The sequence below is a fragment of the Paraburkholderia steynii genome (genome assembly GCF_900100565.1).
GTDB lineage: Bacteria > Pseudomonadota > Gammaproteobacteria > Burkholderiales > Burkholderiaceae > Paraburkholderia > Paraburkholderia terrae.
The window spans coordinates 113,924-171,594 of record NZ_FNDI01000013.1; the positions used below are offsets into that span (position 1 = coordinate 113,924).

A 57,671-nucleotide genomic window follows, 5' to 3' on the forward strand; every position below is an offset into this window, starting at 1 on the left:
ATGACCGATCACATCACGCCGTGGAAGGGCGTCTACAACACGGCGCGCATATTCGGCGGCGAGACGCGCTTTGTGCTGAGTTCGGCCGGGCATATCCAGAGCCTGATCAATCCGCCGGGCAATCCGAAGGCGAAGTTCTTCCTCAATCCCTCGCTGCCCGCCGATGCCGATGCGTGGCTTGCCAATGCCCAGCCCGAGAAAGACTCGTGGTGGGGCAACTGGAGCAAATGGCTCGCGGAGCGTTCCGGCGAGCGGCGTTCCGCACCCGCCTCGGTCGGCAGCGTGCGGCATCCCGCAGGCGTGAAGGCGCCGGGAACCTACGTCCTCGAAGCATGACATTCACACATTTCTTTAACGCAGTCCCTATGGAGTATTGACGATGGAATCGACCAGCAAGAACAGCATTTTCACCGAGTACACGAAGCTCTTCGGACAGTTCAAGCTGCCCGGCATCGATATCAGCGCGATGGTCGAATCGCGCCGCAAGGATATCGAGGCAATCGCCGAAGCCAACACGACCGCGCTGGCAGGCGTGCAGTCGCTGGCGCAGAAGCAGTCGGAGATTCTTCGTACGTCGCTGGGAGAACTGCAGGCGTTCGTCGCGCGGTGTACTCAGCCGGGCGAACAGTCCATCGCCAACGCGGGCGATACGGTCAAGCAAACGCTGCACAAAGCGCTCGTCGATGTGCAGGACCTCGCGGACACGGCTTATCGTGCGCAATCGGATAGCGTCGCTGTCGTGACGAAGCGTGTCGCCGAGCGTGTCGAAGAGCTGAAGACGCTGCTTCAACCGAAGAAGAAGTAACACGGCACAGCGCGTGCGGCACGCAGGCGCATCGAATGCGACACTCGCATCCAGAAGAACATTTGGGAGATAACAATGCACATAAGCCCTGAATCTGACTGCAGCATGCAAATCCGTACGATCGATCTGGATGGCCAGACGTTGCGTGTCGCAACGTGGCAGGGCAGCGACGCATCGCCGCCGCTGCTCATCTTCAACGGCATCGGCGCGAATCTCGAACTGGTGGAACCGTTCGTCGCCGCGCTCGACGATGTGAGCGTGATCATCTTCGACGTGCCGGGCGTCGGCGGTTCGCCAGCGCCCGTCGTGCCGTACCGCTTTTCGACGTTGTCGGTGCTGGCCGACAAGCTGCTGACGCGCCTCGGTCACGACGGCGAAGTGGATGTGCTCGGCGTTTCGTGGGGCGGCGCGCTCGCGCAGCAGTTCGCGCGTCTTTACCCGCGTCGCTGCCGTCGGTTGGTCCTTGCGGCCACTTCGCCGGGCGTGCTGATGGTGCCGGGCAAGCTGTCGGTGCTGTCGAAGATGATCGGGCCGCGCCGCTATACCGATCCGGCGTACCTGCAGGAAGTCGGAGCGGACATTTACGGCGGCGCATACCGGCGCGACCCGTCGCTGCTCAAGGCGCACAGCCGGCATATACAGCCGCCGCGCGGACGCGGCTATCTGTATCAACTGCTCGCGGCATCGGGCTGGACCAGCCTGCCGTGGCTCGGCTCGCTACGCCAGCCGACGCTCGTGATGCACGGCAGCGACGACCCCATCGTGCCGCTTACCAACGCCAGGATTCTCGCAGCGCGGATTCGCGACGCGACGCTTTACGTGATCGACGACGGTCACCTCTTTCTCATCTCGCGCGCGAATGAAGTCGCGCCTGTCGTGCGCCGGTTTCTGCGGCAGGAGGCGAGTTGAGTTTCTTCGTTGGCGGCGACGACGGCGCACGGCCGGTAGCGGCCATCGCACGCGAACACGACAAGACTCACGGCCTGAATCGCATGCGGCGAACGGCGACGGCGCTGCTCTTGCTGATGTGCGTCCTGCTGCTGGCGTGTGTCGTGTGGCAGGCCGATCACGCGTGGCTCGCATGGCCGCGTGCGTTCGCCGAGGCAGGGATGGCGGGCGCGATTGCGGACTGGTATGCCGTCGTCGCGCTGTTTCGCCATCCTTTTGGTGTGCGGCTGCCGCATACCGCGATCATTCCGCACAACCAGCCGCGCATTGCGGAGAGCCTCGGCACCTTCGTCGAGGAGCATTTCCTGCAGCCGGAATTGATCATCGGCAGATTGAGCGGCCACAATGCGGCGCAGGCGCTCGCACGCTGGCTCGCGCAGCCGGAGAACAGCCGCGGCGTCACCGGCGTGATCGCGGACTCGCTCGCGGCACTGCTCGATGATATGGATGAAGCCGACGTCGCGTGGTTGTTCGACCGCATCGTGGCGCCGCAGTTACGCACGCTCGATATTGCACGCGTGACGGGCGACGCGCTCGATGTGCTCACGCAAGGCGACCGGCATCGGCCCCTGCTGGATCATGGACTCGTCGCGCTCGAAAAGTGGTTGACTTCGAACGCAGACCTGATCAAGGCCAAGTTCAGCGAAGCATCGCGGTACACGCCCGCGCCGCTCGATGCATACATCGTGCGCAAGTTCATCGAGGGCATTCTCGCGCTGCTGCATGAAGTCGCGGAGAGCCCGGACCATCCGCTGCGCCTTCAGTTCGACGAGGCCTTGCAGACGCTGATCGTGCAATTGAGGACGTCGGCGGTGCACCGGCGCTTTGGCAAGTCGCTGCTGCGCGACTGCGTTCGTCATTTTCGGCGTCCCGGCCGCTATCGCGCACTGCTTGACTGGCTGCGTACACGCGTCATCGCCGATCTCGGCCGCGAGCAGTCGGCCGTGCGCGACACGCTGGCGCGTGGGCTAGTGTCGTTTGGCAGGCGCATCGGCCGCGAGCCTTCGATCCAGCGCAAGCTCAACGCGTGGTGGATCGCGCTGGCGCGTGAACTCGTGGTGCGCTATCGGCATCTGCTATCCGCATTGATCACCGAGGTCGTCAAAAGCTGGAACGCGGATGAAGTCAGCCGCAAGATCGAAGTGCAGATCGGCCGTGATCTGCAATATGTGCGGATCAACGGCACGTTCGTCGGTGGGATGGTTGGTGTGCTGATTCACGCTGTCACGTTGGCCGCGTGACGAGATGCGGGCATCAGCATCAGCCCGCGGCAACCAGTCCCAATGCCTGCGCGCGTGCAACGGCCTGGGCCCGCTTGTCGACGTTCAGCTTCACGAAGATATTCTTCACGTAGGTCTTGACCGTCTCAGGTGAGATGCCAAGCGTGCGTGCGATTTCCTTGTTCGACTGCCCCTGGGCAATCAGCTCGACGATGCTGCGTTCCCTTGCGCTCAACGCGTCGCGCACTGTGTCGCTGGCGGGTTTCGCGCCGGGCTCGTGCAGCGCGCGCCAGCCATCCAGCAGACGGTCGAGATACGCGAGCGTCTCCTTCGTCGTCGACGTGGAGCGCGTGTCGTCGCGCACTGCTTGCAGCAGCGGGCCGATTGTCGCGCCCTGGTCGATGATCGAGCGATAGATGTCGTGACTGGTATTGAGCACGTCGCGAAAGATCTCGACGGCGCGGGCCTGATCGTTTGCGCGCATCCACACGAGCGCGAGCACGGTGCGCAAGCGCAGCGCGAGATAGTCGTTGTGCCGGCTTTCGACGCTGCGCAATGCGGCCGTGATCGACTCGACGGCTTCGTTGGTGCGGCGCTGTTCCATCGCCAGCGAACCCACTGCGATAGCGCGGAAGGTGTCGATCTCCGGCGAGGCCGGCTTCGAAGCGGCGGCGCGCGCGTCGGCCAGTTGATCCAGTTGCACGACACACGCGGCGGCTTCCGTGATCCTGCCTTCCCTCAGATAAAGCCGCGCGCGCTCGACGTGAACGCCAGCGACCATCCTGTCCCAGCCGCGCATATAGCCGAGTGATTGCGCATGATCGAGCAGCGCGTAGGCGTGCTCGAAGTTCGCACGCGAAATGGCGATCCGCACCAGCACCCGATAGGCGAAAAACGTGCTGTCGAGCAGAACGGCCAGGTCGATCAGCGGCATCAGATCGACGAGCAGCGCTTCGGCTTCGTCGAGCCGCCCCTGCTCGTACCAGATTTGCGCGATCATCGGCGCGCACAGCGCGGCCGCAATCGACTTCGGGCCCGAATGACGCTCGGCGAGCCGGATCGACTCGGTGAAGTAGCGTTCGGCGAGCACGAAGTGCATCTGTTGCATCTCGGCGTGACCGAGCAGGCAGAGCCGGTAGACGGACGCGAACACGTTGCGCTGGTCTTCTTCGGTCGAATAGGGAATCCACGGCGTCGCGTACAGCGCGCCGAGGTTGCCCGCTTTCCAGTGCCCGAAGCGCACAACGTTAGAGGCGACGTTGGTGGTCCAACTGTCGGTTGACGGATGTTCGAGACACGTTTGCGCGATCGCGAGCGCGCGCGGCGCATCGTCCTGCAAGCCGGCGATCACCGAGCGGATCGCCTGGCATTCCCAGCGGATGTTACGGGCGGCTTCGTCATTGCCTGCGCCGGTGTCGCGCTCGATGTCGTCGAGCATCGCCAGCGCTTCGTCGAAACGCAACGCGAGCGCCATGCCCCATGCGATGGCGAGCGTGATCCCGACTTGCCCGCGCATTAGATGGGCCGGGAACTGGCGTTGCCAGCCAAGCAGCGTGAGCAGATCGCCTTTCGTGACGAGCGTCATTGCGCAATGGCCCATCAGCGAGACGGCATGTTCCGGATCGCCCGCGGCGATCGCATGCCTGACGGCGTCCGTCCATTGCTCCTGTTCGGCATACCACCGGCATGCGCGCCGGTGCAGGCCGGCGACTTCAGTGGGATGCTGGACTTCGAGCCGTCGCCGCAGGTATTCGCCCATCAGATGGTGATAGCGAAACCAGTGTTCTTCGATGTCGAGCGGTTCGAGCAGTAGCTGGCGCGTGGAGATCGATTCCAGCATGTCCTGCCCGGCGGCCTTGCCCGTGACGGCTTCGCATAGCGGCGCGCACAGGCGATCGAGTATCGAGGTGCGGAGCATGAACCCAACCATCTCTGCGGGCAGCCGCCTGAGCATGTCTTCGAGATACGCGGCGAACGGCCGTGATGCGCCGGATGGCGGGCTCATGTCCTGAAGGGTTTTGCCTTCGTCACGCGAGAGTACCGACGCGGAAATGCGCAGCGCGGCCGCCCAGCCTTCCGTGTGGGCGAATAGCGACTTGATGGCGGCCGCGTGCCGGCCGCCTGGGCATTCGTGTTCGACGAAGCTGCGGGTTTCGTCGATGTCGAAGCGCAGCGCGGCGGCGTCGATTTCCATCAATTCGTTCTTCGCGCTCAGTTGCGCGAGCGGCAGCGGCGGATCGGTGCGGGTGCAGAGCACGACATGCGTATTCGACGGGATGTTCGCGATGAAGTACGCCATCGCATCGTGAATGGCAGGCTGGGCGATCAGGTGATAGTCGTCGATGAACAGGTAGATTTCATCGTCGACCTCGAACAGTTCGTTGATCAGCGTCGACCCGATCGACTGGGCGGGCATGAGCGACGCTTCGGTGGTCAGGCTGATCGCGGACGCGCCGACATTCGAACAGGCGTTGTGCAAGGCCTGCGCCAGGTGATGGAAGAAGCGCGCGGGCTCGTCGTCATCGCCATCCAGCGAAAGCCACGCGACGACGGCGCCGCTCGCAGTGAGCCGATTGAGCCACGCGAGCGCCAGCGATGTCTTGCCGAACCCCGCGGGCGCCTTGATGACGGTGAGCCGCCTGGATTCGGCCTTGTCGGCGAGTGCGACGAGCCGTGGCCGGTCGATCAGGCCGGCGGGCAGGCGCGGTGGATAAACCTTCGTGGCGAGGAAGAGGGGCGGGCTCGTGGGCGACACCGCTTCTGCTACGTGCATCGGCTGCTCCTGGCGTTCGGATTGACCCTGGGTGCCATTCCCTGTTCATGCGAGCGCGCTTACTGCACAGGATTATTGCGCTGCGTCACGACAGGGACACGATGAGTTCCAGCGTGTCGATCGATGTCACTCACCGATGTCACTCACAATAGTACGCCCAAAGTCTCGGCCAGCTATTTGACGCGTTGGTTCTTCGTGCGGTTCACTCCAGAGAGAATGTCCGCACGGCCAGCGCCTTTAGCAGTCAGATCACGCGCCGATCGCGTGCCGGATGGTCTCTGCCAGTTCTGCAGCCTGGAACTTGGCCACATAGCCGTTGGCGCCCGCGTTTCGCACGTGCGCTTCGTTTGCCGCGCCGGTAAGCGACGAATGGATCACGACGGGGATATCCCGTGTGCGTTCGTCCGCCCTGATACGCCGCGTCAGCGTGAAGCCATCCACTTCGGGCATCTCCAGGTCGGTGAGCACCATCGATACGGCATCGCGCAAGCGTGTTTTGTTCCGCTTTGCTTCATCGGCGAGCTTGACGAGGATCTGCCACGCTTCCTCGCCCGTCTTGGCCATGATGCATTCGGCGCCGATGTCGCCGAGCGCCTGCTGAATCATGGTGCGCGCGAGTCCCGAGTCGTCTGCCGCGAGGATTCGGGTGCCCGGCGGCACCTGAAACGTGGCTGTTTCCGGCGCCGCCGGTTCATGCTGATGGGCGGGAAGCACATCACGCAAGACCTGCTCGACGTCAACCACCTGAGCCAGTCGGGAGTCACCCGTGTTGCCGTCGATCCTTGCGATGCTGGTGACGAGCCCCGACCCGGCCGCCGCCTCAGCCGGAAGCACCTGATTCCAGTCCAGTCGCACGATGTCGTCCACTTCCTGCACAGCGAACCCCTGCGTCGTGCGGGCGAACTCGGTAACGAGCAGGATGTTCAGGCCACGCGTGGGTTCGCAGCCCATCAGCTTCGGCAGGTCCACCACCGGGATGATCTGCCCGCGAATGTTGACCGCGCCCATTACACAGCGGGACGCGCCAACGATGGGCGTGATGACCGGCATCGTGAGAATTTCGCGGACCTTGAACACGTTGATACCGTACAGCTCGTGCGCGCTGTCGCCCGGCACGGTGCCGAGCCTGAAAAGGAGCAGTTCGAACTGGTTTGAACTGGTCAGGGTCGTGCGGGCTTCATTCGATTGGTGGTCCATCACTTGGCTCTGTGGGTTTCACGGGCGTAAAGCATGCGTTTCCCGGTCACTTGTATATCGGCGGGGCCGCGGAAAACATGAACGTCCGCGATACGTCGCGGTAACGCTTATCACTGCCCCTTACCCGCCACACAACTAATTTGCAAATACCCGCCATACGCGTAAAATACATTTACCTGCCAAACAGGTAACCTGTATAGGCGCCCCGCGATGAAACGCACGTTGATCAATCCGCACCAGCTAGGCCAGATCCTGCGCACTGCAAGGCGCGCGAAAGGGCTTTCGCAGGCCCAGGCCGCGTCGCGCGTGGGCTTGAGCCAAAGCCGGCTCTCCGCGATCGAGCTCAATCCCGACTCGATCACCTCGGAGCAGCTTTTCGCGTTGCTGGCCATGTACGGCCTCGAACTGAGCGTGCAGACACGGCCCGCCAGCGCGGCGCCGACTCAGGAGAACTGGTAGCCATGGGCCGCCCGTCTCATGCGCGCGCGCTGTCGGTGTGGACCAATGGTCTGCGGGTCGGCACATGGCGCATTCCATCGCGCGGCGACATGGAGTTTCAGTACGACCGCGACTGGATGGCATCGCCTGCGGGGAGACCGCTGTCGCTCTCGCTGCCGTTCGGCATCGACGATGCGCCGTTGCGCGGCGAGCGCGTACGCAACTACTTCGACAATCTGCTGCCCGACAGCGAGCCGATCCGTCGGCGACTTGCCACCCGCTTCAGGACGGCCACCGCCGACGCCTTCGACCTGCTCGAAGCCATCGGCCGGGATTGCGTGGGCGCGGCGCAACTGCTTGCCGAGGATGCGCAGCCGGAAGGATTCGACCGTATCGAAGGCACGCCGATGTCGGACGACGAGATCGCCGAGATGCTCGCGCGCACGGTTACGTCGGGCGGTCCGGGGGCGGGGCGCGACGACGAATACGACGACTTTCGCATCTCGCTCGCGGGCGCGCAGGAAAAGACCGCATTTCTATGGCACAAGAAAAAGTGGATGCGCCCACACGGCGCAACGCCCACGACGCACATCTTCAAGTTGCCGCTCGGACTCGTTGGCAACAAGAAGGCGGACTGGACGACGTCCGTCGAAAACGAATGGCTATGTCTCGCGCTGTTCAGGGCGTTCGGCTTGCCCGCGCCGAATGCGGACATCCTGAACTTTGGCGACCAGAAGGTGCTGGCCGTCGAGCGCTTCGACCGGCGGCTTCATCCTTCGAAGAAATGGATCTTGCGGCTACCGCAGGAGGACTTTTGCCAGGTGCTGGGCAAGCCCTCGCATCAGCGATATGAAGCGGATGGCGGTCCCGGCATGATCGACATTGCGGGTGTGCTGCGTCAATCGGAGCGGCCTGACGCCGACCTCGAGACCTTCCTCAGCGCGCAGATTCTGTTCTGGATGCTGGCGGCGCCGGATGGCCACGCGAAGAACTTCAGCGTGCATCTGATGCCGGGCGGGCGTTATGCGCTGACGCCGCTGTACGACATCATGTCGATCTGGCCGGTTGAAGGGGACGGCGGCAACCAATGGTCGTGGCACAAGGCGAAGCTCGCGATGGCGGTGGCCGGTAAGAACCGGCACTATCTGATGAAGGATATCCAGCGCCGTAACTTCAACGCGATGGCGGCACGTTGTTTCTACGGTGCTGACGCAGAGCCGTTGATAGGCCGACTGATCGATGCAACGCCCACGGCCATAGATGCGGTCGCCGCCGCGATGCCAGCCGGTTTCCCCGAGCGTGTGGCCGAGCGTATCTTCGACGGGCTGCGGATATCAGCGGAACGGCTCGCCGCGATGCCACCGGGCGTTTGAGCGCGACGCCCTCGCGCTTTTTGATCCGAAGTGGTGCGTGTGCGGCGCAACGGTCTATACACAGTTTGCCGATAACAAATCGCGTGCGGCGACGCGGGGGTGTGAAGTGTGGTTTGCTTGGGCTTGCGCGGGCATCCGCGTATTGTCTTCGTGCTGCATGCGTCGCCCCTGTGGGTTTGCCTTTGCGCTGGCATCCGCGATTTTTTTTGCCTGCTTCAGGCGTCGCCCCTGTGCGGGGCGGCACCTACTTTTCTTTGCCGCCGCAAAGAAAAGTAGGCAAAAGAAAGCGGCTAACACCGCCAACATTTCTCATTGCCTGAGGGCCCCCAACCGGTCTTACGCTTCACACGGCAACGGCTCTGTTGGCGCGTGTTGCCAACGCTTTGAATAAACGCATCACCCGCTTCGAATGCATTTGCGCGGGCAAGCGGCAGCGAATGGTATGTGCCGCCCAGGTGGGAAACTGTGTGTAGGTTGTCGCGTCGTATATCCTGGCGCTCTTACAGGGTGGGACGCGTGCGCTATCGGTCCGGAGTGATGCGTGTGCGGTACTACGGCCTACACACAGTTTGCCACCTGGGCGGCCGTGGACTATCTGGCACGGCATGCTGCAACGCGGATGCGTGAAGCGGGTGATGAGCACCGCAAGAGCGCTGGCAACAAACGTGGGTCACGTGATTGCCGTGTGAAGCGTAAGACCCTGTGGGGGCCCTCAGGCAGGAAGAAGAATTGGCGGTGTTAGCCGCTTTCTTTTGCCTACTTTTCTTTGCGGCGGCAAAGAAAAGTAGGTGCCGCCCCGCACAGGGGCGACGCGTGAAGCACGCTAACAAAACGCGGATGCCAGCGAAAAGGCAAATCGCGGATGCAAGCGCAAAGGCAAATCGCGGATGCAAGCGCAAAGGCAAAAAACCAAACCGCTTGCACAGCAAACACCCCCTCACGGATGCCTGCAAAAGCACCGAGGCACACAACTAGAACCGATCTACAGCGCGTAGCGCAAAACCCTTAAACATCCAAAGCTTCCTCGACCAACTCAATCCAGTGACGCACCTGCGTCTTACCAGCTCCATCCAGATGCATCTGGCAACCAACATTCGCGGTCGCGATAACATCCGGCTTACCACTTTCCAGCGCAGCAATCTTGTTTTCCCGCAACTTCTGCGCAAGCTCAGGCTGCGTAATCGAATACGTCCCCGCGGACCCGCAGCACAAATGCCCATCGGGCACAGCAGAAAGATCGAACCCTAACCGCGACAGCACACTCTCCACCGCGCCACCAAGCTTCTGCGCATGCTGCAACGTACAAGGACAGTGAAACGCGACACGCATCGCGGCAGCATCATCAGCAGGCTGCAACGCATCGAGCGGCTCCGCACCCAGCACCTCGACGAGATCAAGCGCCATCGCACTCACGCGCGCGGCCTTCGCCGCATAAAGCGGATCATTACGCAACAGATGCCCATATTCCTTCACGAACGCGCCGCAGCCGCTCGCCGTCTGCACGACGGCTTCGGCACCGGCCTCGATTGCAGGCCACCACGCATCGATATTACGCCGCGCCCGATCAAGCCCAGCGTCCTGCGCATTCAGATGATAGTCAGTCGCGCCACAGCAGCCCGCTTCGCGAACAGACATCACGCTAATCCCAAGCCGATCGAGCACCCGCGCCGCAGCCGCATTCGTATTCGGCGACAACGAAGTCTGCACGCAACCTTCGAGCATCAGCACGCGACGCGCATGACGCAACGCAGGACGCGCCTTCGCCGGCACGGCGGCACGCGCCGGAATCTTCACCTGCACGCTGGCAGGCAACAACGGCCGCAAAGCGCGCCCCGTCTTGAGCAGCGCATCGAACACAGCAGGCCGCGGAATCACCGTCCGCAAGCCCTTGCGCGTCAGCCGCTCGCCGACAGGCCGCTCCACGCGACGCTCGAGTTCGGCGCGCCCAATATCGAGCAGCCGGTGATACGTAACGCCCGACGGACACGTCGTTTCGCAATTGCGGCAAGTCAGACATCGGTCCAGATGCAGTTGCGTCTTGTCACTGACAGCTTCGCCTTCGAGCAGTTGCTTGATCAGATAGATGCGCCCGCGCGGTCCGTCGAGTTCATTGCCGAGCAATTGATACGTCGGGCACGTCGCATTGCAGAAGCCGCAATGCACACACGAGCGCAGGATGCTTTCCGCTTCCGCTGCATCGGGCAGGGCTTTCGCGTGAGAGTCGAGATTCGTTTGCATGATCGCGCTCGCTTCAGAGATCGGTGTACAGTCGGCCAGGGTTCAGCACGCCACTCGGATCGAGGCGGCGTTTCAATTGATGCTGATAGCGCAGCAGCGGCGCGGCGAGCGGCTGGAACGGCTCGCGATCAGGCGACGGCGTGAAGCAGGTAGCATGACCGCCTGCCGCATGCGCGAGCTGACGGATTTCAGCGGCGGCAGCATCGCTCTTGAGCCAGCGCTGCGCGCCCGCCCAGTCGAGCAGCGCGTCGCCGGGCAGTTGCATCAACGGCGTCGCATTCGGCAGCGACAAACGCCACAACGGACGTGTGTCCGCGAAGAACGGCAGCTGATGATCGCGCAGCGCATCCCAGAACGCACAGTCGATTTCTTCTCCGCCGATCCGATCCACGGCCGACTTCACCGAACCACGTCCGCCTTCCAGCCGCACATGCAGCTTGCCATCGACATAACTTGCGCCGCTCACCGGCAGCGCGGCCTTGCGCCATGCCGACAGTTCGCGCATCGCTTCATCGGCGCCGAGTGCGAGTGCGAAGCTGCGCCGCTCGCGCGGTTTCGGCAGCACTTTTAGCGACACTTCCGTCAACACGCCCAGCGAACCGAAGCTGCCCGCGAGCAGACGCGACATGTCATAGCCCGCGACGTTCTTCATCACCTGACCGCCAAAGCGCAGATGATCGCCGTCGCCCGTGATCACGCGGCAACCGAGCACGAAGTCGCGTACCGATCCCGCCCACGGCCGGCGCGGACCTGAAAGGCCAGTCGCGACCGCGCCGCCAAGCGTGCCTTTGCCATCGAAAAGAGGCGGCTCGCACGGCAGCATCTGATCCGCGTCATCGAGCGCGGCATTCAGTTCGACGAGCGGTGTCCCGGCGCGTGCGGTGATCACCAGCTCGGTCGGGTCATACGCGACGATGCCACGATGCGAGCCCGTGTCGAGTTCTTCGCCTTGCACGTCGCGGCCGAGAAAACGCTTGCTGTCGCTGCCGCGAATGCGTAACGGCATGTGCTCGGCGATCGCGCGCTGCACTTGCGTGACGAGGCGCGCGCTGTCGTCCGTCGAATCGAATTCGCGTCGCATCAGAAGCGCTCCAGTTCGGGAAACGGCAGCTTGCCGTGGTGAATATGCATCGCGCCGTGTTCGGCGCAGCGATGCAACGTGGGAATGTTCTTGCCCGGATTGAGCAGGCCGTCGGGATCGAAAGCGGCCTTCAGTGAATGGAACAGCGTGAGTTCTTCACTGCTGAACTGCACGCACATCTGATTGATCTTCTCCCGTCCGACGCCGTGCTCGCCCGTGATGCTGCCGCCCACTTCGACGCACAGTTCGAGAATCTTCGCGCCGAGCGTTTCGGCGCGCTCCATTTCACCGGGAGCGTTGGCGTCGAACAAAATGAGCGGATGCATGTTGCCGTCGCCCGCATGAAAGACGTTCGCGACGCGCAGGCCATATTCGTTCGACAGATCCGCGATGCCGCGCAATACGCGCGCAAGTTCGCGGCGCGGAATCGTGCCGTCCATGCAGTAATAATCCGGCGAGATGCGGCCCACGGCGGGAAACGCATTCTTGCGCCCGGCCCAGAAGCGCTGGCGCTCGGCTTCATCCTTCGCAATGCGGATGCCCGTCGCGCCCGCTTCGCGCAGTATTGCGCCGACGCGATCGCAGTCTTCCTGAACGTCCGCTTCCGCGCCGTCGAGTTCGCACAGCAGGATCGCTTCGGCATCGATGGGATAGCCCGCGTGGATGAAGTCTTCGGCGGCGCGGATCGCGAGGTTGTCCATCATTTCGAGGCCGCCCGGAATCACGCCAGCCCCGATGATCTGCGCGACGGCCGCGCCCGCTTTCTCGACATCGTCGAAGCTCGCGAGCAGCACCTTCGCGCTTTGCGGTTTGGTCAGCAGCTTGACCGTGACTTCCGTGACGATGCCGAGCATGCCTTCGGAACCCGTCAGCAGCGCGAGCAGATCGAAACCGGGCGAGTCGAGCGCTTCGGAGCCGATCGTCAGATGCTCGCCATCGATGGTCAGCACTTCGAGCTTCAGGATGTTGTGTACGGTCAGGCCGTATTTCAGGCAATGCACGCCGCCCGCGTTCTCGGCGACATTGCCGCCGATCGAGCAGGCGATCTGCGACGACGGATCGGGCGCATAGTAAAGACCGTGAATCGCAGCAGCCTGCGAGATCGCGAGATTGCGCACACCGGGCTGCACGCGCGCGATCGATGCCTCGGGGTCGATGTGCAAGATGCGGTTGAAGCGCGCCATCACCAGCAAGATGCCCTGTTCGAGCGGCAGCGCGCCACCCGACAGACCCGTACCCGCGCCGCGCGCGATGACGGGCACCTTGCGCGCAGCCGCGAATCTCAGCAGCGCCTGCACCTGCTCGATCGAATCGGGCAGCGCGACCATCATCGGCGTCGTGCGATACGCGGCGAGGCCGTCGCATTCGAATGGGCGCAGATCTTCCTTGTCGTGCAGCAGTTGCATCGAGGGCACGAGACGCTGAAGCTCGGCGACCAGCGCGGCCTTGTCATGCGAGGGCAGTGGGCCGTCGATCCGTTCGTCGTAGGCGTAGCTCATGGGGTGTCTCCGTGGGCGCGGTTGCTGTGTCATGCGCCGCTTATCCGTGTTGCCGCCGATTGTTCCCGTTTCGTGTTTCGCTGTCGATGGACGCGGCAAGTGGTCGTACCAGTTTTTTGATTTCCACGAAACCATGCAGGATGCGCTGAAGCAGGCGTGCAATGGGAATTGGCGTTATCATCGACCGCATCCAGAACCTGTTCGACAAGTGGTCATACCAGTGATTTCAGACCCGGAAAACCCCTCCAAACAGTCCGATCGTAAGATCGCCGACGTGGTCGCGGAGCGCATCGAAAGGCTGATCGTCGATGGCGTGCTGAGGTCGGGGCAGGCGCTGCCATCGGAGCGTCGCCTGACGGACAAGCTCGGCGTATCGAGAACGGCTTTGCGCGAAGGGCTGAAGCTGCTGCGCGCGCGGGGCATCATCGAAACGGCGCACGGCAAGGGTTCGTTCGTCGCGAACCTGACCGCGCAGCCGCCGCAATCGCCATTGATGCATCTGCTCGCTTCGCAGCCGCGCACGCTTTACGACCTGTTCGAAGTGCGCGGCATGCTCGAAGCCGAGTCGGCGCGTCTGGCCGCGTTGCGCGGAACGCCCGCCGACTACATGATGATCACGCGCCGCTACGAGGAAATGCTCGCCGCGCACAATGCCGAAACCGATCCCGCGACACACGCGCGCCTCGATCACGCGTTTCATCTCGCGATTTGCGAGGCGTCGCACAACCCGGTGCTCGTGCATACCTTGCGTTCGCTGACGGAACTGCTGCTGAGTTCGGTGTTTGCGTCCGTGAACAATCTTTATCACCGGCAGCCGCATCGCAAGCGGATCGACCGGCAGCATGCGCGCCTCTACAACGCGGTGACGGGCAAGCTGCCCGAGCAGGCCTATCGGGCCGCTGCGGATCATATCGACGGCGTGCGCGAAAGCCTGCAGGAAATCGAACAGGAAGAGCAGCGACTGGTGCGGGCGACGCTCCGGCTCGAAGGGTGGAAGTAAGCGCTCGTTGCATCGGCGCTTTTTTTGCCCGCGCAAAAACGCAACTACCGGTCTGCCGCGCCTCAACCTCCGCCAACGCCTTCGGCGGCAACTTCGGTTTCGCAAAAGGAGGGCGGAGCGTACCGCGGGAAAGCGCTACTGCGCCTTTTTCTTCCGCGACGAGGACTTCATCTCGACGACATCGGGCGACCGCTTGCGCTTGCCGGGCAGCACGCCCATGCGCGGGTCGCGCTCGCGTGCAAGCGCAACCATCTCGTGCGCGACCGTTTCGAACTCGGGGTGCGTCTGCGACACATACAGCCACTTGCCGAGCACGGGATGCGGCGCGAGCACAGGGAAGTCCTCCAGCAAGCCCGCTTGCCGGTCGTGCGACGTACACACCACTAGCCCGTTCCACGGTTCATTGCCGCTTGCCACCGCGAGATACAGAAGGCCGTCGAGATACGCCGCCTGAAAGTTGAAGAATCTTTCTCGCGAATACTCGGGGTCTCGTTCGAGAGGTTCGAAAATCCACACGAGCGGGTTTTCTCGCTTGCGTTTCGGGTTCAGTTCGACCGGCTGCATGGCGGGGCCTTCAATGAAATTTTTCCGATGATATATCCAGCGGCTTTGTCCGGCAGGCGGGCCGTGCGACAGGTTGCCACCCGTTTTTCATACGTCATTGCGCGAGAAACAGGTATCGTATCGCCCATGGTGCAGTGCAACGCACCGATAGAACTTGGCACAAATCAGGAGAAAAGGAGCAGCAATGGCAAACAGGATCGAAACAATCGGCATCATCGGCGCGGGCACGATGGGCAACGGCATCGCGCAGGTATCGGCGGTGGCAGGGCTGAAGGTCGTGCTGATCGACGTGACGGACGCCGCGCTCGAAAAGGGCATCGGGGCGCTCACGTCGAGTCTCGCGAAGCTCGTCGAGAAGGGCAAGATCGAAGCGGCGGCGCGCGATGCGGCGCTCACGCGCATCGAGACCTCGACCGACTATCAGCGCCTGTCAGGCGTCGACCTGGTCGTCGAAGCGGCGACCGAAAACACCGAACTGAAAATTCGCATTCTGCGGCAGATCGAATCGGTCGTGAGCGGCGAGACGCTTATCGCTTCGAACACGTCGTCCATTTCGATTACCGCGCTGGCCGCGACGCTTGGCAAGCCGGAACGTTTCGTCGGCATGCACTTCTTCAACCCGGTGCCGTTGCTGCAACTCGTCGAAGTGATTCGCGGCGTGCAGACCAGCGACGATACGGCGGCCACGGTGCGCGAGTTGACCGAGCGCCTCGGCAAGACGCCCGTCAGCGTGAAGAACGCGCCGGGCTTCGTGGTGAACCGCATTCTCGTGCCGATGATCAACGAGGCGTTCTTCGTGCTGGCGGACGGCATTGCGACGGCGGAAGAGATCGACGCGGGGATGCGTCTGGGCGCGAACCATCCGATCGGGCCGCTCGCGCTCGCGGATCTGATTGGGTTGGACGTGTGCCTGTCGGTGATGGATGTGTTCCTGAAGGATTTCGGCGACTCGAAATATCGCGCGTGTCCGCTGTTGCGCGAACTCGTGGCGGCCGGGCGTCTGGGCCGCAAGACGGGACACGGCGTGTATCGCTACGATCCGAAGCATTGAAGCGTCAACCTAGTTCGAAAGACGTGACGCCATAAAGCCGCGCAAGCGGTATGTCCGGGGCGCGCTTCGTGTACATGCGCGCCGTTTCGAACACGCTCGTCAAACGATGCCGTTCGGCGAGCGCGACGGCGGCTGTGTTGAGTTCGGGCACGTCGAGCGCGACGGTCTCGCTGGGGCAATGCGAGATGAGCGCGGTGAACAGGGTTTCGGCTGTTTGCGGGTCGTCGGCGAATAGCGGTCCGATCTTGCGTCCCTCGCGGCATCTACGCAGCACGCCATAGCCGCTGATATGGCCTTCGCTGACGCTTGCGAGCGCGACGGCATCTGGTTGATCGATCCACGCGCGCAGAAAGGCTTCGCGCGGCGCGGGAAAGAACCGCTGGTCATACGATGCCAGCTTGTCGAAAGGCAACTGGCGCACATCGACGAGTGAAGGGTGGTTCGTCACGTCGGTCTCGGCCACACCCTGAAAGCGTATGTTCCGGTATGCGAGCTGAAATCCCGACTTCCCGTAGTTCGGCTGCTGCGCGACTACGCCATCGAGTCCAACGTTGCGCTTGCCGAGATACGCGATGCCATGCTGCCAGATGCGCATGCCGAGTCCCTTGCCGCGAAACTCCGGCCTCACAATATACAGGCCAATGAAGCCGAAATGCGCGTCATAGGCGACAGCTGAAATCGAGCCGACCGGTTCGCCTTGCAACTCGCCGATCAAGAACCCGTCCGGGTCGGCGGCACGAAAGACGTGCGCATCGTGCAAGCCTGGATTCCATCCTTCATGCGCGGCCCATTCGATGGCGAGATTCACTTCATCGGCGTTCATCGTGCGAACGATGAAGTCGCGCGGCGCGTGCGTCGCTTCGTTCATGATGTCTCCTTGTCGCAGCCGGGTGCATCTGCTCACATGCGAACACATATCATGCCGCCAAAACTGTTTTCACGTTTGCGCGTAGGTCGTTGCGCCGTCGTGAATTAACGAACGCAATAGTCGAATATGAACGGCTGATGCATATCTATCCCGCGTTGCGCCTGGCGGTTCATGTGTTGGCGAAGACCTCTGCCGTCGAGTGTACGGACCACCTCTTGCATAGGCTCGACGCGGCTTAAGCAATACGCGCGACGCGTGACATACCTTGGTGCGAGCCAACTAAAAACCCCTTGTTTTCTGCACCTGCGCGCAGCATTCGCGCACCGTCGAAGGGATTATTCAGCAAACGCTAAAGTCGCGATACGATGCGCCGATATGCCGTAGTGGCGAGCGGCCTTATCGAGGCGTGCGGGCCCGTTTTTCACCTTCCACTGACCGGGAGTGATGTGTGACTCGTTCGATGTCGTACGCGATGGCGCGCATGCCATGAAGCGCAATCCATTCTTCCGTCTGCTTGCGCGTCTGCGCGTGGGCCGCAAGCTGCTGCTGATCTATCTGCTCGATTTAACCGCTGTGGTGTACATCAGCGGCATCCTGATTCACGAGAAATACATTTCAATCGACTTCTCGAACAAGGAGATCGTCGGCAACGCGTATATCGGCACGGTGCGCGATGCCTTGATCGACGTGGCGATGGCGGGCGCGGGACAGCGTCCGCCCGCTGCCCGCCTGAAGAGTGCGCAAACGGATCTCGCCAGCACGGAAGCGCGCTACGGCGCGCATCTGGAAAGCGCCGGGCTGAACGCGCGCGTGCGCGCCGCGCTGGACGTGCTGGCGCGCGAAGCGCAGCCCACTGCCGCACAAATCAACGAAGCGCTCGAAGCATGCCGCGAACTGGTGACTCGCGTCGGCAATCAGTCGAACCTGATCCTCGATCCCGACCTCGACAGCTACTACGCGATGTCGCTGTCGATCCTGCGTTATCCAGCGCTGCTCGAATCCGTGAACCGGATTGGCCGCCAGTTGCACGAAGGGCACGAAGGCGTGCATGCCGTGCGCTCGCACGACGAACTGCGCACGCGCTATCTCGTGCTCGAAGGGCAACTCGATGCCGTGCTGCAAGGTCTGCGCTCTGACTTCTCGGAAGCGGGTGCCGCCAATCACGCGCTCGATTCGACGCTCGGGCCGTCGATGGCGCGCATGCTCACGGCCGTCGAATCGTACCGGCACGCGGCGCGCATCATCGTCGACAGCAACGGCGAGGTCGACCCCACGCTGCTGTCGATCGTCGACGTGCAGCAGCAGACGCTCGTAGCCAGCGTGCAGGATACGTGGCGCAGCACGGCGGATCAGCTCGACGACCTGTTGCACGCGCGCGTGCGCGGTCTCTTCTCGCGCATGTGGCTGCATCTGGGCACGGCGCTCTTTCTGTTATGCAGCATTCTCGGCATGGTGTATTTCGTCGCGCAGCAGATTTCGCGGCCACTGCGCCAGCTTGCGCGCGTGATGGACACGGTGCGCAGAACGGGCGATCACACCGTGCGCGCGAGTTGGCACAGCCAGGATGAAATCGGCCAGCTGGTGCGCGGCTTCAACGAAATGCTCGAACAGCTCGACCGTGAGCGCGACGTGCAGAAGGAACTCGCGGCGACGGCGCGCGCATCGGCTGCGCAGCATGCACTTGTCGAATCGACGCCCGTGCCGATGATGGTGACGGCCGTGCCCGGTCATGAAGTGCTGCACGCAAACCAGCCCGCACTATACTGGCTCAATGGCGTGACGACCGATCCCTGGGCGTACGGCCTCGATTCGTCGGTGCGCGCGCGGTTTTTCCAGCAGTTGTCCGATCGCGATGCCGTCGACGAATTCGAAGTGCGCTGGAAAGCGAGCACCGAACCGACGTGGGCGATGCTGTCCGCGCGGCGTCTCAACTTCCAGGGCCGCGACGCCGTGCTGACGGCCTTCACGCCGATCAACCAGATCAAGCTGATGGAGCAGCGGCTCGAACTGTGGGCGAAGGTGTTCGAGGCTTCATCCGAAGCGATCCTGATTCTCGACCAGGAGCGGCGTCTGCTGACGGCCAATGCGTCGTTCTATCGCGCGACGGGCTACCGTGCGGAAGATATCGCGGGCCAGCCGCCCGCGTTCATCGTCGCCGGCGCGAATGGCGGCGCGGTGATCACGGCGCTCGCGACGCTCGTCGACCGCTCCAGTTCATGGAACGGCGAAGCGCAGATCAGACGGCGTCAAGGCGGCGATTATCCCGCGTGGCTGATGATCAGCGCGGTGCGCGACAAACGCGGCAGCGTGTCGCACTACATCTGCACACTGATCGACATCACGGATCGCAAGAAGAGCGAGGCGCGCATCGAGTTTCTCGCCGAGCACGACGTGCTGACCGAATTGCCGAACCGTGCGCTCTTCACGAAACGGCTGGGCGTGGCGCTCGAACACGCGAAGCAGGCTCAACAACGCGTGGCCGTGCTCTTCATCGACCTCGACAGGTTCAAGGACATCAACGATTCGCTAGGCCATCATATCGGCGATGGCTTGCTGCGTTCCGTTTCGCGGCGTCTCGTGCAGGCCGTGCGCAGCAGCGACACCGTGAGCCGCCTGGGCGGCGACGAGTTCACGATGATTCTCGCCGATGCGGGCAGCGCGGCCGATGTCGCGCGCACCATCGACGAACGTCTGCTACCGCTCGTGCGCGAGCCGCATGCGATCGGCGGCGTCACGCTGCAGGTTGCGTGCAGCGCGGGCGTGGCGCTCTATCCCGACGACGGCACGGACATCGAAACACTGATGCAGAACGCCGATGCCGCGATGTATCAGGCGAAGGCAGCGGGACGCAACCTCGTGAAGTTCTTCTCGCCGGATATGGCGGAGCGCGCGCGTCAGCGGCTCGCGCTCGAAGCCTGCATGCGCACAGCTATCGAGCGGCACGAACTGCGGCTCGCTTTTCAGCCGTGTCTCGATGCGCAAACGGGCGCGCTCGTCAGTGTCGAAGGCTTGCTGCGCTGGACGCATCCGCAACTCGGCGCGGTGACGCCGGCACAGTTCATTCCCATCGCCGAAGAGACGCGGCTGATCATTCCGATCGGCGCATGGGTGATCGAAGAAGCGTGCCGGCAACTCGCGCGCTGGCGCGACGACGAGATGGGCGAGTTGCGCATGTCGATCAATCTGTCGGCGATCCAGTTGCGCGACGCGGATATCGTCGATACGTTGCGGCGCAGTCTCGCGATGCATGGCGTCGCGCCGCAGCGGCTGGAACTCGAAATCACCGAAACGGTATTGATGGATAGCGCGGAGAACTATCTCGATGCGATTCGCGCGATACGCGCGCTCGGCGTGAAGCTGTCGCTCGACGATTTCGGCACGGGCTATTCGAGCCTTAGTTATCTGAACCGCTTTCCGCTGGACCGATTGAAGATCGACCGGGCGTTCGTTCGCGACATGCTCGATGCGCCCGCGGATCTCGCTGTCATCAAGGCGATCATCGAGCTTGGGCATGAGCTGGGTCTGCGCGTGGTCGCGGAGGGCGTCGAAAACGAGGACGAAGCGAATACGCTGCGCAGCATCGGTTGCGATGAATTGCAGGGATTCCTGTATTCGCCGGCGATATCGGCTGAAGAACTGGAGACGTGGGCGGCGCAGCGGGTCGCGGCGGATGTCGAATGATGCGTTGGTATAAGTTACCGGCGCGTTGTCATGAAGACGCTTGCGTGCCGGGCTTGAAACGCGCTACACGGCTACCGCAAGCGTTGGCGCGTGAATTGCATGTCAGTAACTCCGATGGCGCCTGTGCGCCAATCGATAGGGAGAGCGATATGAACCGCGATCAGATCAAAGGTGTTGCGCAGCAGGTGAAGGGCAAGGTCAACGAGGTGGTCGGCAAGGTGACGGGCAATCGCACGCAGCAACTGAAGGGCGATTTGCAGCAGGCTACGGGGACGGCCCGCAAGGCGTTCGGCGACGGGAAGGAGAAGATCAGAAGGATGGGCCGGTGACGTTTCCGTCGGACCGGCCTGTGTTCATCTAAAAACGATCAATGATCGTGACGCATGCAGGCCGTCGCGGGTTGCTGCGCGGCCTTGCGGCTCAGCATCAGCGTGACGGCCGCCGACACGGCCAGCGTCGCGCCGACCACGTACAGACCCGCTGCATATCCGCCCGTCACGTTCTTGAGCCAGCCGATCGCGAACGGTCCGACGAAGCCGCCCAGATTGCCGACCGAATTGATCATCGCGATGCCCGCTGCGGCGCCTGCGCCTGAGAGGAACATGCTCGGCATCGCCCAGAGCGGCGCTTTTGCCGCGCTGATGCCGACATTGACGACCACCAGTGCGAGCACGATCAAGAGCGCAGTGCCTGCCTGACCCGCGAAGATGAAGCCGACGCACGCCAGCGCACACGGAATGACGACGTGCCACGTGCGTTCTTCAGTCCGGTCGGAGTGCCGCGCCCACAACACCATCGCGATCACGGCCAGCACGCTCGGAATGCCCGTCAGCAGGCCCGTTTGCAGCGCGCTGAACCCGTACTGCCGGATGATGAGCGGCGCCCACAGACCCAGCGTATACAAGCCCGCCGACGTGCCGAAGTAGATGAGCGCAAGCGCCAGCACACGCGGATCGCGCAACGCACTCAGCGCGCCCGCCGTATGTCCCGAGTGACCTTTGCGCTCGTCGGCTTCGGTCTTGAGCTTCGCAATCAGCCATTCGCGCTCGTCGTCCTTCAGCCAGTGCGCTTTCGACGGCGTGTCGGTCAGAAACTTCAACACGACGAAGCCGAGCACGACGGCGGGCACGGCCTCGATGATGTAGAGCAATTGCCAGTCGGCGAGGCCGAACATCGGCGGCAACTGCATGATCGCGCCGGAGATCGGCGAGCCGATGGCCGTCGAGATCGGCGCCGCAGCCATGAACCATGCGGCGGCTGCCGCGCGCTGCTTGCCCGGAAACCACAGGCTCAGATACAGGATGATGCCGGGAAAGAAGCCCGCTTCCGCGACGCCCAGCACGAAGCGCAACACGTAGAAGCTGGTCGGTCCCGTGACGAACGCCGAAGCCGCCGACACGATGCCCCACGTCACCATCACACGCGCGATCCAGATCCGTGCGCCGACGCGATGCAAGATCAGATTCGACGGCACTTCGAACAGAAAGTAGCCGATGAAGAACAGCCCGCCGCCGAAGCCGAATGCCGTCGGCGAAAGACCGATTGCCTTGTTCATCGTCATGGCGGCGAAGCCAACGTTGACGCGATCGAGAAAGCTGACGAAGTAGAGCAGCATCACGAACGGAATGATCCGTAACATGAGCTTGCGCGCTACTCGCGATTCGAGTTCGGGTTGCATGTGTCTCCTCCTTGGAGGTTGAGCCGGACTGTGCCGGACAATTCAGGCTTCACGCGTTGTCTGCCGTTTGCGGGTCAGTTGTTGTTGTGTGCGTGAAGCCTTTGGGCGCGCTTTTCGCTGCGCCCGGTGTCGCGGCGGCGACAGCCGCGCGACAACTGATTTGCATGCGCGTTATGCGGCGACGGGCACCTTTTCGACGAGCGCGCACACGGCTGCCGTCACTTGCGCCGTCGTCGCCTTGCCGCCGAGATCGCCCGTATGCAGCGACGGGTCCGCGGTGACGGTTTCGACTGCGCTCATCACGCGCTTCGCGGCTTCGAATTCGCCGAGATGCTCGAGCAGCATCACGACCGACCAGAACGTGCCGATCGGATTCGCGAGGCCCTTGCCCATGATGTCGAACGCCGATCCGTGGATCGGTTCGAACATCGACGGATAACGGCGCTCCGGGTCGATGTTGCCCGTCGGCGCAATGCCGAGGCTGCCCGCCAGCGCGGCGGCGAGGTCGCTCAGGATGTCGGCGTGCAGGTTGGTGGCGACGATGGTGTCGAGCGATGCCGGGCGGTTGATCATGCGGGCCGTCGACGCATCGACGAGTTCCTTGTCCCATTTGACGTCCGGGAACTCCTTCGAAATCTGCAACGCGATTTCATCCCACATCACCATCGCGTGGCGTTGCGCGTTGCTCTTCGTGATGACGGTGAGCAGCTTGCGGGGGCGCGACTGCGCGAGACGGAACGCGAAGCGCATGATGCGTTCGACGCCAGCGCGCGTCATGATGGAGACATCGGTGGCGGCTTCGATCGGATGGCCCTGATGCACGCGGCCACCCACACCTGAATATTCGCCCTCCGAGTTTTCGCGGACGATCACCCAGTTCAGGTCTTCGGGCGTGCAGCGCTTCAGCGGTGCGTCGATGCCCGGGAGAATGCGCGTCGGCCGCACGTTCGCGTATTGATCGAAGCCCTGGCAAATCTTCAGGCGCAGGCCCCACAGCGTGACGTGATCGGGCACGTCGGGGTCGCCTGCCGAGCCGAACAGGATTGCGTCCTTGTTGCGGATTGCGTCGAGGCCGTCGGCGGGCATCATCACGCCGTGCTCGCGGTAGTAGTCCGCGCCCCAGTCGAAGTTTTCGAACTCGAATTTGAAGCTGTTGCTGGTGCGCGCCAGCGCTTCCAGCACTTCCTTGCCCGCCGGCACGACTTCCTTGCCGATGCCATCGCCGGGGATCGTCGCAATGCGATAGGTGTTCATGTCTCGCTCCTTCAATTGATTTGGAATGGAACTGACTGTACCTAACTGGAAGCGTTGTAACCGGTGCTAAACTCAAAGCATCTTTAACTTGAATTCACAAATCGAGCCGTGACTGGGACCGTTCAACCGACCGACTTGAGCTTTTTCTCGACGCTCGCCGCGTCAGGTAGCCTGAGCGCGGCGGCGCGCGAACTGGGGCTGACGCCCGCCGCCGTGAGCAAGCGTCTGACGCAGATGGAGCAGCGCGCGGGCGTGCCGCTCGTCAACCGGACGACGCGCCGGATGATGCTGACGCCCGAAGGCGAGGTTTACCTTGAGCACGCGCGGCGGATACTCGATGAGATCGACGCATTGTCCGAGTTGCTGGGTAGCGCGAAGAAGAGCCCGAAGGGCTTGCTGCGGGTGAACGCGACGCTTGGGTTCGGGCGCAGTCATGTCGCGCCGGCTATCTCACGTTTCGTGAACCGTTATCCGCAGGTTGCCGTGCAGTTGCAGTTGTCCGTCACGCCGCCGCCGCTTACGGATGACGCGTTCGACGTCTGCATCCGCTTCGGCGAACCGCCCGATACGCGCGTCGTCGCGCGACGGCTTGCGCCGAATCGCAGGTTGTTATGCGCGGCACCGTCGTACATCGCCGAGTATGGGATGCCGGTCACGCCGCATGAACTGGTGAGGCACAACTGCATCGGCATACGGCAGGGCGACGAAGCGTACGGCGTGTGGCGGCTCGCGACAGGGCGTGGCGCTGCCCGCAAGACGGAGTCGGTGCGCATCAACGGCAATCTGACGACCAACGACGGGGAGATCGCGGTGAAGTGGGCGCTCGAAGGGCACGGGGTTCTGATGCGCGCGGAGTGGGATATCAATGAGTATCTTGCGGATGGGCGGCTTGTGCAGGTGCTGCCTGGGTACGAGACGCCGGGCGCCGATATCTTTGCCGTGTATTCGCAACGGCATCAGATGTCCGCGCGGATTCGGACGTTTGTCGATTTCATTGCGGGGGAGTTGAGGGAGGCGCGGGAGGGGTAGGGAGCTGCGGCGCGGCCGTTGCGCCTTTACCTTGTTTTACAGAGTGGCTTGAGTTTCATGCTAGATATACCGTCTCTTTCTGCAGATATTGATTCGGATATCTATGCAATGGAATACGCTCGAGGTACCGCTGGAGCATGGGTGGCAATGTACGCTGCATCCGGCGTGGCAGTATCGGCGGCTCTCGCGGGAACTGCGAACCTCGCCGTCTTTAGGCAGACGGAATAGCTGGACGCGCGACGGGTCGTCCTCATTCCGGATCGACGCCGGATGCGAAGCGAAAGAAGAGGCGCGCAAACAGCGCGAACGGGATAAGCGCGACTTCGATCTTTACTTTCGGCCGTGCTCGGACCTGCGGACGGCGACGGGCAACCGTGAACTTGATGTCGTACGTTCGTTTCTGCGCGATCTGCTGGATGTCGCGCATTGGAACCTGCCGATCGATAACAATGGTATCGAGAGAGCGCTGCGGGAAGCAGTTGTCTCGGGGCGACTCGTGCCCGTTATCGATCGGGAATGGCGTGCTCTGCCGAGAGTGACGCGTCCGGATTATGCGCCGGAGCGATGGTCGTCGAATGGTAGTGGGTTCAGCAACGGTGGCGGATTCGGCCGGGGAAAATGGGCGGCTTTTGAGAATGCCGGCCCTGGTCCGCTGGTGTTGAACGGCGAGCCGGTATTGAGAGGCCCATACGATCCTGCTACGCGGGAAGCGCAACTGAAGGCGGCGTGGGCGGAGATGGCGGCGCTCACAGCCGGCATTTGCTCGAAGAATAGTGACGCCGAGGGCATGCCAGCACCTGCCAACAACGTGGCAGACCATTTCGCCGTTGACGAAGAAGGCTCGGACGGTTCGACTCGATTCAGCGATGCGCAGTCCTTCAAACTCGATGTATTGCCTGAGAGTGATAACGTATTGACGATGGCAGGGCGCGGTGTAGGCGAAGTACAGGAGGCGGAATGTTTTGCCGAATACGAAGCGCGTCTGGAGCAGTGCAAACTTTATGCGGCAATGACGGGTGATCCATACACCTATGTATCTTGCAAGGCGAACGCATTCGTGATTTATAACCAGTGTCGATGGCATTGATGCAACATCCACTCCCTAAAAGTTCTTTCGTTGTGTCTTATGACGATGCGGAAAAAAAACTATCAGTCTTCGTCGTCAAGGATTCCGACATTCAGTCGTTGAAAGAGTCGACAGTCGTTGCAGACTGGCCACTATCCGCCATCGGAGACGAGTTGGGCGAAGAGGTAGCCCGCCGGTTAGGGGTCACAGCGCTCAACGTTCTCGCGATTTATCATCCAGCGTTAAAGCCACTGGTAACGGTGAAGCTGGAGCAGTCGACGCTCCCCGATCAAGATGTCGGCCCTTGAATTCGGCCAGGCAGCCGTCTCAATGACTAGCGATATCAAGACTTGGGGTTGGGAACTTGCAACAAATAGCGACCTGCTATTGAAGATCTTCGGAGAATATCCGTCCTTCCATGATTCAGCGATAAGAAGCATTTCCATGGAACGCAACAGGCAATCATCGGTGACGGTCGAAGGGAAATCTCTGTCAGGCGGACGTCGGCGCGGATTGGTCGACCTTGTGCTCGAAATAGAACACAACCGCTATGGTGCTCCGCGCGCGAGCGACTATCTGGTCGTGGTGGATTTTCTGGATATCAGAAGTTCCCAAATCGACCTGAATGCGATGCTCGAAGAAGCTTCCGTCATGGACATTACCTTGACCAGGGAATCCGATGGGCTGATCAAGCTCGACCTGATGCCTAACGTTGGTCTCGACATACGGCTGACATGCCGTGAGGTCGTATTCCGCTCCGTCCAGCCCTATGTGCGCGACGGATCGTAGAGCGCTTCGCTACATGGCAAGCTCACTATGCATTGGTTTTTGCCTGTATTGCACTCGCACATCATCCAGTTGCACGGCCGCGCTTATCAACTCGCCCTGCTCGCGCAGCCAGTTCTTGTGCCGTTCAAGCATCGATTGCGCGATTGTCAAGCGGGCCTCTATTGCCGCGCGACTAGCGCATCAATCCCCTTATCGCGCGGCGAAAGATTTTCTTCGCTTCGTTCGTGTTCCTCGTTTGCGGAGCACGAAAACTGGCAGCAGTGGCCAACGCATCTGTCAAACAGCAAATGCTCGCGCGGCGCTCACGAAGCGCAAACAACGCGACACTCCGTTGTCCCGCAACCGACGAAATCCGCACCACATCCGCGCTACACCCACGCACGCCCACAGTGCTGCGCTGCACCAGCAAAGTGCCGGCGAGCCTCACCATGAATCAGCGGACAAGCTCGCGATACAACCCGTAAACCACCCGCAAACCCAAGCCAGCAAAGCCTCCGCGCCATCAATAGCCCGCATGGCACACACCTTGCGGTAAACCCCACATCGCGGCTCAACGACGAGCCGCAAAGCAGCATCCCCCAAGTACCGATGAATTTTGGACAACGGCGTCCCCTGAATCTGGTCTCGCACCCGATTCGCGGGACGCCGTAGTCGTTTACAGGCCTGGAACATGACCGACAAAGCCACATCGATCGATCTGCTGAACTGGCGCACGCCCGCCATGCGCGCCTTCCACTTCGCGTGGATGGCGTTCTTCGTCTGCTTTTTCGCGTGGTTCGCGTGCGCGCCGTTGATGCCGCTCATCAAGCAGGAGTTCCACCTCACGGCGGATCAGGTCGCGAACATCAACATCGCCGCCGTCGCAATCACGATTCTCGTGCGTCTGATCGTCGGTCCGATGTGTGACCGTTTCGGCCCGCGCAAGGTCTACGTCGCGTTGATGATGGTCGGCGCGCTGCCCGTGCTTGGCGCGGCGCTCGCGCATAGCTATACCGCGTTCCTGTTGTGCCGGCTCGGCATCGGCGCAGTCGGCGCGAGCTTCGTGATCACGCAATATCACACGTCGGTGATGTTCGCGCCTAACGTAGTCGGCACGGCGAACGCGACGAGCGCAGGCTGGGGCAATGCAGGTGCAGGCGCCGCACAGATGCTCGTGCCGCTGCTGCTCGCCGGCGCCGTCGCGCTGGGCGCGAGCAACTCCGACGCCTGGCGTCTGACGCTCGTGCTGCCGGGCATCGCGATGCCCATCATGGCCGCGCTCTACTGGCGCTTCACGCAGGACTGCCCGCAAGGCAATTTCACGGAACTGCGCGCACGCGGCATAGTCATCGATAGCGGCAAGAAAGGCGGCTGGGCGAGCCTGCTCGCGGCTTCGCGCAACTATCGCGTGTGGATGCTGTTCGTCACCTACGCCGCATGCTTCGGCGTCGAGGTGTTCATCCACAACGTCGCGGCCATCTACTACGTCGATCACTTCCAGCTGTCGCTGCGCGACGCCGGCCTCGCGGCGGGTAGCTTCGGTTTGCTCGCAATCTTCGCGCGTCCGCTCGGCGGCCTGTTGTCGGACTGGGGCGCGAAGCGCCGTGGACTGTCGGCGCGCTCGATGCTGCTATTCGCGCTGATCGCCGGCGAAGGCGTCGGCCTGCTGCTGTTCTCGCAGGCAAACCACGCGGCGCTCGCGGTGATCGCGATGTTGCTGTTCGGCCTCTTCACGCACATGGCGTGCGGCGCGACCTACGCGCTCGTGCCGTTCATCGATCGCAAGGCGCTCGGCGGCGTGGCGGGAATCGTCGGCGCGGGCGGCAATGTCGGCGCAGTGGCAGCGGGCTTTCTGGCTAAGGGCATGGGCGACCTGCATCAAACGCTGTTGACGCTCGGCGGCTTCGTCAGCGCGTCCGCGATCTGCGCGATCGCCGTGCGCTTCTCCGCCGAACACACCACACGCGATGCCGCACTCGGCGCAACGAATTAAATCAATGAATCCCCTCTCTGACAGGATCGGCGACATGAAAGTCATCGTTATCGGCCACGGCATGGTCGGCCACAAACTGCTCGAATGCCTCGCGGAACAAGCCACGGCGCGCCTCGACATCACCGTGCTGTGCGAAGAGCCGCGTCCCGCCTACGATCGCGTGCATCTGTCGGAGTTTTTCTCGGGCAAGTCCGCCGACGACCTGTCGCTGGTCGCGCCCGGCTTCTTCGATCGCGACGACATGGTGCTGCGCCTGAACGCGAAGGCCGTATCGATCGATCGCGACGCGCACACGGTGACGACCTCGACGGGCGAAACGCTTTCGTACGACAAGCTCGTGATCGCCAGCGGCTCGTATGCGTTCGTGCCGCCCGTGCCGGGTAAGGACCGCAAGGACTGCTTCGTCTATCGCACGATCGAAGACCTCGAAGCGATGCAGGAATGCGGCGCGCGCTCGAAGACGGGTGTCGTGATCGGCGGCGGTCTGCTCGGTCTGGAATGCGCGAAAGCATTGCGCGACCTGGGCCTCGAAACGCATGTCGTCGAATTCGCACCGCGTCTGATGGCGGTCCAGGTCGACGACGGCGGCGGCAAAGTGTTGCGCGGCAAGATCGAAGAACTCGGCGTGACCGTGCATACGCAGAAGAACACGCTGGAAATCGTCGACGGCGAAGACGGCACGCACCGCATGCAGTTCGCCGACGGCAGCCACCTCGACACCGACATGATCGTGTTCTCCGCCGGCATCCGTCCGCGCGACGAGATCGCGCGCGTCAGCGGCCTCGCGGTCGGCCCGCGCGGCGGCATCGTGATCGACAACCACTGTCGCACGAGCGATGCCGACATCTATGCGATCGGCGAATGCGCACTGTGGAACGGCCAGATTTTTGGCCTCGTTGCGCCGGGCTATGAGATGGCACGCGTGACGGCGAAGCAGTTGCTCGGCGAACAGGAGGCCGCGTTTGCGGGCGCCGACATGAGCACGAAGCTCAAGCTGATGGGCGTCGATGTGGCTAGCCTTGGCGACGCGCACGCGGCGACGGCGGGCAGCCGCACGTATCAGTTCAGCGACGAGCGCAAGCAGGTCTACAAGAAACTCGTCGTGTCCGACTGTGGCAAGTTTCTGCTCGGCGGCGTGATGGTCGGTGACGCGAGCGAATACGGCACGCTGCTGCAGATGATGCTGAACCGCATTCAGTTGCCGGAGTCGCCGGAATTCCTGATCCTGCCGCAAGCGGACGGCAACGCGAAGCCCGCACTCGGCGTCGATGCGTTGCCCGAGAGCGCGCAGATCTGTTCGTGCAACAACATCTCGAAGGGCGCGATCTGCGCAGCCGTTTGCGCGGGCGCGACGACCATCGGCGACGTCAAGAGCGCGACAAAGGCGGGCACGGCATGCGGCGGCTGCGTGCCGCTCGTCACGCAGGTGATGAAGGCCGAGATGAAGAAGCAGGGTCTCGCCGTCAACAATCATCTGTGCGAGCACTTTCCGTTTTCGCGCCAGGAGCTGTATCACATCGTTCGCGTCGAGCGCATCGAGACCTTCGGCGCGCTGCTGAACAAGCATGGCCACGGCCTTGGCTGCGATATCTGCAAGCCCGCCGTCGCCGGCATTCTCGCGTCGTGCTGGAACGAGTTCGTGCTGAAGAAAGAGCACGCCAGCCTGCAGGACACGAACGACTATTACCTCGCGAACATCCAGCGCGACGGCACATATTCCGTTGTGCCGCGCATGCCGGGCGGCGAAGTGACGCCGGACGGTTTGATCGCCGTCGGCCAGGTGGCGAAGAAATACGGTCTTTATACGAAGGTCACGGGCGGGCAGCGCGTCGATCTGTTCGGCGCGCGCGTCGAGCAGTTGCCGTTGATCTGGGAAGAGCTGATCGCCGCCGGTTTCGAATCGGGCCATGCGTACGGCAAGTCGCTGCGCACGGTGAAATCGTGCGTGGGCTCGACATGGTGCCGTTATGGCGTGGACGACTCCGTTGGCCTCGCGATCGATATCGAGAACCGCTACAAGGGTCTGCGCTCGCCGCACAAGATCAAGTTCGCGGTGTCGGGCTGCACGCGCGAGTGCGCGGAGGCGCAAAGCAAGGACGTCGGCATCATCGCGACGGAAAAGGGCTGGAATCTCTACGTGTGCGGCAACGGCGGGATGAAGCCGCGCCATGCCGAACTGATCGCTTCGGATCTGGACCGCGAAACGCTGGTCCGCTATATCGACCGCTTCCTGATGTTTTACGTGCGCACGGCGGACCGGCTGCAACGCACCAGCGTGTGGCGCGAGAACCTCGAAGGCGGACTGGATTATCTGCGCGATGTTGTCATCAACGACAAGCTCGGCATCGCGGCGGAACTCGAAGAGGAAATGCAGCACGTGGTCGACACGTACGAATGCGAGTGGAAGAAAGCCGTCACGGACCCCGAAACGCGCAAGCGCTTCCGTCACTTCGTCAACAGCGACAGCGCCGACGACAACGTCAGCTTCGTCCCGACGCGCGGCCAGATCCGGCCCGCCATGCCCGAAGAGCGCCAACGGCCCGTGCGCATTCCTGTCGTCGTCGAGCAGTCGACAGAACCGGCCGAAACGGTTTAATCCAGGCACCCACGCCATTCACTCAACGATAGAACGGAGATCGACATGAACAACGACCGTTTGCCGACCACCTGGACGTCCATCTGCACGCTCGACGACATCGTGCCGAACACGGGCGTCTGCGCGCTCGTCAATGGCGAGCAGGTCGCCGTGTTTCGCGTCGAAGGCGAGCGCGGCGGCGTGTACGCCATCGACAACTTCGACCCGGCATCACAGGCGGCCGTGCTGTCGCGCGGACTGATCGGCAGCCTCGGCGATCGCATCGTGGTCGCTTCGCCGATCTACAAGCATCACTTCGATCTGCGCACGGGCGAATGCCTCGAAGCGCCCGACAAGTCGGTCAGCGCGTTCGCGGCGCGCGTCGAAGACGGACACGTGTGGGTGTCGGCGTAATCTACTGAACGGGCTCTGACGATGGCGTGCGAGAACATCAAGACGGTTTGTCCTTACTGCGGCGTCGGTTGCGGCATGGTGCTGCACGTCGAGGAAGGGCAGGTCGTCAAGATTTCCGGCGACAAGGATCACCCGACCAACTACGGGCGTCTCTGCACGAAAGGTCAGTCGGCGCACGTCGCGCTGCGCAAGTCGGGCCGCCTTGAAAGCGCGTTCGAGCGGCGCACGCGCGACGCCGATCCAATCCCCGTTCCCGCCGATCTCGCGATTCCCGACACCGCCCGCCGTCTGCGCGCGATTCTCGACGAGCACGGTCCCGATGCGCTGTCGTTCTACGTGTCGGGGCAGATGTCGATCGAGGCGCAGTACCTCGTGAACAAGCTCGCGAAGGGCTTCATCGGCACCAACAACATCGAGTCGAACTCGCGGCTGTGCATGGCAAGCGCGGGTAGCGGCTACAAGCTGTCGCTGGGCGCGGACGGCCCGCCCGGCTCGTATCAGGATTTCGACAAGGCCAATCTGTTCTTCGTGATCGGCGCGAACATGGCCGACTGTCACCCGATCCTCTTTCTGCGCATGATGGATCGCGTGAAGGCGGGCGCGAAGCTGATCGTCGTCGATCCGCGCCGCAACACGACGGCGGACAAGGCGAATCTGTTCATGCAGATCAAGCCGGGCACCGATCTCGCGCTGCTCAATGGCCTGCTGCATCTGCTGCATAAAAATGGCCGTACCGACGCAGGCTTCATCGGCGAGTTCACGGAAGGCTGGGACACGATGCCCGCGTTCCTCGACGACTACACGCCGGAGAAAGTCGCCGCGCTCACGGGCATTCCCGAGGCCGACATCCGCCAGGCCGCGCAATGGATCGGCGATGCGCCCGAGTGGATCAGTTGCTGGACGATGGGCCTGAACCAGAGCACGCATGGCACCTGGAACACGAACGCGATCTGCAATCTGCATCTGGCGACGGGCAAGATCTGCCGTCCCGGCAGCGGCCCGTTCTCGCTGACGGGTCAGCCGAATGCGATGGGCGGGCGTGAGATGGGTTACATGGGTCCGGGCCTGCCGGGCCAGCGCTCGGTGCTGGTCGAAGAAGACCGCGCGTTCATCGAAGACCTGTGGCAAGTGCCGCGCGGCACGCTCAAGACGAAGCTCGGCAGCGGCACTGTCGACATGTTCTCGCGCATGGCGGCAGGCGACATCAAGGCGTGCTGGATCATCTGCACGAACCCGGTGGCGAGCGTCGCAAACCGGCAGAACGTGATTGCCGGATTGCAGGCTGCTGAATTGGTGATCGCGCAGGACGCGTTCCTCGACACGGAGACCAACCGCTACGCCGACGTCTTGCTGCCCGGCGCGCTGTGGGCCGAGGCGGAAGGCGTGATGATCAACTCCGAGCGCAACCTGACGCTGATGCAGAAGGCCATCGATCCGCCCGGCGCCGCACTCGCCGACTGGCAGATCATTGCGCGCGTCGCGTGCGAGATGGGGTTTGCGGATGCGTTCACGTATGCGTCGGCGGCCGAGGTGTTCGATGAAATCGCGCGCGTGTCGAATCCGAAAACGGGCTACGACCTGCGCGGCGCGAGCCATGCGCGCCTGCGCGAAACGTCGCTGCAATGGCCGTGCGCGCCCGATGCCGCATCCGACCGCAACCCGCTGCGCTATCTCAACGACGGCGTGAGCCAGACGCTGAAAGTGCTGCCCGACGGCACGCGCCCCGCGCTCGTGTTTCCGACCGCGAGCGGCAAGGCGATGTTCTTCGCGCGCCCACATGTCGATCCCGCCGAGATGCCTGGAGTGGAATTTCCCATCGTGCTGAACACGGGTCGCCTGCAACATCAATGGCACACGATGACGAAGACGGGCAAGGTGCCGATGCTCAACCGGCTGAACCCTGCGCCCTTCGTCGAACTGCATCCGGAAGATGCCGCGTCGCTTGGCGTGCGCGACAAGGACCGCGTCGAAGTACGCTCGAGCCGGGGACGCGCTGTACTGCCCGCCGTGGTCACCGAGCGCGTGCGTCCCGGCAACTGCTTTGCGCCGATGCACTGGAACGACGTGTACGGCGACGACCTGTGCATCAACGCGGTAACGAGTGACGCAATCGATGCGATCTCGCAGCAGCCCGAGCTGAAATTCTGCGCGGTAGCGCTGGCGCGCGTCGAAGCCGATGTCGTCGAAGCCCTGCCACACGATAGTGAAGCAGCACCCGCCGTCGCGAAAGAAATGCCCATCGCGATGAGCAGTCAGCCACAGGAACTGGATATGTCCCGTATCGACGCTCTCGCCGCCATGCTCGGCATCACCGACACGCCCGCGCCGACGCTGGACGACACGGCGCGGCTCTACATGGCGGGTTTTATCAGCGGCTTGCGTTCGTCGCAGGGCGAGGCACGGGGCGTGCCCGCGTTGCCTGCAAATGCGCCGCTGTCGGCGAATGCGCGGCTCTGGTTCGACGGCATGCTCGCGGGTCTCTTCAGTCGTGCGCCGGAATCCGGCATGGCGCTGACGTCCGTTACGCAACCCGCAGCAGTCGGCGGGCCTGCCGTGCGCATCGCGCACGCACGGCCCAAGGTCGCGCTGTTGTGGGCATCGCAGACGGGCAACATCGAATCGCTGACCGAGCAATACGCAACGCAACTGATGGAATCCGGCTTCGAGATCCGCATGTCGTGCATGGCGGACATGCCCGTCGCCGCGCTCGCGCAGAGCAAGTACGTGCTGCTGATGACGAGCACGTTCGGCGACGGCGACGCGCCTGACAACGGCCAGAGCTTCTGGAACGCATTGCAGGCCGACAGCGCGCCGCGCCTCGTCGATCAGCAATACGCTGTGCTCGGATTCGGCGACCCCAGCTACGACCAGTTCTGCGGCCACGGCCGCAAGCTCGACGATCGCTTCGCCGAGCTGGGCGCAAAGCGGCTGCATGCGCGCGTCGATTGCGACACGGATTTTCAGCCGGCCGCCGACAAGTGGCTTGAAGCCGTGATCGCGAAGATCAAGGCCGACGACGCGTTGCTATACGAAGTGCCCGCGCAAGGCGTGATTCCCGCCGTGCTGCCGGGCGCGACGCCGTCGAAGGCGAGTCCCGCCCAGTCGCGGCTCGTCGACAACCTGCGCCTCAATCGCAATGGCACGAAGGACACGCGCTACTTCTCGCTGGCAATCGGCGATTCGAACCTCGAATACGAAGCGGGCGATGCGCTCGGCGTGTGGCCGAAAAACTGCCCTGAACTCGTCGACGAACTGATCGATCTGTCGGGCGTGAAGGCGGATGCGTCGGTGCATGTGACGGGCGTCGGCGACATGCGGATCGCCGAGGCATTGGCGCGGCACTATGAAATCGCGCGGCCGAGCGTGGAAGCGCTGCAACTGATCGCATCGCGCAGCCGTAACGATGCGCTCGCGAAGCTGCTCGCCGACGAGCGCAAAGCCGATCTGAAACAATGGCTGTGGGGCCAGCAGCTTGCCGACGTGCTCCACGAGTTTCCCGCCGATCTGTCGGCTAGCGAGTTGCTCGGTGTCCTCAAGCGTCTGCAGCCGCGGCTTTATTCGATCGCATCGAGCCCGAAGGCGCATGCGGGCGAGGTTCATCTGACGGTGGCCGCCGTGCGCTACAACAACGGCAGGCGCAACCGCAAAGGCGTGTCGTCGACGTTTCTCGCGGATCGCGCGCACGACGTCAGCGTGCCTGTTTTCGTGCAAAAGTCCGCGCATTTCCGTCCGCCGCGCAGCGGCGACACGCCGATGATCATGGTCGGGCCGGGCACGGGCGTCGCGCCGTTTCGCGGCTTCCTGCACGAGCGCAGCGCACGCGGCGCGACAGGGCGCAACTGGCTGTTCTTCGGCGAACAGCATGCGGCAACCGACTTCTACTATCGCGACGAACTCGAAGGCATGCAGCAAAGCGGTCTGCTGACGCGCCTCGATCTGGCGTTCTCGCGCGATCAGGCCGACAAGGTCTATGTGCAGGACCGGATGCGCGAGCAGGGCGCGCAACTGTGGGCGTGGCTCGAAGAGGGCGCGCACTTCTACGTGTGCGGCGACGCGAGCCGCATGGCGAAGGACGTCGATGCCGCGTTGAAGGAAGTGGTCGCGCAGCACGGCGGGCTGAGCGCGGAGCGCGCGGAAGAATACGTCGGCGCGATGACCAAGGACCGGCGCTACGTGCGGGACGTGTATTGAAGCGGGCGGGCGCCAGCCCGCAACCTTTGTGTCATGTCAAGCATTTCCGATTAAATCGCACACGATGTATAATGCGTTCTTGTAGAGACATCCGTCTCGTGCCAACGAGGACGCAAATGAAGACCACCGCCAAGGCAGAAGACACGAACCCGAAGCTCGCCGACTTCCTGTGCTTTGCCGTTTACTCGGCAAACCTGGCATTCGGCAAGGCTTACAAGCCGATTCTCGAAGAACTGGGGCTCACGTACACGCAATACATCACCGTGATTGCGCTGTGGGAAGAGGACCATCAGACCGTCAGCAGTCTCGGTGAAAAACTGTTTCTCGAATCGAACACGCTCACGCCGATTCTCAAGAAGCTTGAAGGGATGGGCTATCTGGAGCGCCAGCGCGATCCGGAAGACGAGCGCCAGGTACGCGTCAGCCTGACCAAGGCCGGCCGGAAGCTGCGTGAAAAGGCGTTCGGCATGGATCTGGTGGAGGCTTGCGGCCTCGCGCCCGACGAGTTCTCGAAGATGCAAAAGTCCATCGTCACGCTGCGCAACAACCTGATCAAGGCGGTGAGCGAGCAGGACTGAGCAACGCCTGACGGGGCGCGGCGGCGCTTGCCGCACCCGTTGACGCTCCGTGCCAGGCGCGTCGTCAAGCCGGATTCCCGGCTTTCTTCTCGACAAATACATCGCACACGATTAAATCGCGCTTGACAGGAAAAATTTTGAGCCTAGAATGTGTCGTACGCGATGCAATCGTGTGCGGTTAAAAGAGATGGGTGACGTCGGAGAGACGTGATCCACGGAATTTTTAAAGTTATGGCGCCCTCAGGCGGGTGCCTCCACCTAGCGGAGTTCAACATGAACAAGTTCTTCAAAGTCGCAGTCTGGTTTGCCCTTGGCGTAGCAGCGTCCACTTCGGCCTTCGCGAGCGGCTACGGCCCGGCGCCGCATTACAACCCGCTGCAAGGCGCGCCCGTCTCACAGCAAGGCCCGAGCGCCATCGTCGCCGACGCAGGCCGCAATGCCGCCGTCAACGACGACATGGGCGGCGTAGCGACCCAGACCGTTCAGTCGGGTCACCGCACCATTTCGAGCGAGTTCGGCGTGTCCACCTTCAAGCATCACTAATCGGCGAGCAGAGGAGAGAGAACGTCATGGCAAGAATCGACAACGTCCTGTACACGGGCAAGACGCAAACCACGGGCGGCCGCGAAGGCGCGGCGCGCAGCTCGGACGGCCGGCTGGATATCCAGCTTTCGCCGCCGGGATCGAGCGGCAAGGGCACGAACCCCGAGCAACTGTTCGCGGCGGGCTGGTCGGCGTGTTTCATCGGCGCAATGGGACTGGCGGCGCGCGATCTGAAAGTGACGCTGCCCGCTGATACCAATGTCAACGCTGAAGTTGACCTCGGCACGGGCGAGGGCGGCTACTTCTTGCAGGCGCGTCTGAACGTGAGCCTGCCGGGCGTGAGCGCTGATGTCGCGCAGAAGATCGTCGATGCGGCACACCAGACGTGCCCGTATTCGAAGGCAACGCGCGGCAATATCGACGTCGAAATCGCGCTGGTTTGATGTGCGGGCCGCGGTGGCGGGTTCGCTGGCGTCCTTCAGACGATGGACGCGGCGGACCGGCTATTGCGCCTTGCCGCCCGATTGTGGCGGCTGTGGGTTATGGGCGGGATTCGTGTCGTACTTGAAGACGCGCTCGATGCCCGACGCGCCGTCCAGCGCCAGCGATGAGAGCGCCGCTTCGAGCGAGTCGGCTGTCTCCCTTGCATAAACCTGCTCGCCCTCCACGTACACGGTGAAGGAGCGCAGGTATTTCGCTTTCTTTTCCGGGTTCTCGATGGTCTGCCGCGTCCAGTCGTAGAGCGGGTACGCAGCCGTCCCGGCCTCTTCAGCTTCCTTGACGTAGTCGGCGAATGCGTCGAACTGGCATTTCAATTCCGCGCGATGCCGTTTCAACACGTCCTGCAGCGGCGCGTAAGACTGCGCAGCCGGATCGCCGCGTAGCGCGCCAGCCCGTTCTTCGGAAACGGTGATCCTGATCTGGAACTGGTACGCTGGTTGTAAGTCATTGATCATATGAGACCCATCCACGTATTGGCTTTGTTGCATTGCAGGATTGCTTCGATGGACGCGACGAACGACCGCGTTATCGAGTTCTTCGAGTGTTCCGCGACTGGCCGATGATTGAAAACGCGTTCCGCGAATAGATAGCTCGTATCACATCGATACGAATTAGGGAATTCAAATATCAGCCGTGTCGAGCGATGATGCATATGCCAACCCAGTCCGGTGGCAATTGTAGAACTCGAGAATCAGCTCTCGCAGCTTCTGGAGCATCCATGGTCGACACAAAGAGAGAGACGCTTGAACTACGCGTTCGAGGCGCAAATTTGAGCATCTCGACGATTTTCCGAAGTGGCACAAGAGAGCCAATTCTCTTCTTGCACGGATTTGGCTCTACCAAAGAAGACTATGCGGACATCGCGCGTCTGAAGGTGTTTTCAGGGCGCCCGTTCATCGCCTACGATGCGCCGGGTTGTGGAGAGAGCGTGTGCAGCGACCTCTCAGCCGAGGATATCCCGTTTCTGGTCGAGACCGCGCGTGCCGTACTCGACCACTTGCAGGTGCAACGCTTCCACGTCGTGGGTCATTCGATGGGTGGACTGACGTCCTTGATGCTTGCTCACGAAGAGCACGAGCGCGTTATCAGCTTTGTCGACATCGAAGGAAACGTGGCCCCGGAAGACTGCTTTCTAAGCCGGCAAATCTTCACGCACCGCGTGGTTCATGTCGACTCCGGAAGACCCGTCGAGATTGCGGGTGTGACCGTGCATGAAGATGACTACGTGATTGCCGACCGTTGCGGCACTGTCTTTGCGCCCGCTGCCCGCATCGACGAAGTTCTGGACCTTGGCGAGCGCATTGCGCGTCGCCAGGACGGCATGGTTGCAGCAGTGCGCACCGGCCGTTCCGTCGCGGAGGTCATGCACGACAAAGAGTTCGAAGCCATTCAGGTTCGTTAGTCCTTCACCTTAAGGACATTTACTTACCACACCGACGGGTTTCCGGATGCCAATGAAGTGTCTGCGCACGCAGGCTATGCCGGGTTGCACCAGGCCCGGAGATTGAACGGACGTTTCATACCGGATGTGTTTCCTATTGACGGATGGGGCGGTGCTGTTCGAATGCCGTCTGGCATGAAACGCAGCGGGCCGTGTAGGGCGCGGCGACAAGGCGTTCATAACCGATCGGGTCGCCGCAATCGACGCATGCCCCGTAGCGGCCGGCGGCGACGCGAGCCAGCGCCGCGTCGATCTGCTGCAGTTCGTCGAATTCGTGCCGCGCGAGCGCAGTGCGCAACTGATCGCTCGCTTTGCGCGATGCGGTCTCGTCGGGATGCGACTCGGGGCCCAACTCTTCGGGCGGCCGTGCTCCAGCGAGATCACCGTATTCGCCGCGCAGCGTCGCCAGCAGCTCACGACGGCGCTCGCAGAGCCTTTGTTGTAACAGCCCGAGTTCGGAACAGGTGAGGGTGATCATGGACAAGGCTCGATGTGTTCTGTAACGCCACGCCAACAGGTGGCATCGCGAAGGCGTTCCGTCATGTGCGTACTACCACACTGGCCAAACCAAGCATGCACCCGCCGGGCGGTTAGCACAATGCGACAGTAACGATCCCGTCTGACGATCCTGAGGTTCGTCGCTAAAGCCCTACCAATGAAGCCGTGACGCTGGCTGGTGAATGAGAGGGACCCACACAATGAAATGTTTAACTCACGCGAGATTTGAGGCAGAAGCGACGCGTCACAGCGGTACGTTGAACGCCTCAAGCGCCTGTGAAACAATGGTTGGAGATCACATATAGCAGGACATAACGTGCATCATGGCCCATGACCAACAGCGCCGCCGGACCGTTCTGCATTTCGCGCTCTATGGCGCGGAAGCCGACCAGTCCTGGGTCGACATGGTGCATTACGAACGCATTCCCCTGCGTGCCGGCCGTTTCGACTTCGACATCAAGCCGCACGTCCACGATGCGCTGATCCAGGTGCTCTACGTCACTGCCGGGGGCGGCGAAACCTTTATCGACGGCAAGACCTGGGCGGTCGAACCGCCATGTCTGATCGTCGTGCCAGCGCGCTCGGTCCACGGCTTTCACTTCCGGAGCGACATCGACGGTCACGTCATCACCGCCGCGCAGTCTGCGCTGGAATCGCTGGCGATGACGGCCGCGCCCGAACTGCTGGAATTCATCCGCACGCCGACGGTGCTGTCGGTCGATCCCGACGTCGAGCGCGGCACACCTCTGGACACCCTGTTTCAGTCGATCGGGCACGAGGCCGAGAGCCACGAGCGCTGGCAGTTCACCGCAGGCGCAGCACTGACGATCGCCCTGTTCGTCAAGATCGGGCGCCTCAGCGAGAGCGCCCGGCTTTCGGCCAGTTCCGAGCAGCGGACAATGGCCGCGCGGATCGAGCGGTTCCGCGCGCTTCTTGACCGCCATTGCCGTGAGCGGCGGCCGGTCGCCAGCTATGCCGACGAGATGGGCGTGTCGACCGGCCAGCTTTCCCGCATCTGCCGCGCCACCTTCGGGGTCTCGGCAATCGAGGCAATCGATGCACGCTCGATCCATGAGGCCAAGAGGCTGCTCGGTTATTCGACGCTCAGCGTGAAGCAGATCGCGAGTGAACTGGGCTTTCAGGACGAGGCCTATTTCGGTCGTTTCTTTCGCAAGCAGACGGGACTCCGGCCAACGGAATACCGCTCTGCGGCTCACGATCGATCCTTGCCGTCTAAAAAGGGGAGAGCGGGCTGACTCTACCTCGCCCACGACATCCGATTCAGGCCGACAAGCCACCCAGCTTCACGAACATATGCTCGGGCCCGGAGTTGGTCAGATTGTTGCCCCGCACATACTGGATCGGCTTTGCCGGATCGAACGCTATGTCGCCGACCTTGCGGGCCAGAACCTTCGTCGCGATCAGTGTCTCCAGCTTGGCGAGCGGCGCGCCAAGGCATTTGTGCATGCCGTTGCCGAAACCCAGGTGGCCGCTGGAGTCGCGGTCGATGTCGAACGTCTCACCCCCGGCAAACTTGCGGCTGTCGCGATTCGCAGCCGACAACAGCAATCGCACCACCGCGCCCTTAGGCAGATCAACGCCCGCGACGGTGGTCGGCTCGGTGGTGATGCGGCTCACGCGCTGGACCGTTCCACGATAGCGCGCAACCTCTTCGACAAAACGGTCAGCGTCGGCGGGGTTTTCGCGGATACGTCCCAGCAGATCCGGCTGTTCGGCGAACATGCGAAAAGCGTTGGCGACAAGGATAGTCGTCGTGTCGTGCCCGGCGATGAAGACGAAGGCGCACAACTCCTTCGCTTCCTTTTCCGAAAGGAGCCCGTCCTTCCACATGCGCGCGATATGCCCGCCGATCGACGGGCTGTCGGTGAGAGCAAGCCGCTCCAGCGCCTGCTTCAGGTAAGCGAAGAAAGCCTGCGCGCTCTGCTCGTCGGTGCCCGTCCCCGGCGCATTGCGGGCGAGGCGCCCGAAGTAGCTAAAGGTCTCGTCCGACCAGAACTTCATCTTCTCCTCATCCTCGTTCGGCACCTCGATCATCGTGGAGATGGTCGAGATGCTGAGCGGGATGGCGAAATCGTTGACGACATCACCGCCGCCTTTGGCAATCATCGCGTCGAGCAGATCCTCCGCCCTTTGCGCGATCTGCCCGATAAAAGGATCGAGCGCCAGCGGCAGGAAGGACGGCTGGACGACCTTGCGCAACCGCGAATGGTCGGGCGCATCGAACAGCGTCAGGAACGTCAGCGGTGGCGGGCTGACGACCTCGGAGGAAAACAGCTTCGGGTTGCGGATTGCCTGGTAGACGTCGTCATAGCGCGAGAGGAACCACACGTCCGAAGTCGCCGACTGGCAACGCAGCACCGGCGCATGCTCCCGCATCCAGCGGTAGTGCTCGTAGGGGTCGCCTTGCGAGCCGTCGTCGACCACCTTGAACGGCTCCAGCCACTCGGGCCAGTCCAGTTCGTGTGAATAGGACGGAAGGGTTTTGGCCGTGAACGGGCAGACCTGCGGCGCGCTCTCCGGCACAGCAGACGGGAGAGAGGGGGGCGCTGCGACCACGGGTGTCGTCTTGACCATCGCCATATGCTCCAGCGCCCGGCTCATCGTGGCCCTGGAATGGAGCGCATGCAGCGCGATCACGTCTCGCGCCGCGTTCAGGTCACCCAGTTCGAAGGCAGCGACGATGTCCCGGTGCTGCTGGACGATATCGCCGACGATCTCGATCTGGTCGGTCAGCGCGCGAGCGATGTAGTCCTGCACGGTCAGTTGCCGGTAGAGCGCGATCAGCTGGGCGTTTCCGGAAGCTTCGATCGTGAACTTGTGGAAAGCGTGGTTTGCCTCGATGTAGCGAGGAACATCGGTAAAGCGTCGCCCGGACACGAACTGCGCCGTCGCCTCGGCGAGCTGGCGGAAGATGATCAATTGCTCGCTCGACAGCCGGCCCATGGTCAACTGTGCTGCCCCCAGTTCGAGAACCATGCGCAGGTCGAAGGCTTCATCGACATCGACAGGCGCGATGCGCTCCTCGCCGGTCTGGACCACCAGGCCGGTGCCGGCGAACTTCTCGTAGTAGAAATTGCGCGGCGTCAGCCCTTCGGACGAGAGGAAGCTGCGTACCGCATCGACCATCGGCGGCGGGCCGCAGAGGTAGACGTCCGCATCGCCGCCATTGAGCTGGGAGGCGCTGATGTGGTGGGTCACATAGCCCTTGTTGGGATAGGCGCTGTCGGGGCTGGCCACGGTGCAGGCATAGGTGAAGTTCGGCAGCCGCTGCGCATAGATTTCGAGCCGGTCGATGCCGACCAGATCAGCATCGCTGTTCACACCCAGGATCATGTGGATCGGATACGGGCTGCCGCCGTCTTCGACGATCTTGTCCAGCATCGAGAGGAACGGCGCGAGACCCGTGCCACCCGCCAGAAACAGCACCGGCCGCTCAATGGGGCGCAGGTAGAAGCTTCCCATCGGGCCGCGAAACTCGATTGGGTCGCCTGCCTTGGCGGTGTCGCAGAGCCAGGTCGACATCATCCCTTGACGCACATTGCGCACAAGGAAGGACAGGTGCGGTTCGGACGGCCCGGAGCTAAAGGAGTAGGACCGTGTCTGATCGGTGCCGGGTACGCGGATGTTGACATACTGCCCAGGAAGGAAGCTGAGATCTGCGCGGTTCTCGAGTTCGACCGAGAAGGCGATCGTGGTGTCCGACGCTCGTTGGCAGGCGACGATCCGTCCACTGTGGGAGGACGGGCCCGTACCCGAGACATCGGAGTTCGTGGCGAGCTGGATCACGCAGTCGGAACGTGGGCTCATCTGGCAGGTGAGGACCTTGCGGGCGCTCGCCTCCTCCGGGCTAAGCGCGTCTTCGACGCAGTCGCCCAGAACGTACTCGCCGGACTCGCAGACCGCTTTGCAGGTGCCGCACACACCATCACGGCAATCGAGTGGAATATTGATCCTGGCGCGAATGGCGGCATCGGTGACGCGCTCGCTCTCCTCGCATTCGATGAAGCGGGTCACTCCGTCCTCAAAACGGAGGGTTATCTGATGGGCCATGGCGGTGTCTCCTCTAGAGCCACCCGAACATGCCGCTCCGCTGGCGGTATGTTCGGGGGCGGGCGCGCGAGGTAGCCTTGTTTCTCGCAAGCGCCCGGTGGGTTTGGTGACACCAATTTAGAGCCTGAGGGGCGTTCCCCTCAATGGACAGAGACGACGTTCACCCGGACAAAACGTGCATCTGATTTCCAGCGACACACTGCGGCCGAACACCGTGGCGGAGAGTGATGACGCACGCAATATTCAAGTGCGGGGATATCACGAAGGGGCCATTGCCGTCGGCGCCCCGATCCTAGGCAAACGGCCAGGGAAAAGCCGGGGACCCGCAGGCGAACGTCGTCCACTCGAAACAAATGTAATCGTCTGTTAATGGCGCGGGCGGCAGCCCTGTTTTGACGGCAGAAGCGTCCATGCGTTTTGGTACGATCCCGCCTTTTCCGCCTGCGTGCCGTCACCGTGAATCGCCGATATTTGTCCTTGTTTCGTGAACATTGCACAAGGTGGCTCGCCCGCATAGAACCGCTGGCCGCTACCAGCAGAACGAAAGCCAGGCTCGTCTTCATTGCCGCGCTGCGAGGCCTGCGTCACCCGACGCGACGGGGTCTCGCGCTGGCACTCGGCGCGGTCCCAGCGCTGTTCCTGCTGTACGTGCTCGCGCTCGTGCCATTCACACCAGGCATCGGTGACATCCGCAAAGTCCGTATCGACCGCCCAGCGTTGATCGTGTCCGCCGACGGCAAACTGCTCGCGGACTTCAAGCCGGTCAATCGCGAATGGGTGTCGCTCAAGCAGATTTCGCCGTACATGGTGGATGCCTTGATCGCGACCGAAGACCGTCGCTTCTACGAGCATCACGGCATCGACTTGAAGCGCACCGCGTCGGCCGCGCTGCATACGTTCTCCGGTGACCGGCAAGGCGGCTCGACGATCACGCAGCAACTCGCGCGCAATCTGTATCCCGACGAAATCGGCCGCGCGCCCACCCTCACGCGCAAGGTTAAGGAAGCCATCACGGCGTTCAAGATCGAAGCCGTCTACAGCAAGGACCAGATCCTCGAGACGTACCTGAACACGGTGCCGTTCCTGTATAACGCATACGGCGTGGAAATGGCCGCGCGCACCTATTTCAGCAAATCGGCAGCCCAGCTCGACATCCTTGAAAGTGCGACGCTGGTCGGCATGCTGAAGGCCAACAGCACCTACAACCCCGTGCTCAATCCCGAGCGTGCATTGCAGCGGCGCAACACGGTGCTAGGGCAGATGAACAAGTACGGGAAGCTCAAGCCCGGCGAGTATGAATGGTTGAAGCGTCAACCGCTGAACGTCGATTTCGAACTCCAGACCGCATCGCCGGGACCCGCACCGCATTTTGCGGTGCAATTGCGCAAGTGGCTGATCGGATGGGCCGATCGCAACGGCTACAACATCTATGCCGACGGGCTCGTCGTGCGCACGACCATCGATTCCCGTCTGCAGGCAATGGCGACGCAGGCGATGAACTGGCAGACGAACCAGTTGCAATCGATCGCGAACGACACATGGAACGAGCGCACGGGCTGTTGGCCGGGCAACGATCTGTTCCAGACGTTCATCCGGCAGACACCCGACTACCGCGCCGCGCGCGACGCGGGTCAATCGGATCAGGCCGCGCTCAGGAAGCTCGCCACGGACCCCACGTTCGTCCGTGCGCTGTGCCGGAGCAAGGCGCAGATCCAGGCGGGCTTTGTCGCCATCGATCCACGCAACGGAGACATCAAGGCATGGGTCGGCAGTCGCGATTTCGCTGACGAGCCGTTCGATCACGTGCAGCAGGCGCGGCGCCAGCCGGGCTCGACGTTCAAGCCGTTCGTCTACGGCGCGGCCTTTGCGGACGGCGCGCGGCCGGGCGATACGATCGTCGACCGGAACGTCGCCATTCCGCTAAGCGGACATGCGATCTGGCGGCCGACCGACGCGGAACCGCCCACTGGCGGACCCATGACGCTGCGCGACGCACTCGCGTATTCGCGCAACCGCGTCACCGCTCAGCTTATGCAAAGGGAAGGCCCCGAGAAGGTCGTGCGGCTCGCGCGCGCGATGGGTGTGCGCGAAAGTCCGCTCGAAGCGGTGCCGTCGCTCGCGCTGGGCACGAGCCCGGTCACGCTGAAAGAAATGGTCTCGGCGTATTGCACGATCGCAAATCGCGGCGCCTATATCGAACCGCGCATGGTCACGCGTATCGAGGATCACAACGGCAAGGTGCTGGCAGAATTCCCGAGTGCATCGCCAGAAGCGGCGCTACCGGCGAGCGCAGCGCAAACGCTCGTCGACGTGATGCGCGACGTCGTCAGCCGGGGCACCGGCTCGGACATCCGAACCCGCTTCGGGATTCGCGCCGACGTGGCCGGCAAGACGGGCACGACGCAGGGCAACACCGATAGCTGGTTCATCCTGATGCATCCGCAACTGGTCGCTGGCGCGTGGGTTGGTTTCGACGATGCGCGTGTGACGCTCGGCAACGACTATTGGGGTGAGGGGGCCCACAGCGCGTTGCCGATGGTGGGCGCATTTTACGACATGGCGCTGCGCGCGCGAGTCATCGATTCCCGGGCTCAGCTCGGGCCGGAAACGCGCCCGCCTCGCACGGTCCGCGCGCGGCATCACCGCCACTTCCTGTTCTGGCCATTCTGATGTGCCTGGATAATGCCCTCGCTAGCAGTAGAGAAAACCGTTACAAGTTCGCGTTGAAGCGGACATGACAACGCTGCACACTGCGTGAGATCGAACTATGACGGCTACGTGTGAGCGGGCCGATCAGCAACTTGTTGCTACTTTTTCGGGGGATAAGATGAAACATCTCTTCATTGCCGCTGCGCTAGCGGGTATTGGAATCGGGGCGTCAGGACTTGCGAATGCCGCCGACGTTGGGGTTGGCATCAATATTGGCGTACCGCCGCCCGTCGTCGTTGCACCGGCACCGGTGGTCGTCGTGTCGCCCGGATGGCACGGGGAGCGTTACTGGGATGGACACCGCTATTGGGACCGCGACGAATGGGAGGAGCATCACCACCATCACGGGCACGGTCACTGTCCGCCGGGCCACGCGAAAAAAGGCGAATGCTGATCAACCCGCACCGCGAGCCGCCGCTGGGAGGAATGACGCAAGTCCCGTCAGCGGCCGGTTCCTGAATGCCCGCGTATGAAAGCGTGCGGTTCGAATGGACTAATGACGAATGGTTAGCGGGCGCCAATCGGTCTGATCCGTCGGCGGAGTCCATTTATCGTCTGCGATGTCGGGGATCGGTTGATACGTGCCTTTTTTGGACGTCGACTCCAGAAAGCGGCACCAGTTTTCGGGCTTGTCTTCCCAATCGATCTGGAGGCAAAAGCGGCCATCATTGGTTACGCTCCACTTGCCGCTTGCGCTGTGCGACTGGGCAAAACCACCGCCCCCCCAGTAGACAGTCAGTGTCCCGTTGGGGACGTTGACCCATTCTCGCAGGGCGCCTGCCGTATTCGTTCTCAGCATGGTGGCGCCCGGCATCAACGCAATCAGCTGGTCTCTGGTCAGTGGCAGAGGGCGGCCGCTGCCCGGGTGCGGTGCGTTGCCCTGGGCGATGGGGTTGGCCATTGCTGCGGCGCTTGCGTTCGCGGATTCACCCGGTTTTCCCTGCTGCTGCCCTGCGGGTGCTGGCGCGGCCCCAACAGCGGAAGACGCAGGCGCAAGTGGGACAGCAGACGGTGCTGACGCGACGGCTCCTGATGGCTTTGGTTCGGACGCGGCAGGTACGGAAGCCGCCTTTGCATTCGGCTTCGTCGCGGATGCTAAGGCATGGTGTTGATCAGCTTTGCGCTTCTTTTTCGCATCTGCTTCAGCCTGGGCCGCCTGGTCGAGAACAAAATCCACACGCTGGACCAGAACCGGAACATCGGGTGGCGTAACGTGGGCGTACCTTGGTGACTGTTGCAAGGGAGGCGACCACTGCGCGCGATCCCGTTTCGCAACGACTGTCGAGTCGGCGCAAAGCAGTGCGAGCAGCCCTGAGAGGACGCCCGCGCAAATCGGGCAACTCATCGTCATTCGCAGTTGCATCCTCCCCTCCTGAGCGGGGCTGGACAGCCAAAATACCCACCAACGACCTTGTCGGAAAAGTACCGCAGTAGCGTGGGGAGTTGCAATCGGCAGTTTTCCAGTCCATATCCGAACCGTATTCGCGAGTTTACACGCGTCTTGCTGATACCTCATTTGAACGAGTCCGTGGCGCCCGCCACTGTGCATGACAGCATGCAAGACTCCGGGCTTTCGCCTTAAAGTACGGAATCCTTATGTAATCAGCAAGTGAGGTAGCTGAAGCAGGACAGGGCGCTGCGATTGCGCCGCTTCGCGATTCATCCTCGTCGCTTGCGTACGCCCGGCAATTCTCTCTGGTCACTCTTTATTCTGCGAACGTCCGTCGCCCAGCGATTCTAGAAGTGGCCGAAGCGCATCGAGTTCCAGGCCGAAGCCGCTCCAGTCTCCTGCTTTCAGCCGTTCGAGCGCGCGGTTATAGTGCGCGAGCGCCTCGCGGGCACGCGCGTCCGCTGTGCCTGACGACTTCGATGAGGCCGGGGAGCTTTCCTCGAAGAGGGCTGCAAGGGCTTGCGCCAGGGTCTCCTGCATCACGACACGCTCACCATACGCGGCGATAACCCGCTTCAACTCCGGCAACTGCCCGGACGCTGCGCGCAGGTAGAGCGGCGAAACGTAGAGAATCGAATTCTCGATCGGCACCACCACGAGATGGCCGCGGATGACACGCGAGCCCATCTGGTTCCATAGTGAAATCTGTTGTGAGATCTCGGTATTTTGCTGGATGCGCGCCTCGATCTGGAATGGTCCGTAGACCAGCTTGTCCTTCGGGAACGTGTAGACGATGAGCTTGCCGTACTCGGACGGATCGCAACGTGCCGCGAGCCACGCGATCATGTTTTCACGCTGACTGGGCACCATCGGCAGCAGGAGCACGAACTCGGCGCGCTGCTCGCCGGGCAATCGCATGATCATGTAGTACGGCGTCATTTGCGCGCCGGGCGTGTTCCCGGCATCGATGCCGGCCAGTTCCCGTGGGAACTGCCAGAGGTCCTCACGGTTGTAGAAGACTTCCGGCGCCTCCATATGGTAGGTGCGATAGAGTTGCGCCTGGATCAGAAAGAGATCTTCGGGATAGCGGATATGCTGACGCAGGTCTTGTGGCATGGCATCGAGAGGCCTGAACAGGCCTGGGAAGATGCGCTGGTAAGTCCGTAAGATTGGATCGACAGGATCACTGACAAAGAACTCGACCGTGCCGTTATACGCATCCACTACTACCTTTACCGCATTCCGGATGTAGTTCGTGCCGTCACCAGTGGCAGGCTGGGAGTACGGGAACCAGCGGCTCGTGGTATAGGCGTCCAGTATCCAGAACAGGCGGCCGCCGCTCACGACAAGATACGGATCGTGATCGAAATCGAGGAACGGCGCGACCGTTCGGACCCGTTCCTCGATATTACGGTGAAGCAAGATCCGGCTTGCGTCCGTGATATAGCTGGTTAGCAGAATGTTGGGGTCGCCGAGTTGCCACGCGAAGAGGATGCGTCGTGCGGTACTGCCGATGCCGATTCCGTCGTGCCCGCTATAAGCCGCGTAGACGTTTTCCTTTCCTTGAGGGTAGTCGAATTCCGGTACGCTGCCCATTACGATGACGTAGCCTTGAACGCCTTGACCAAAATAGAGGCGCGGCTCGCGAATGGCCGGGCCGCCGTTGGAGACAGGTGGAATGTCCTGCAGGTAGAGCGACGGCAAACCCTCCGCGGATTTCTCGGTGACGGGCGACATGACGACACCATTGCCGTGCGTGAACAGGAGGTGCAGGTTCACCCAGGTCTGCGCATTGGCCGGAAGCATCGCCGTGTCGAGTTCGCGCGCGGAGAGCATCACCTGCCTGTAACCGGCGTCGAGCCAGTAGCGGTCGATGTCCACGGAGAGAAATCGGTAGTAGGTTCTGATTTCCTGCAACTGCGCATAGGTATCCATCAACGGCTGTAGATCCCATAGGCGAATGTTTTCGATGGTCGCGCGATTGGACTGCAGCGAGGCCAGATTCAGTCCCTGCTGGGCAGCGAATGGCCTGACCGCAATTTGCGCGAGGCCATAGGCCTTTCGGGTCAGCGCGATATTGTGTTCGATGTAAGGCGTCTCCAGCCTCAGCTCGCTCGGCTTGACATAGAACCGCTGGAACATCGCCGGGTAGATGACGGCGAACACAACCGAACTGCCGAACACCAGTAGCACTGCGGCAGCGGGAATACGATAGCTCCGCCAGCGCATGTTGGCCCACGAAACGACGGATGCGCCGATAGCAAGACCGATGAGCAGCCACAATACCGGCAACTCGACGTGGACGTCGGTATAGCTGGCACCGACCACGACACCGTTGTCGCCGTAGAGCAGCAGAAAACGGTCGAGCCAGTAGGACCCGGCCTTAACCAGGAAGAACAGCCCGAGCAGTGCAGAACCATGCGTGGCGGCGGCTCGTGAGAGAACGTGCGGCGGCTTCCCGGTCGTCAGGTCGCCGCGCAGCCCATAGACGGCTCCCGCAACGACTGCGCTGCCCAAAAGCACTTGCAGCAGCCAATTCTTGAGCGCCACGTAGACGGGCAGTGAGAAAAGATAGAAGCCGATGTCCTTGCCAAAGACAGGATCGCGTTCCCCAAACGGCACTTGATAAAGGAAGCGAAGCACGATGTCCCAGTTCGAGACTTCGCCGGCTGCGATCAACAGCGCGAGCAGGACGGCGACGCCGGCGATGGCGTAGCGCCATGGAATACGAGGTGCGACCTCATTGGCCAGTTCGTCGATGACTTCAAGCGTGGCCGTCGAAGAAACCGGCCCTGCATGGACGAGACCGAAGCGTCTTGCATAACGATGCGCAAGAAACCCGGATACCCCGATGGCGACTGCCGAGGCGGCGAACACGGCGACGAACAGGAGGACCCTGGCGTCAAGAATTGTCCAGAAAACGCCGACATGTCCAACCGAAGAGAACCACAGCCAGTCGACCAGGACACGCGTGACGCGCCCGATAACAACCAGGCAGACGATGCCCGTTGCAACGGTGATCGCGGTGCGTCTGACGCGCGCGCGTGATATCACTTGCGGCGGCATCGTCCCTCCCTTGCCGGCTCGTCACTCGCGATTTTGCTCAGGTGCGACGCGGGTATCGAAAGTCGGCAGGTCGACGGCTCAATCCCACAACGCCATCGTTTAGTGCCGGTTTTCGACCAGCGTTCGCAATGGTCAAATGCGAAATAACGCACTGAAGCTCATTCGCCGTCGCTTGAACGTTCAGCGCAATTCCATAGACCGGTCGGCCCATTTTGTGTCGACCACGTCGAGCATTCCGATATCCGGCACGCTGCCCAGCAATGACAGCGAGTGCTTGGCGAGTTCCCGGGGAACATGACCCGTCAAGTGCGCAAACCGCGCTCCGTTGTCGGGGAAGACGTCAAAGATGCCGAAGTGGCCATCGTCGAGGCGGATGGCAAACCAGGCAATGGTCTTGGGTTCCTGCTCCACGAGCGCTTGCGCGTCGCGAAGGAACTGCGCGACCTGTGTCTCATGGCCAGCCTTTGGCTTGAACGTGAGGAGCAGCGCCTTCGTGACGGACTCGGCCGATGTTGTTGCAGGCAACTTGCCGGCCAGGACGTCGAACTCCTGAATCAGCGGCGCCGCGGCAAAAACGCTGCCGTCGGCATCCAGCAGTGCTTGTGTAACCGGCCCCGACAGATGCGCCTCGCGGGCGACATCGTCTGGGAACACGTCGAAGATGCCGTACTCCGATCGCCCGAATCTGATCGCGAACCACGTGGTTGTTGCGGCTTCCGCGCGGCCCATCGCGAGGGCCGAGCGCAGGACGTCTTCCGCCATGGCGTCGTCCTTGCCGGTTTTGACTTCCAACCTGACGAGCAGCCCTTTAGTGTCCATGAGACACCTCCATTCGTGATCGACCGACCGTACACGCACCGAGCGTGCAGTCCGTCGACGCTAACAAGCCAGCAGCGCCGCACAGCCCGTGCTCTCCTCCAGAGGACACCTTCTGTGTTGCGATCGTCGCCGGCGGAATCGGGCGAGACATCTCGCACGGCGATCACGCGCGTGTGCATTACACCTCAACTGAAACGATAGTGGATTTAGCCTCGCTGTTCCAGGCGGGGGAGAGATCCCGTTGCAGCGATCATCACGTGCGGCTTCGACGGATGACACGCCGGGGCGACGACTGTTGACGCCGTGAACGCGGCATATAAACGTATTGTGCCGCGCTCGTCGACGCTTTTATTGCATCGCGACAACGCGGCCGCACGTTGCGTGATTACCCCGTGTAAACGTCAACGCCGAAAGCCAGCACCATCTGCGTGTTTCCCATGTCCAAGCATAGAGTTTGCTGATCAGGCTTGAGCGTGAGCAGTTGCGCGTTGCGCGCGAACGCCTGCACGTATTCGACATCTGAAAGAACAAGGAGGCGGTCATGACCACGGCTGCCAGTTTCCACATCGGGTACACGCAATACCTCGGCCCCGACGGCGTCCCCGTCCAGTCGTTGCCCGCCTTCGCGCGGGACCCGGCGGCGCTGATTCCCCTCTATCGCGCGATGGTCCTCACCCGCGCGTTCGACAGCAAAGCGGTTGCACTGCAACGTACAGGCAAGCTCGGTACGTTTGCTTCGTCGGTGGGACAGGAGGCGATCGGCGTGGGCGTCGCCAGTGCGATGCGGGCCGAAGACACCCTGTTTCCTTCGTATCGCGATCACGCGGCGCAATTGCTGCGCGGCGTCACGATGACGGAAAGCTTGCTGTATTGGGGCGGCGACGAGCGCGGCAGCGACTTCGCCGTACCGCGCCACGATTTTCCGAATTGCGTGCCGATCGGCACACAGGTGTGTCATGCCGCTGGCGCGGCCTACGCGTTCAGACTGCGCGGCGAGCCGCGCGTCGCCGTTGCGATCTTCGGCGACGGCAGCACGTCCAAGGGCGACTTCTACGAGGCGATGAACATGGCGGGTATCTGGCAGGCGCCGCTTGTGCTCGTCATCAATAACAACCAGTGGGCGATCTCGGTGCCGCGCAGCTCGCAGAGCGCGGCGCAGACGCTTGCGCAGAAAGCGATCGCTGCGGGCATCGACGGACTGCAGGTCGACGGCAATGACGTGATTGCCGTGCATCAGGTGATGCATGCGGCGCTGGCGAAAGCGCGGCGCGGCGACGGCCCGACGCTTGTCGAGGCGCTCAGCTATCGCCTGGGCGACCACACGACAGCCGACGACGCAACGCGCTATCGCGATTCCGAACTGATCCGCAAGCAGTGGGAACACGAACCGCTGCTGCGTCTGCGCACGTATCTGATGCGCATGAACGTCTGGGACAAGGCGCAGGACGAGCAACTCGGCAAGACATGTCATGAGCAGGTCGAACAGGCGGTCGAAGCCTATCTCGCCGTTGCGCCGCCCGAGACTGCCGCGATGTTCGATCATCTGTACGAGACGCTGCCGCACGCGCTGCGCGAGCAACGGAAGAACGCGCAGCGCTTCGCGCCCGCTGCGGCGAGCCGTCAGGAGAACGGCCATGGCTGATCTCAACATGGTGGACGCGCTCAATCAGGCGATGGCCTACGAACTCGAGCACGATTCCGCCGTCGTGCTGCTCGGCGAAGACATCGGCGTGAACGGCGGCGTGTTTCGCGCGACGGCCGGATTGCAGGCGCGCTTCGGCGCGCAACGCGTAATCGATACGCCGCTTGCCGAAACGGCGATTGCGGGCACGGCAATCGGCATGGCGGCAATGGGCCTGAAACCCGTCGCCGAGATCCAGTTCAGCGGGTTCCTGTATCCGACGATCGATCATGTGCTCAACCACGCGTCGCGTCTGAGGCACCGGACGCGCGGACGTCTCTCATGCCCGCTCGTGATCCGCGCGCCGTGCGGCGCAGGCATACACGCACCTGAGCATCATTCCGAAAGTCCCGAGGCGCTGTTCGCGCATATTCCCGGCTTGCGCGTCGTCACGCCATCGTCGCCCGCGCGCGCTTACGGTCTGCTGCTTGCCGCGATTCGCGACCCCGACCCAGTGATCTTCTTCGAGCCGACGCGCCTGTATCGTCTGTTCCGGCAGACGGTGGATGACAACGGCGAAGCGTTGCCGCTCGACACCTGCTTCACGTTGCGCGACGGCTCCGATGTCACGCTGGTGAGCTGGGGCGGCGCGGTGCAGGATGCGCAGGCGGCCGCCGATCTGCTGGCGCAGGACGGCGTGATGGCCGAAGTGATTGACGTGGCGACGCTCAAGCCGATCGACATGAACACGATACTGGCGTCGGTGGCGAAGACGGGCCGCTGTGTGATCGTCCACGAGGGCTCGCGCACGGGCGGCGTCGGCGCGGAGATCGCCGCCAACATCGCCGAGCGCGGGCTTTACTCGCTGCTGGCGCCCGTGCAGCGCGTGACGGGCTACGACGTCGTCGTGCCGCTGTACCGGCTCGAGAATCAATACATGCCCAGCGCCGCGCGCATCGTCGCCGCGGTCAGGCAAGCTCTGGAGGCGTCGTGAAGCCATGAAAATCTTCAAACTGCCCGACCTTGGCGAGGGCTTGCAGGAAGCGGAGATCGTCGAGTGGCACGTCAAGAGCGGCGACGAGGTGAGCGCGGATCAACCGCTGCTGTCGGTCGAAACGGCGAAGGCGATCGTCGATATTCCGTCGCCGCAATCGGGCCGCATCGCGAAGCTGTTCGGCCAGACGGGCGACATCGTGCATCTGGGCGCGCCGCTCGTCGCGTTCGAAGGCGAGGGCGGCGATGCCGACGCGGGCACCGTGGTCGGCCATATGGAAGTCGGCCAGCACGTCGTGCATGAAACGCCCGCGGCGCTCGGCACGGGCATGGGCGCGGGTGGCGTGATCAAGGCGATTCCCGCGGCGCGGGCGCTTGCGCGCAAGCTGGACGTCGATCTGTCGATGGTGACGCCATCGGGACCGGAAGGCGTCATCACGGCGGCGGACGTGCAGCGCGTCGCGAAGATACTCGGCGAACTCGGGCCGCCTGAAGTGCTGCGCGGCGTGCGGCGTGCGATGGCACAGAACATGGCACGCGCGCAGAGCGAAGTCGCCGCGGCCACCGTGATCGACGATGCCGACATCCACGCATGGCCGCCGCACACCGACGTCACGATCCGGTTGATACGCGCGCTGGTCGCGGGCTGCCGCGCGGAGCCGGGGCTGAACGCGTGGTTCGACGGGCATACGGGGCGGCGCCACGTGCTGGAGAAGATCGATCTCGGCATCGCCGTCGATCTGCCTGACGGGCTCTTCGTCCCGGTGTTGCGCAACGTCGCGCATCGCGATGCAGCGGATCTGCGCGGCGGTCTCGACCGGATGCGCGCCGACATCCGCGCGCGGAAGATTCCACCGGAGGAAATGCGCGGCAACACGATCACGCTGTCGAACTTCGGGATGATCGCGGGGAAATACGCGGCCCCCATTGTCGTGCCGCCGACGGTTGCGATACTCGGCGCGGGGCGCATCCATGAAGAGGTCGTGGCGGCAGACGGCGTACCTGCTGTTCACAGGATCTTGCCGCTCAGCCTGACGTTCGATCACCGCGTCGTCACTGGCGGCGAGGCGGCGCGCTTCCTGGCCGCGACGATTGCTGATTTGCAGAGTGTGCAGTAGCGGTTCGTCAAAGCCGAAGCGCCTGCAAGCGGGGCTTGCCAGCGCCTTTTGCTTCAGTAAGGTCGCACTGTTCTGCCACGCGGTACGGGACAGGTCGTCCGCAGCGGCGACGCCGGCGGAGCAAGCTCTCCGAATCTCCCAGGCAAAAGGGATCTGGAACTGCCATGTGTCCTGCATGGTTTTCCCCGATCGAGCGAGGCCGCGATTCTGGCGAATGGCTGAACTCTCAGCCTGCGCATCCGTACCGATTCTGAGGTCTCAGAACGGCACCGTCTGCGGCCATTTTGCGAGCCAAAAAATCTTATAAAAATCAATGGATTACAGATTCTCTCCTTGACGAAAAACTGGCATAGCCCTTGCGATATAGGCGTCCACTGGCCACGGCCATAGACAAGCGATGCCACCCGCGCATCCAGATCAAGGAGACATGCTTTGCAAACCACTTCTCACGCCCACGGCCCTTCGCAGCCGGCGCCCGCGCAGCAACCCGTCGCCAAAACACGCTTCTGGCCGGAAGGCTGGTGGAAGCTGATGGAATACCGGATCGGCATCATTCCGTTGCCCGTCTACTTCATCCTGCTGGCGCTGATCACGGGCTTCGCCGTAACCGGCAAGGTGCCCGGCGAAATTTCGATGGCGATCGCCGTGCTGGCGTTCTTCGGCTTCACCTGCGCCGAGCTGGGCAAGCGTCTGCCCATCCTGCGCAACATCGGTGCTGCCGCGATCTGCGCGACCTTCGTGCCGTCGGCGCTCACGTACTACCACCTGCTGCCGAAGCCCGTCCTCAACCTGACGACGGAGTTCACCAAGCAGACGAACTTCCTGTACCTGTTCATCGCGTCGATCATCGTCGGCAGCATTTTGAGCATGGATCGGCGCGTGCTGATTCAGGGGTTCATCAAGATCTTCGTGCCGCTGGCGGTCGGTTCGATTGCGGCCGCCATCGTCGGCACGGCGGTCGGCGCGATGTTCGGACTCGGCGTGCGCCATACGCTGCTGTATATCGTCGTGCCCATCATGGCGGGCGGCGTCGGCGAGGGCGCGATTCCGCTGTCCATCGGCTACTCGGAAATCATGCATCTGCCGCAGGGCGAGCTGTTCGCGCAGGTGCTGCCGCCTGTGATGCTCGGCAGCCTGACGGCGATCGTGCTGGCCGGCGCACTCGACATGCTCGGCAAGCGCCTTCCGCATCTGACGGGCAACGGGCGTCTGCAGGTCGGCGAGAAGGATGAAATGGACCCCGTGAAGGAAGAAATCACCGGTCATATCGACGTCACGCACATTGCCGCCGCCGGCATCACCGCGATCACGCTCTACCTGCTCGGCCTGATGTGCCGCAATCTGTTCGGTCTGCCTGCGCCCGTCGCGATGCTGTTCCTCGCGGTGCTCGTGAAGCTCGCGCGCGCGGTGTCGCCGCAGTTGCAGGAAGGCGCGTTCGTCGTCTACAAGTTCTTCTCGACGGCCGTCACGTATCCGCTGCTGTTCGCGATCGGCGTTGCGATGACGCCGTGGGACAAGCTGATTGCCGCGTTCACGTTCGCCAATATCGTGACCATCGTCGTGACGGTCGCGACGCTGATGGGCACGGGCTTTGTGGTTGGGCGCTTCCTGAAGATGTACCCTATCGACACCGCGATCGTGAACGCCTGCCACAGCGGCCAGGGCGGCACGGGCGACGTCGCGATCCTGACGGCGGCGAACCGCATGACGCTGATGCCGTTCGCGCAGATCGCCACGCGTATCGGCGGCGCGATCGTGGTGACGCTGACGCTGATCCTGCTCGCGCATTTCGGCTGACGCGTCCGCGCCCGATGCGGCGCGGCGGCGGGCGGCGCGATCGGTTTGCGCCGCCCGTTTTCGTATAAGGTGCGGTGCGCGAGTCCCGCGCAAGCGGGCATCCGGCGTCGGGCATCGATGAGGTTGAATGTGCGCGTGAGAATAAGAGGCATACCGTTGTGGGCTTGGGCCGCTGCTGGCGCGCTGTATCTCGGCGCGGCGGCCGCGGCCGTTGAATTTGCGTGGGACCGCGCCATCGATGCGCTCGCGCAAGTCGGCGCGCATCGGCTGGACCTGTACGCCGCCAGCCTGAAAAGCGAGCTGGGCCGCTTCGAGATGATGCCCGCCATCGTCGCGCGGCAAGATAGCGTGCGCGCGCTGCTGGGCGCGGGCTCGCGCGCTTCGCCGGAACTGCTGCACGAAGTCAACACGTATCTCGAAGCCGTCAGCGACGACGCAGGCAGTCTCGCCGTCGACGTGATCGACCTGCAAGGCGAGGTGATCGCCGCGAGCAACTGGAACCAGTCGTTCAGCTTCGTCGGCACCAATGTTTCCTATCGGCCGTACTTCAAGGACGCGCTCGCGCACGGCGCGGGGCGCTTCTTCGGCATCGGCACGAACACGGGCATGCCGGGCCTGTACTTTTCGAGCGCCGTGCGCGACGCAGGCAAGCCGATCGGCGCGGCGGCCGTGAAGCTGAGCGTCGATGCGCTCGAGGCGGCATGGCGCACGCCTGGCGAAGCGGCGATGGTGATCGACAGCAATGGTGTGATCGTCATCTCGACGGTGCCCGCGTGGAAGTTCACCGCGTTCCGCCCGATCACCGCGCAGCAGCAGCGCGAT

General features: G+C 62.7%; 45 protein-coding genes (2 of these 45 running past the window's edge). 30 read left to right on the forward strand and 15 right to left on the reverse strand.

The annotated features are described in order from the left end of the window. From BLT65_RS23275 to BLT65_RS23290, 4 genes are all read left to right on the forward strand, one after another. Window positions 1-336, forward strand: the final stretch of a protein-coding gene (locus tag BLT65_RS23275) for an alpha/beta fold hydrolase (RefSeq protein WP_244186564.1). The gene continues 1,380 nt to the left of window position 1, outside the view; only the last 336 of its 1,716 coding nucleotides appear in the window; its start codon lies off the left edge, out of view; it ends in the stop codon at window positions 334-336. A 43-nt stretch (window positions 337-379) separates the two neighbouring features. Further along, on the forward strand, window positions 380-805 hold the full coding sequence (locus tag BLT65_RS23280; RefSeq protein WP_091781437.1) for a phasin family protein: 426 nt from the start codon (window positions 380-382) through the stop codon (window positions 803-805). 75 nt (window positions 806-880) lie between these two features. Next, window positions 881-1,714 (forward strand): poly(3-hydroxyalkanoate) depolymerase, encoded by an 834-nt coding sequence (phaZ, locus tag BLT65_RS23285; protein ID WP_091781440.1) that lies wholly within the window; start codon window positions 881-883, stop codon window positions 1,712-1,714. After that, window positions 1,711-2,994, forward strand: a complete 1,284-nt coding sequence (locus tag BLT65_RS23290; RefSeq protein WP_091781443.1) for a DUF445 domain-containing protein — start codon at window positions 1,711-1,713, stop codon at window positions 2,992-2,994. The genes phaZ and BLT65_RS23290 overlap by 4 nt, the downstream gene beginning before the upstream one ends. Before the next feature lie 19 nt (window positions 2,995-3,013). Here the strand turns inward: BLT65_RS23290 and BLT65_RS23295 are convergent, their stop codons facing one another. Then, window positions 3,014-5,746: a winged helix-turn-helix domain-containing protein gene (locus BLT65_RS23295; protein ID WP_091781446.1), complete on the reverse strand. Its 2,733-nt coding sequence runs from the start codon at window positions 5,744-5,746 to the stop codon at window positions 3,014-3,016. Between the two features lie 249 nt (window positions 5,747-5,995). Beyond that, window positions 5,996-6,943 carry a chemotaxis protein gene (locus BLT65_RS23300; protein WP_091781449.1) on the reverse strand — a complete coding sequence of 316 codons (948 nt, stop codon included), beginning with the start codon at window positions 6,941-6,943 and terminating at the stop codon, window positions 5,996-5,998. A gap of 210 nt (window positions 6,944-7,153) precedes the next feature. Here BLT65_RS23300 and BLT65_RS23305 point away from each other — a divergent pair, with 210 nt between their 5' ends. Both BLT65_RS23305 and BLT65_RS23310 read left to right on the forward strand, forming a co-directional pair. Then, window positions 7,154-7,402, forward strand: a complete 249-nt coding sequence (locus tag BLT65_RS23305; RefSeq protein ID WP_042305512.1) for a helix-turn-helix domain-containing protein — start codon at window positions 7,154-7,156, stop codon at window positions 7,400-7,402. A 2-nt stretch (window positions 7,403-7,404) separates the two neighbouring features. Then, entirely contained in the window at window positions 7,405-8,754 is a 1,350-nt protein-coding gene (locus BLT65_RS23310) for a type II toxin-antitoxin system HipA family toxin (protein ID WP_091781452.1), read from the forward strand. Window positions 8,755-9,759: 1,005 nt separating this feature from the next. Here BLT65_RS23310 and glcF read toward each other — a convergent pair. The 3 genes from glcF to glcD are packed head-to-tail and all read right to left on the reverse strand — an operon-like array spanning window position 9,760 to window position 13,572. Further along, window positions 9,760-10,992, reverse strand: a complete 1,233-nt coding sequence (gene glcF / locus BLT65_RS23315; RefSeq protein ID WP_091781455.1) for a glycolate oxidase subunit GlcF — start codon at window positions 10,990-10,992, stop codon at window positions 9,760-9,762. Between the two features lie 13 nt (window positions 10,993-11,005). Beyond that, window positions 11,006-12,073: a glycolate oxidase subunit GlcE gene (gene glcE, locus BLT65_RS23320; protein WP_091781458.1), complete on the reverse strand. Its 1,068-nt coding sequence runs from the start codon at window positions 12,071-12,073 to the stop codon at window positions 11,006-11,008. Continuing rightward, on the reverse strand, window positions 12,073-13,572 hold the full coding sequence (gene glcD, locus BLT65_RS23325; RefSeq protein ID WP_091781462.1) for a glycolate oxidase subunit GlcD: 1,500 nt from the start codon (window positions 13,570-13,572) through the stop codon (window positions 12,073-12,075). Before glcD ends, glcE begins: the two co-directional genes overlap by 1 nt. A 208-nt stretch (window positions 13,573-13,780) precedes the next feature. On the opposite strand from glcD, the gene glcC reads away from it, so the two are divergent. Next, window positions 13,781-14,572, forward strand: coding sequence for a transcriptional regulator GlcC (glcC, locus tag BLT65_RS23330; RefSeq protein ID WP_416365618.1), 792 nt, complete (start codon window positions 13,781-13,783; stop codon window positions 14,570-14,572). Window positions 14,573-14,707: 135 nt separating this feature from the next. On the opposite strand, the gene BLT65_RS23335 is transcribed toward glcC, so the two are convergent. Continuing rightward, window positions 14,708-15,136: a hypothetical protein gene (locus tag BLT65_RS23335; protein ID WP_042305518.1), complete on the reverse strand. Its 429-nt coding sequence runs from the start codon at window positions 15,134-15,136 to the stop codon at window positions 14,708-14,710. Window positions 15,137-15,320: 184 nt separating this feature from the next. Here BLT65_RS23335 and BLT65_RS23340 point away from each other — a divergent pair, with 184 nt between their 5' ends. Continuing rightward, window positions 15,321-16,187: a 3-hydroxybutyryl-CoA dehydrogenase gene (locus BLT65_RS23340; RefSeq protein ID WP_091781465.1), complete on the forward strand. Its 867-nt coding sequence runs from the start codon at window positions 15,321-15,323 to the stop codon at window positions 16,185-16,187. Between the two features lie 4 nt (window positions 16,188-16,191). On the opposite strand, the gene BLT65_RS23345 is transcribed toward BLT65_RS23340, so the two are convergent. Then, complete coding sequence (locus BLT65_RS23345) at window positions 16,192-17,055, reverse strand: GNAT family N-acetyltransferase (RefSeq protein WP_091781468.1); 864 nt, start codon at window positions 17,053-17,055, stop codon at window positions 16,192-16,194. 486 nt (window positions 17,056-17,541) lie between these two features. Between BLT65_RS23345 and BLT65_RS23350 the strand changes: the two genes are divergently transcribed. Both BLT65_RS23350 and BLT65_RS23355 read left to right on the forward strand, forming a co-directional pair. Next, entirely contained in the window at window positions 17,542-20,736 is a 3,195-nt protein-coding gene (locus tag BLT65_RS23350; RefSeq protein ID WP_091781743.1) for an EAL domain-containing protein, read from the forward strand. A 149-nt stretch (window positions 20,737-20,885) separates the two neighbouring features. Further along, complete coding sequence (locus BLT65_RS23355; RefSeq protein ID WP_035996074.1) at window positions 20,886-21,065, forward strand: CsbD family protein; 180 nt, start codon at window positions 20,886-20,888, stop codon at window positions 21,063-21,065. A 38-nt stretch (window positions 21,066-21,103) separates the two neighbouring features. Here BLT65_RS23355 and BLT65_RS23360 read toward each other — a convergent pair whose 3' ends face one another. Both BLT65_RS23360 and BLT65_RS23365 read right to left on the reverse strand, forming a co-directional pair. Beyond that, window positions 21,104-22,414: an MFS transporter gene (locus tag BLT65_RS23360; protein WP_091781471.1), complete on the reverse strand. Its 1,311-nt coding sequence runs from the start codon at window positions 22,412-22,414 to the stop codon at window positions 21,104-21,106. A 171-nt stretch (window positions 22,415-22,585) separates the two neighbouring features. Then, window positions 22,586-23,668 (reverse strand): tartrate dehydrogenase, encoded by a 1,083-nt coding sequence (locus tag BLT65_RS23365; RefSeq protein ID WP_007588794.1) that lies wholly within the window; start codon window positions 23,666-23,668, stop codon window positions 22,586-22,588. Between the two features lie 108 nt (window positions 23,669-23,776). On the opposite strand from BLT65_RS23365, the gene BLT65_RS23370 reads away from it, so the two are divergent. The 11 genes from BLT65_RS23370 (at window position 23,777) to BLT65_RS23420 (ending at window position 37,268) form a co-directional block, all read left to right on the forward strand. After that, window positions 23,777-24,697 carry a LysR substrate-binding domain-containing protein gene (locus tag BLT65_RS23370; protein WP_091781474.1) on the forward strand — a complete coding sequence of 307 codons (921 nt, stop codon included), beginning with the start codon at window positions 23,777-23,779 and terminating at the stop codon, window positions 24,695-24,697. 103 nt (window positions 24,698-24,800) lie between these two features. Continuing rightward, window positions 24,801-25,784 (forward strand): hypothetical protein, encoded by a 984-nt coding sequence (locus BLT65_RS23375; RefSeq protein ID WP_091781477.1) that lies wholly within the window; start codon window positions 24,801-24,803, stop codon window positions 25,782-25,784. Next, complete coding sequence (locus BLT65_RS23380; RefSeq protein WP_244186565.1) at window positions 25,775-26,071, forward strand: hypothetical protein; 297 nt, start codon at window positions 25,775-25,777, stop codon at window positions 26,069-26,071. The genes BLT65_RS23375 and BLT65_RS23380 overlap by 10 nt, the downstream gene beginning before the upstream one ends. Before the next feature lie 22 nt (window positions 26,072-26,093). Then, window positions 26,094-26,552: an Imm50 family immunity protein gene (locus BLT65_RS23385; protein WP_091781749.1), complete on the forward strand. Its 459-nt coding sequence runs from the start codon at window positions 26,094-26,096 to the stop codon at window positions 26,550-26,552. A 670-nt stretch (window positions 26,553-27,222) separates the two neighbouring features. After that, window positions 27,223-28,524, forward strand: coding sequence for an MFS transporter (locus BLT65_RS23390; protein WP_091781479.1), 1,302 nt, complete (start codon window positions 27,223-27,225; stop codon window positions 28,522-28,524). 34 nt (window positions 28,525-28,558) lie between these two features. Further along, entirely contained in the window at window positions 28,559-31,120 is a 2,562-nt protein-coding gene (gene nirB / locus BLT65_RS23395) for a nitrite reductase large subunit NirB (protein WP_091781482.1), read from the forward strand. Window positions 31,121-31,165: 45 nt separating this feature from the next. Next, entirely contained in the window at window positions 31,166-31,513 is a 348-nt protein-coding gene (nirD, locus tag BLT65_RS23400) for a nitrite reductase small subunit NirD (RefSeq protein WP_007588800.1), read from the forward strand. A gap of 21 nt (window positions 31,514-31,534) precedes the next feature. Continuing rightward, on the forward strand, window positions 31,535-35,704 hold the full coding sequence (locus BLT65_RS23405; RefSeq protein WP_091781485.1) for a sulfite reductase subunit alpha: 4,170 nt from the start codon (window positions 31,535-31,537) through the stop codon (window positions 35,702-35,704). 116 nt (window positions 35,705-35,820) lie between these two features. Beyond that, a complete protein-coding gene (locus BLT65_RS23410; RefSeq protein WP_042305532.1) occupies window positions 35,821-36,282 on the forward strand; it encodes a MarR family winged helix-turn-helix transcriptional regulator in 462 nt (153 codons plus the stop codon). Between the two features lie 273 nt (window positions 36,283-36,555). After that, entirely contained in the window at window positions 36,556-36,825 is a 270-nt protein-coding gene (locus BLT65_RS23415; RefSeq protein WP_042305533.1) for a hypothetical protein, read from the forward strand. A 26-nt stretch (window positions 36,826-36,851) separates the two neighbouring features. Beyond that, window positions 36,852-37,268, forward strand: coding sequence for an organic hydroperoxide resistance protein (locus BLT65_RS23420; protein WP_091781488.1), 417 nt, complete (start codon window positions 36,852-36,854; stop codon window positions 37,266-37,268). Window positions 37,269-37,328: 60 nt separating this feature from the next. Here BLT65_RS23420 and BLT65_RS23425 read toward each other — a convergent pair whose 3' ends face one another. Beyond that, on the reverse strand, window positions 37,329-37,781 hold the full coding sequence (locus tag BLT65_RS23425; protein WP_091781491.1) for a hypothetical protein: 453 nt from the start codon (window positions 37,779-37,781) through the stop codon (window positions 37,329-37,331). Window positions 37,782-38,044: 263 nt separating this feature from the next. Between BLT65_RS23425 and BLT65_RS47975 the strand changes: the two genes are divergently transcribed. After that, window positions 38,045-38,728, forward strand: coding sequence for an alpha/beta fold hydrolase (locus tag BLT65_RS47975; RefSeq protein WP_244186566.1), 684 nt, complete (start codon window positions 38,045-38,047; stop codon window positions 38,726-38,728). Between the two features lie 133 nt (window positions 38,729-38,861). Here the strand turns inward: BLT65_RS47975 and BLT65_RS23445 are convergent, their stop codons facing one another. Then, the gene (locus BLT65_RS23445) at window positions 38,862-39,245 is read right to left on the reverse strand and encodes a TraR/DksA family transcriptional regulator (protein WP_091781497.1); all 384 of its coding nucleotides are present in this window, start codon (window positions 39,243-39,245) and stop codon (window positions 38,862-38,864) included. A gap of 343 nt (window positions 39,246-39,588) precedes the next feature. Here BLT65_RS23445 and BLT65_RS23450 point away from each other — a divergent pair, with 343 nt between their 5' ends. Then, entirely contained in the window at window positions 39,589-40,521 is a 933-nt protein-coding gene (locus tag BLT65_RS23450; RefSeq protein WP_091781500.1) for a helix-turn-helix domain-containing protein, read from the forward strand. A gap of 25 nt (window positions 40,522-40,546) precedes the next feature. On the opposite strand, the gene benC is transcribed toward BLT65_RS23450, so the two are convergent. Beyond that, the gene (gene benC / locus BLT65_RS23455) at window positions 40,547-43,336 is read right to left on the reverse strand and encodes a benzoate 1,2-dioxygenase electron transfer component BenC (protein WP_091781503.1); all 2,790 of its coding nucleotides are present in this window, start codon (window positions 43,334-43,336) and stop codon (window positions 40,547-40,549) included. A 477-nt stretch (window positions 43,337-43,813) separates the two neighbouring features. On the opposite strand from benC, the gene BLT65_RS23460 reads away from it, so the two are divergent. Both BLT65_RS23460 and BLT65_RS23465 read left to right on the forward strand, forming a co-directional pair. Beyond that, on the forward strand, window positions 43,814-46,006 hold the full coding sequence (locus BLT65_RS23460; protein ID WP_244186567.1) for a penicillin-binding protein 1A: 2,193 nt from the start codon (window positions 43,814-43,816) through the stop codon (window positions 46,004-46,006). A gap of 157 nt (window positions 46,007-46,163) precedes the next feature. Further along, window positions 46,164-46,439, forward strand: a complete 276-nt coding sequence (locus BLT65_RS23465; RefSeq protein WP_174485037.1) for a hypothetical protein — start codon at window positions 46,164-46,166, stop codon at window positions 46,437-46,439. A 99-nt stretch (window positions 46,440-46,538) separates the two neighbouring features. Here the strand turns inward: BLT65_RS23465 and BLT65_RS47280 are convergent, their stop codons facing one another. From BLT65_RS47280 to BLT65_RS23480, 3 genes are all read right to left on the reverse strand, one after another. Continuing rightward, on the reverse strand, window positions 46,539-47,408 hold the full coding sequence (locus BLT65_RS47280; protein ID WP_167306527.1) for a DUF995 domain-containing protein: 870 nt from the start codon (window positions 47,406-47,408) through the stop codon (window positions 46,539-46,541). Window positions 47,409-47,744: 336 nt separating this feature from the next. Next, window positions 47,745-50,501 (reverse strand): UPF0182 family membrane protein, encoded by a 2,757-nt coding sequence (locus tag BLT65_RS23475; protein WP_091781513.1) that lies wholly within the window; start codon window positions 50,499-50,501, stop codon window positions 47,745-47,747. A 180-nt stretch (window positions 50,502-50,681) separates the two neighbouring features. After that, window positions 50,682-51,320 carry a putative quinol monooxygenase gene (locus BLT65_RS23480; protein WP_091781516.1) on the reverse strand — a complete coding sequence of 213 codons (639 nt, stop codon included), beginning with the start codon at window positions 51,318-51,320 and terminating at the stop codon, window positions 50,682-50,684. Between the two features lie 541 nt (window positions 51,321-51,861). Between BLT65_RS23480 and pdhA the strand changes: the two genes are divergently transcribed. The 5 genes from pdhA to BLT65_RS23505 all read left to right on the forward strand — a co-directional run. Continuing rightward, on the forward strand, window positions 51,862-52,962 hold the full coding sequence (gene pdhA / locus BLT65_RS23485) for a pyruvate dehydrogenase (acetyl-transferring) E1 component subunit alpha (RefSeq protein ID WP_091781519.1): 1,101 nt from the start codon (window positions 51,862-51,864) through the stop codon (window positions 52,960-52,962). Continuing rightward, window positions 52,955-53,935 (forward strand): alpha-ketoacid dehydrogenase subunit beta, encoded by a 981-nt coding sequence (locus tag BLT65_RS23490; protein ID WP_091781522.1) that lies wholly within the window; start codon window positions 52,955-52,957, stop codon window positions 53,933-53,935. The genes pdhA and BLT65_RS23490 overlap by 8 nt, the downstream gene beginning before the upstream one ends. Window positions 53,936-53,939: 4 nt before the next feature. Then, window positions 53,940-55,052 (forward strand): dihydrolipoamide acetyltransferase family protein, encoded by a 1,113-nt coding sequence (locus BLT65_RS23495; protein ID WP_091781525.1) that lies wholly within the window; start codon window positions 53,940-53,942, stop codon window positions 55,050-55,052. A 432-nt stretch (window positions 55,053-55,484) separates the two neighbouring features. Beyond that, the gene (locus BLT65_RS23500; protein WP_091781528.1) at window positions 55,485-56,849 is read left to right on the forward strand and encodes a 2-hydroxycarboxylate transporter family protein; all 1,365 of its coding nucleotides are present in this window, start codon (window positions 55,485-55,487) and stop codon (window positions 56,847-56,849) included. Window positions 56,850-56,966: 117 nt separating this feature from the next. Beyond that, window positions 56,967-57,671 carry the start of a sensor histidine kinase gene (locus BLT65_RS23505; RefSeq protein WP_091781531.1) on the forward strand. Its footprint extends 1,191 nt past the window's final position, so 705 of the gene's 1,896 nt are visible here — the first part of the coding sequence; the start codon lies at window positions 56,967-56,969; the stop codon falls past the right edge of the window.

What these genes read in the sequence shown, in the direction of transcription:
- BLT65_RS23280 (WP_091781437.1), top strand. Translation starts at nt 380, where the DNA reads ATGGAATCGACCAGCAAGAACAGCATTTTCACCGAGTACACGAAGCTC.
- phaZ (WP_091781440.1), top strand. Translation starts at nt 881, where the DNA reads ATGCACATAAGCCCTGAATCTGACTGCAGCATGCAAATCCGTACGATC.
- BLT65_RS23295 (WP_091781446.1), bottom strand. Translation starts at nt 5,746, where the DNA reads ATGCACGTAGCAGAAGCGGTGTCGCCCACGAGCCCGCCCCTCTTCCTC.
- BLT65_RS23300 (WP_091781449.1), bottom strand. Translation starts at nt 6,943, where the DNA reads ATGGACCACCAATCGAATGAAGCCCGCACGACCCTGACCAGTTCAAAC.
- BLT65_RS23305 (WP_042305512.1), top strand. Translation starts at nt 7,154, where the DNA reads ATGAAACGCACGTTGATCAATCCGCACCAGCTAGGCCAGATCCTGCGC.
- BLT65_RS23310 (WP_091781452.1), top strand. Translation starts at nt 7,405, where the DNA reads ATGGGCCGCCCGTCTCATGCGCGCGCGCTGTCGGTGTGGACCAATGGT.
- glcF (WP_091781455.1), bottom strand. Translation starts at nt 10,992, where the DNA reads ATGCAAACGAATCTCGACTCTCACGCGAAAGCCCTGCCCGATGCAGCG.
- glcE (WP_091781458.1), bottom strand. Translation starts at nt 12,073, where the DNA reads ATGCGACGCGAATTCGATTCGACGGACGACAGCGCGCGCCTCGTCACG.
- glcD (WP_091781462.1), bottom strand. Translation starts at nt 13,572, where the DNA reads ATGAGCTACGCCTACGACGAACGGATCGACGGCCCACTGCCCTCGCAT.
- BLT65_RS23335 (WP_042305518.1), bottom strand. Translation starts at nt 15,136, where the DNA reads ATGCAGCCGGTCGAACTGAACCCGAAACGCAAGCGAGAAAACCCGCTC.
- BLT65_RS23340 (WP_091781465.1), top strand. Translation starts at nt 15,321, where the DNA reads ATGGCAAACAGGATCGAAACAATCGGCATCATCGGCGCGGGCACGATG.
- BLT65_RS23345 (WP_091781468.1), bottom strand. Translation starts at nt 17,055, where the DNA reads ATGAACGAAGCGACGCACGCGCCGCGCGACTTCATCGTTCGCACGATG.
- BLT65_RS23350 (WP_091781743.1), top strand. Translation starts at nt 17,542, where the DNA reads ATGAAGCGCAATCCATTCTTCCGTCTGCTTGCGCGTCTGCGCGTGGGC.
- BLT65_RS23355 (WP_035996074.1), top strand. Translation starts at nt 20,886, where the DNA reads ATGAACCGCGATCAGATCAAAGGTGTTGCGCAGCAGGTGAAGGGCAAG.
- BLT65_RS23360 (WP_091781471.1), bottom strand. Translation starts at nt 22,414, where the DNA reads ATGCAACCCGAACTCGAATCGCGAGTAGCGCGCAAGCTCATGTTACGG.
- BLT65_RS23365 (WP_007588794.1), bottom strand. Translation starts at nt 23,668, where the DNA reads ATGAACACCTATCGCATTGCGACGATCCCCGGCGATGGCATCGGCAAG.
- BLT65_RS23375 (WP_091781477.1), top strand. Translation starts at nt 24,801, where the DNA reads ATGCAATGGAATACGCTCGAGGTACCGCTGGAGCATGGGTGGCAATGT.
- BLT65_RS23380 (WP_244186565.1), top strand. Translation starts at nt 25,775, where the DNA reads ATGGCATTGATGCAACATCCACTCCCTAAAAGTTCTTTCGTTGTGTCT.
- BLT65_RS23385 (WP_091781749.1), top strand. Translation starts at nt 26,094, where the DNA reads ATGACTAGCGATATCAAGACTTGGGGTTGGGAACTTGCAACAAATAGC.
- BLT65_RS23390 (WP_091781479.1), top strand. Translation starts at nt 27,223, where the DNA reads ATGACCGACAAAGCCACATCGATCGATCTGCTGAACTGGCGCACGCCC.
- nirB (WP_091781482.1), top strand. Translation starts at nt 28,559, where the DNA reads ATGAAAGTCATCGTTATCGGCCACGGCATGGTCGGCCACAAACTGCTC.
- nirD (WP_007588800.1), top strand. Translation starts at nt 31,166, where the DNA reads ATGAACAACGACCGTTTGCCGACCACCTGGACGTCCATCTGCACGCTC.
- BLT65_RS23405 (WP_091781485.1), top strand. Translation starts at nt 31,535, where the DNA reads ATGGCGTGCGAGAACATCAAGACGGTTTGTCCTTACTGCGGCGTCGGT.
- BLT65_RS23410 (WP_042305532.1), top strand. Translation starts at nt 35,821, where the DNA reads ATGAAGACCACCGCCAAGGCAGAAGACACGAACCCGAAGCTCGCCGAC.
- BLT65_RS23415 (WP_042305533.1), top strand. Translation starts at nt 36,556, where the DNA reads ATGAACAAGTTCTTCAAAGTCGCAGTCTGGTTTGCCCTTGGCGTAGCA.
- BLT65_RS23420 (WP_091781488.1), top strand. Translation starts at nt 36,852, where the DNA reads ATGGCAAGAATCGACAACGTCCTGTACACGGGCAAGACGCAAACCACG.
- BLT65_RS23425 (WP_091781491.1), bottom strand. Translation starts at nt 37,781, where the DNA reads ATGATCAATGACTTACAACCAGCGTACCAGTTCCAGATCAGGATCACC.
- BLT65_RS47975 (WP_244186566.1), top strand. Translation starts at nt 38,045, where the DNA reads ATGGTCGACACAAAGAGAGAGACGCTTGAACTACGCGTTCGAGGCGCA.
- BLT65_RS23445 (WP_091781497.1), bottom strand. Translation starts at nt 39,245, where the DNA reads ATGATCACCCTCACCTGTTCCGAACTCGGGCTGTTACAACAAAGGCTC.
- BLT65_RS23450 (WP_091781500.1), top strand. Translation starts at nt 39,589, where the DNA reads ATGGCCCATGACCAACAGCGCCGCCGGACCGTTCTGCATTTCGCGCTC.
- benC (WP_091781503.1), bottom strand. Translation starts at nt 43,336, where the DNA reads ATGGCCCATCAGATAACCCTCCGTTTTGAGGACGGAGTGACCCGCTTC.
- BLT65_RS23465 (WP_174485037.1), top strand. Translation starts at nt 46,164, where the DNA reads ATGAAACATCTCTTCATTGCCGCTGCGCTAGCGGGTATTGGAATCGGG.
- BLT65_RS47280 (WP_167306527.1), bottom strand. Translation starts at nt 47,408, where the DNA reads ATGCAACTGCGAATGACGATGAGTTGCCCGATTTGCGCGGGCGTCCTC.
- BLT65_RS23475 (WP_091781513.1), bottom strand. Translation starts at nt 50,501, where the DNA reads ATGCCGCCGCAAGTGATATCACGCGCGCGCGTCAGACGCACCGCGATC.
- BLT65_RS23480 (WP_091781516.1), bottom strand. Translation starts at nt 51,320, where the DNA reads ATGGACACTAAAGGGCTGCTCGTCAGGTTGGAAGTCAAAACCGGCAAG.
- pdhA (WP_091781519.1), top strand. Translation starts at nt 51,862, where the DNA reads ATGACCACGGCTGCCAGTTTCCACATCGGGTACACGCAATACCTCGGC.
- BLT65_RS23490 (WP_091781522.1), top strand. Translation starts at nt 52,955, where the DNA reads ATGGCTGATCTCAACATGGTGGACGCGCTCAATCAGGCGATGGCCTAC.
- BLT65_RS23495 (WP_091781525.1), top strand. Translation starts at nt 53,940, where the DNA reads ATGAAAATCTTCAAACTGCCCGACCTTGGCGAGGGCTTGCAGGAAGCG.